The organism is Sphingomonas mangrovi, from assembly GCF_047975845.1.
Taxonomy (GTDB): domain Bacteria; phylum Pseudomonadota; class Alphaproteobacteria; order Sphingomonadales; family Sphingomonadaceae; genus Sphingomonas.
This window is the reverse complement of the sequence record NZ_JBIUCZ010000022.1, coordinates 1-54,330: the sequence shown is the minus strand read 5'-3', so window position 1 is coordinate 54,330 and position 54,330 is coordinate 1. Positions and strand designations below refer to the sequence as shown.

The window sequence follows — 54,330 nt, the reverse complement described above, 5'->3', positions numbered from 1 at the left end:
GCTGGAGATCGAGGCCAACAAGCTCGCGGAAAAGGCGGCGCAATATGCGGCGCAGACGGAGCGGCTGGAGCAGCGCGTGCGCGTGCTCGAACGCATCGTGACCGACCGCGGGCTCGATCTGTCCGACGAGATCGAGCGGCTGCGCGACCAGCCGCCGCTGAACTGAACCCCCGGGAGTAGCGTCATGACCGACCTCACCCTTCCCCTCGTCCTCGCCGCCGCCAGCCTCGGCGCGGTGGCGATGACCACCACCGCCGCCCTGGCCGGCTGGCGCGGCTGGCTGGCGTTCAAGCGTCAGGAGCTGTCGCAGGGCGATCGACCCGACGGCGCGGCGCTCGGCAATGCCGGCACCCGCATCGAGCTTGCCGACCTGCGCGAACGCATCCGCAAGCTCGAGGCGATCGCCGCCGGCGTCGACCTCTGACGGCGGAGGCACGGCGGCCTTTTGCCGGCCGCCGCCAGCTGCTACCGCGCGGGCCATGCAGTCCCTCGACGACCTCCTCGAAGAACATAGCTTCCTCGATCCCGACGACCGCTATCGCCTGCTGATCGAACTGGGGCGCGGGCTGGAGGCGATGCCCGACGCGCTCAAGACCGATGCGACGCTGGTGCGCGGCTGCTCAGCCTCGGTGTGGGTCTATCCCACCCGCCGCGACGACGGGACGCTCCACTTCCTCGCCGACAGCAACGCCGCGATCACCAAGGGGATCATCGCGCTGGTGCTGACGGCGGTGCAGGACCGGGCACCGGACGCGATCCTCGCGATCGACATCCCGGCCGCGCTGGCACCGTTCGACCTCACCAAGCAGCTGAGTTCGAACCGGACGCAGGGCATCCCCAACATGATCGCGCTGATCCGCCACGAAGCCGAACGCTACGCCGGCTGACGCGACCGGCGTTCTCGCGCGCGCCGGCCCTGGCAAAAGCCTTTCCCCGTCATTGCTGACGAAGGTCAGCATCCATACGCGCAACGCCCGTGGCTCCAGCGCTGCGGCCGGGAATCCTGACGTTCGCCAGGATGGCAATGGAGGCGGATGCGCTGCCCGGAGATCTCACAAAGGCGGCAGCCTAGGAGGCGAGGCGGATCGATGGCTGGTTTGCGGAACCATGGACTCCTGCCTGCGCAAGAGCACGGGGCGCCTCAGCGCGCGGCGGGCGCCGGCTTCTTGAGCGCAGACCAGGGGATCACCGACCAGTCGGGGTTGTCGCACACCCGCTGTACCCGCGCGAAGCTGGCGCCGAGCCACAGCCCGTCGCGGGTCAGTTGCCAGCTGGGAAACGACCACACCTCCGGATCCGAATAGTTGCAGTCCTCGCCCTCCGGATCGACCGGCTTCATCTCGGCGGCGTGCGTGCGCCGCAGCAGCGTCACGACGGCCGGTGCGAACACCTCGGAGCGATAGGCGTACCAGCCATCGCTGCTCTCGGCCGGAACAGGCTGCGTGCCCGCCGGCAGCACCTCGTCGAGGCGCAGTTCGCGCCCGCTGCGCGCGTCGAAGCTATATCCGGAGACGCCGAAGTCGGGATGCGCAGCCCCCGCGCAGTCCCAGGCGGCCTCCACGCGGTAACTGACGTACTCGGCTGTGAGCCAGGGCTTCCCCTCGACGTCTTGGATCACGCCGGCACCGCCGTCCGAACTGGTACAAGCAAGCGAGTGGCGGACGTCGCGCCACTGGTTGCGCGCGAGCGCGGCGTTCATCGCCGCCATCGGTTGCGCGGGATAGCCGCCTGCCAGCCGGAACAGCCGCACGCCGCTCTTCGCCTCGCTGAGCCAGCGGATCGGCTTGCCGTCGATCACCTCGGTCGCCCCCGGCTCGAAGCGCAGCCCGGCCAGCTGGAGCTTCTCGTGCAGCGACAGGTCGGTGGTCGCCTCGGCCGGCACCCCCGCGGCGGTCGTAACCCGCGTAAGTCGCACCGGCAGGCGCCGCTTCGCGCCGGTGGTGAGCGTGCCGACGAGGGTGTCCCCCTGTCGGCGCAGTTGCAGACGATCGCCGGTGAAGCGCGCGTCGAGGGTTAGCGAGTCTCCGCTTCGCGTCCCCTGGAGTGCGATGTCGCGGCGGGTGGAGCGATAGAAGTAGCGGCCCCAAGCCTCCTCGTCAGTGCCCTCGTCCTCCAGCGTCAGCACGATCTGCGTCGACCCCGCGCTCCCCTCGTAGCTCCGGGCGGTGCCGGACTGGGCGTCGGCGGGCGATGCCGCGAGGGCGATGGCAACCAAGGGAAGAGCGATGCGCAACGACAGCCTCCGCAAACAGGATGGGCGACGAGAATTTCCCGGCCGACGTGCAGCGTCAAGGTCCTGCACGCCCGGGTTTGCCTAGACCGGGGTCTGCCTAGAAGCGCGTGCCAGCGCCTTTGCCGCTCGTCCGACGGGCCTGGAGGGCGGACCAGGGCAGCACCGACCATTCGGGATTGTCGCAGAACCCCGCTGCCCGCGGAAAGCGCGCGCCGAGCCACAGGCCTTCGCGCGTCAGCTGCCAGGCCGGCATCGCCCAGACTTCCGGATCATCGTAGGGACAGGCGTCGTCTTCGGGAGCGACCGGTTTCATCTCGGCGGCGTGGGTGCGCCGCAGGAGGGCCGTGACGGCAGGCGCGAAGACGTCGCGGCGATATGGGTACCATCGCTCGCTGCCCTCGGGCGGGACCGGACCGCCGCCGACCGGCAGCACCTGATCCAGCGTCAATTCGCGCCCGGTACGCGCGTCGAAGCTGTGTCCGTCGACTGTCACCTCGTGCTGGCTGGCGTGTCCGCAATCCCAGCCGGCCCGCCAGCGATAGCTCACATACTCGTCGCTCAGCCACGGGTTGCCGGCAACGGCGCCGTCCATGCCGGGGCCACCGTCGACGCGGGTGCATCCGAAGGACGCGCTGACGTCGCGCCATTGGTTCTGCGCCAGCGCGGCGTTGATCGCGACCGTCGGTTCGGACCCATAGCCGGTCTCCAGCCGGAACAGGCGGACGCCGCTTTGCGCCTCGCGAAACCAGCGCACGCGCCTGCCGGCGATCGTTTCGACAGCGCCCGCTTCGAGGCGCAAGCCCGCCAGTTGCAGCTTCTCGTGCAGTGACAAGTCGGCCGGTGCCTCGGCGGGCACCTCCTTCGCCACGGTGACACGCGTCAGCCGCACCGGCAGCCGCTTGCCGGCGGTGGTGAGGGTACCGACCAGTGCATCGTCGTGGACTCGGAGGTCGAGCCGGTCGCCCTCGGTTCCGGCATCAAACGACAGAGCATCGCCTCGACGCTCGCCCTCCAGCTCGATGTCGCGGCGGTCGGATCGGCGGAAGTACCGGCCCGAGACATGGTTTCCGGAGTCCGGCGCTGCCAGGGAAAGCACGATCGGAGCAGGTCCGGCGGTGCCCTCGTAGCTCCGCTCGCCATCCGCTTGCGCGGCAACGGGGGATGCAGCCGCGGTCAGTGCGACGAGGGACAGAACGACGCGCAAGGGCAGCCTCCGCAAACAGGGTCGCGACGAGCATTTCCCCGCACACGCCGAGCGTCAAGGCAAAGCAGTGCAAGAACTGCGGTTGGACGTCAGACGCTCCGGTCTGCGGCGAGCCCCAGCGTCTCCGCCAGAGCATCGAGGTCAGCGCCGGGCGGCACGACCAGCCATTCCTCGGGTCGCGCGGCATCGACCACCGCCACCGCCCGCTTGGGGCACAGCCCCAGGCAGCGCGTCTCGACCAGCCCGGCGGCAGCCTTGGGTCCCTTCTTGAGCCCGAGCCGCTTGCGCAGCGCCTTGGCGAGCGGCCGGTCGCCGTCGGGGCCGAAGCCGCCGTCGAGCTTCTTCGAACATTTGCCGCATACCAGCACCGCCCGCGACCAGCGCGCGCGGGCCCGCTTCATGCGGGCTTCCACTGCCGCCGTTCCTCGGCTGTGCGCAGCACTTCGTACGCGGCCTGGATCGCCTGGAAGCGGGTCGCGGCGTCCTTGTCGCCGGGCCGCACGTCCGGATGGTTTGCCTTGGCGAGCCGGCGCCAGGCGGCGCGCACCGCCTCGAACTCCGCGTCGACCTCCAGCTCGAGCACTTCGAGCGCGCGCATCTCGTCGCGCGAGCGGCTGCCGTCGCCGGAGCCGCCCCAGGCATAGTGCGAGGCGTTGGCATAGCCGCTGGCGGTGCGCTGCTCGCTCGCCTCGCGCCGCTTGGCCTCTTCCTCGTCGAGCCCCTCGAAGTAGTTCCAGTTGCGGTTGTATTCGGCGGCGTGCGTTTCGCAGAAGTACCAGCGGTCCGGATTGTTGGGCGACTTGGGCGCGGGCCGGTCGCCGGGCGCTTCGCAGCCGTGGCGGTCGCACAGCCGGACGCGCGTCGCCTGGCGCTCGGCTTCGTAGCCGCGCCAGCGCGGAAATCCCCAATCGTTGGATCGACTTGAACGGACCATCGCTTTCCAGATAGCCCCCCTGCCGCCACGCACAACCCGGGGGTTCAGGAAACAAAACGTAATTATTTACCGCTGCCCTCCGCCCGGGCAGGTGTTTTATATGCTGCGCCGCACGCGTCCCCGGACGCGACCTGACCAGGAAAAAGGGAACGCGGTGTCCTTGGCTTCGAAATTCACGAGCAGCTGGCGGCAGGACGTGCCCGCCTCGATCGTGGTGGCGCTCGTCGCGCTGCCGCTGTGCCTCGGCGTCGCGCTCGCCTCGGGCGCGCCGCTGTTCTCCGGCCTGATCTCCGGGATCGTCGGCGGCATCGTCGTCGGCATGCTCAGCAAGTCGCCGCTGTCGGTGAGCGGCCCCGCCGCCGGCCTGACGGTGATCGTGCTCGACGCGATCCAGCGCATGCCGAGCTACGAAGCGTTCCTGCTTGCGGTGGTGCTGGCGGGCGTGATCCAGCTCGCCTTCTCCTTCTCGCGCGGCGGCATCCTCAGCGAATTCGTGCCGTCGTCGGTCATCACCGGCATGCTGGCCGCGATCGGCCTGATCCTGATCCTCAAGCAGCTGCCGCACGCGATCGGCTATGACGGCGACCCGGAAGGGAGCTTCACCTTCCTCCAGGTCGACGGCCAGAACACGCTTACCGCGCTCGGCGGCGTGCTGCGCGAACAGATCGTGTGGGGCGCCGCGATCATCGCCGCGGTCTCGCTCGCCTTCCTGTTCTGGTGGGACCATGCCAAGCCGAAGGAAGGCCCGCTGCGCTTCGTCCCCGGCCCGCTGGTGGTCGTGGTCGGCGCGGTGGCGATCAACGCGCTGTTCGGCGTGGTCGCCCCCAATCTCCAGGTCCAGCAGTCGCACCTCGTCAGCGTGCCGATCGCCGCCGGACTCGGCGAGTTCGTCGGGCTGTTCACCACCCCCGACTTCGGCCAGATCGGCAACGGCGCGGTGTGGACCACCGCGATCACCCTCGCGATCGTCGCCAGCCTCGAATCGCTGCTGTCGGTCAAGGCGGTCGACGAGATCGACCCGAAGCGCCGCACCACCGACAAGAACCGCGAGCTGTTCGCCCAAGGCGGCGGCAACATCGTCGCCGGCCTGATCGGCGGCCTGCCCGTCACCTCGGTGATCGTCCGCAGCTCCGCCAACGTCGACGCGAACGCCAACAGCCAGCTGTCCACGATCCTGCACGGCTGCTGGCTGCTGCTGAGCGTGCTGCTGATCCCGGCGATCCTCAACCTGATCCCGCTGTCGGCGCTCGCCGCGGTGCTGATCGCGACCGGCTACAAGCTCACCAAGCCGTCGCTGTTCACCAAGCGCTTCAAGCAAGGCTGGACGCAGTTCGTGCCGTTCGTGGTCACGGTGCTCGCGATCCTGTTTACCGATCTCCTCCAGGGCATCGTCATCGGCCTGGTCGTCGGCTTCGTCTTCGTGATCGGCCGCAATTTCCGCCCGGCGATCATCTTCGTCCAAGACGGCGACAGCTGCATGATCCGCGCCCGCCGCAACCTCTACTTCATGCACAAGTACGAGCTGCAGAAGGAGCTGGCGAAGGTTCCGGACGATTGCCACGTGCTGATCGACCTTTCGGCGACCAGCTACGTCGACATCGACAACATCGACATCATCAACGCCTTCGCCAAGAACGCGCAGTTCCGCAACATCGGGGTGATCGTGCGCGGCGACGTCGGCGAGAAGACGGTGTCCAAGATCCAGGCGCCACGCAAGGAGGTCGTCTTCGCATGAGAGAGTACAAGCACCTGCTGCTCGCCAACAAGGCGTGGGCGGCGGAGCGGCTGGAAGAGCGCTCCGACTATTTCGAGCGCCAGATCGCCGGCCAGCAGCCCGAGTTCCTGTGGATCGGCTGTTCCGACAGCCGCGTCGCCGCCGGACAGCTGACCAACACCCCGCCGGGCGGCATGTTCATCCACCGCAACGTCGCCAATCTGGTGAACGAGGACGACCTCAACCTGATGTCGGTGCTCGAATATGCGGTCACCGTGCTCAAGGTCCGGCACATCATCATCTGCGGCCATCACGGCTGCGGCGGGATCAACGCGGCGCTGGCGGGCGGCACCACCGGCTATGTCGGCAAGTGGCTGCAGACCGCCGAGCAGGTCTATCGCGACCACGCCGACGAGATCGACGCGCTGCCCGAGGACCAGCGCGCCAATCGCCTCGTCGAGCTCAACGTCCGCGACCAGCTCGTCCGGCTGGCGCAGACCTCGGTGGTACAGAACGCCTTCGCCGACGGGCAGACGCTGTACCTGCACGGCTGGGTCTACGACCTGCGCGACGGGCTCATCAAGCCGCTGATGGAGATCGATTCGACCACCGCGCTGACCGAGGTGCCCAAGCCGGAGCCGGTGCTGGTCTGAGCGATCCACGAGCTACCGGATGCGAACCCCTCCTGCATCCGGCGCGCCGGTCCGTCCTGCCCCGTCGTCCCTGGGGCGCCGCGGCGGGCCGGTGCAACTTTTTTGAGGATAGACACATCTCCTATGAGTGCTCCCGCGCATGCGGGAGCCCAGGGTTCCAAGCACCCACGATTCTGGGTTTGCGTGACCCTGGGTCCCCGCCTGCGCGGGGACACGGAGTGACCGAGAGGATCCTCTCTACTTCCGAGCAAAAGGCGAAAAGCGTCAGAGGGTCTGTAAGCCGGGTTCTGTCCACCCGCGCGAGGCGGGATAGGCGACCATTCCTCTAGGACGACGCTCGCGCGCCGCCTCCAGCAACCAACCCGGACGACGGGCCGGAACGAGGCCCATCTGCCGTCCCTATTCGGTCTTGCTCCCGGTGGGGTTTGCCATGCCGTTCCTGTTACCAGGCCCGCGGTGCGCTCTTGCCGCACCCTTTCACCGTGACGTGGCCGAAGCCGTCGCCGTTTGCTCTCTGTGGCACTTTCCCTGGGGTCGCCCCCGCCGGGCGTTACCCGGCACCGTCGTTTCCGTGGAGCCCGGACTTTCCTCGCCCCCGTTCTCGCGAACGGGGCCGCGGCCGCCCGACCCTCTGACGCGCATGCGCCTAGCGCAGCTTGGTCGCCTGGGGAACCCGCTCAATCGCCTCCCTGCGGCTTGGGCAGCAACAGCGCCAGCAGCAGGCAGCGGCATTCGGCGTCGATCTCTCCGTCGACCATCTCGGGTCGGAAGCGCCGCTGGAAGGCGGTGACCGCCGCAGCCGGATCGGCCACGTCATAGCCGAACCGCTCCAGCGCCAGCAGAAAGCCGCCGTCGGTCCAGTGCGGGTCCATCAGGTTCTTGGTGGGGCGCGGCAGCGCCAGCCGCAGCCGCGCGAGCTGCCCCCAGGGGAACAGCTCGCCCGGGTCCTGCTTGCGCGCCGGCGCGATGTCCGAATGGCCGACGACGTTGCCGCGGGTGATCGCGTGGCGCTGCTTGATGTCGGCGACCAGCCGGATGACGGAATCGATCTGCTCGTCGGGAAACGGGACATAGCCCCATTCGTGACCGGGATTGACGATCTCGATCCCGACGGAGGCCGAGTTGACGTCGGTGACGCCGCGCCAGTGCGAGCGGCCGGCGTGCCAGGCGCGCTTCGCCTCGTCGACCATGCGCACCACGGTGCCGTCCTCGGCGACCAGATAGTGGCACGAGACCTTCGCTTCCGGATCGGCGAGCCGCGCGATCGCGGAGGCCGCGTCCTGCATGCCCGTATAGTGGAGCACCAGCATCGTCACCGGCAGCGAACGATCGTCGAAGTTCGGCGAGGGCCGTTCGATAAACTCCATGCACTGCGTCCCCAAGCTATGGCGCAGCGATGCGGCGACGCGGCGGCAAAGGCAAGCTGCGGACGGTGTAGAGGGCGGCGGGACCGGTGGATCGTTGCGGCGCGACGCTCAGGCGACGCCGACGATCTGGAGCTTGCTCTCCAGCGTCTCGCGATCGAACGGCTTCATCACATATTCGTCGGCGCCCGCCTCGATCGCCGCGCGGATGTAGGGCATGCCGCCCTCGGTGGTACAGAACACCACCTTGGGACGCCGCGGCAGATCGGCGTCGTGCATCGCGCGCAGGAAATCCATGCCGCTCATCACCGGCATGTTCCAGTCGAGCAGGATCACGTCGGGCGGCGTCGCCAGGCAACTGGCGAGCGCCTCGCGCCCGTCGCCGGCCTCGCGCACCTCGAACCGCAGCGCCTCCAGGATGTGGCGCGCGACCTTGCGGATCACCTTCGAATCGTCGACGACCAAACAGCTTTTCATCGAGCCCCCCTGCCCGGCCAACCTCGCACAGCCGGGTTAATCAATCGAGACGCTTCCTTGCGGCGCCACGAGCAGCGCAAGGATGGCGGCCGGATCCACCACCGGGATCGGGGTGCCGCCGCGCTCGACGCTGCCGCGCGCGACCCGCATCCAGGCAGCTTCGATCGCATCGCCGGGCGCGCAGCGCTCCAGGCCGACCACGTCCTCCACCCGGTCGACCAGCAGCGCGTAGCTGTGCCCCTCGCCGTCGACGACCACGGCGCGCGGGTTGCCCGCGCAGCTGTGCGCCAGCCCGAGCAGCACCGGCGTATCGATCACCGTCACGACGCGGCTGCGCAGCGCCGCCAGCCCCAGGAGGTGCCGCGGCATCCGCGGCACCGGCGTGATCTCCGCCACGTCGACCACGCTGCCGACATGGTCGGACGGAATCGCTAGGGCCTGGCCGGCGATCCGCGCGACGAGATAGAGCTCGCTCACTGTGACGCTCCCACGGCATCGGCGACGGCGGCGAGCAGCGCGCCGGTGTCGTGACGATAGACGCTGGCGTCGTCGGGGCCGGCGGGCTCCGGCCCGCTGCGCAACCGCACGACCGGCGCCGGCCCGTCGGCACAGCGGCACGCCGCGGTGTCGGTCATCAGCACCACCGCCGGCGTTTCCGGCGCGGCACGCCCCGCCACCACGCGATAGCCCTGCGCCTCCAGCACCGGCCGTACCAGCCGCGCGAGCGGGCCATCGGCCGGCGCCGCCACGAGGCATACCGGCCCGGACGTACGGTCCGCCGGCGAATGCGGACGATCGCGGGCAAGCAGCCACTCGACGTCGATCAACTCGACCGCGGCGCGATCGAGCAGCACCGTCCCAGCGATGCGGCCGGTGCGGCACGCCGGCTCGATCGCGTCGGGCAGGTGCACCACCTCGCCGGCGTCGCGGGCGGCATAGGCGAGTTGGTCGCGCCCGTCGGTGAGGCGAAGCATCGCCAGTTCCGTGAGGCCGTCAATCGGCGCGACCGCTTCCGCCGGCACCCACCCGCCGTCGAGCGCCAGCCGCAGCCGACCGTCGCGCAGTTCGATTGCGTCGACCGGACGGCGTTCGACGCGATCGACCGAAGCGAGCGGCACCACTCGCCGCACCCCATCCAGGTCGACGAACACCAGCGCGGGGGCGCCCTCCTCCGCGGCAATCGCCACCGGATCGCGAGGAAGTTCGGTTTCCGCCCGCTCGAAAGCGATTCCGGCGACGGCGGCGATCCCCGCGCAGTCGAGCAGCAGCATGGGCCGGCCGCTGTCGGGCAGCGTCTTGCCGGCATAGATGCCCGCCGCCATGATCGGCGGCGACGCGGGCTTCACCACCAGCTCCTGATGGTCGACCACCGCGTCGACGGCCAGCGCATAGCTGCCCTGCGGCAACTCGATCACGATCAACATCGACGCGACCGGACCGTCCGGATCGACGTCCAGCAGCGTCGCCAAATCGATCGACGGCATCTCCCGGCCGCGCACCCGCGCGGAGCCGACGCCTTCGGCCATGTGCACCTCGGCGCGCGCGCCGGCGACGATCTCCTCGACGATCTGACGCGGGACCGCGAACTGCTGGGCGCCGACCCGCACGACGATCGCCGGGACGATCGACAGGGTCAGCGGCGCGCGGATCTCGATGTGCAGTCCCTGGCCGGGCCGATTGTCGAGCAGCACCCGGCCACCGATCTGCTCGACGGCGGCGCGGACCACGTCCATGCCGACGCCGCGCCCGGAAATGACGGTCGCCGCGTCGCGTACCGACAGTCCGGGCTCGAAGATCAGCTCGGCGCGGCGGCGGGCGTCGAGCGCCGCGAGCTGCGCCGCGCTGCGCGAGCCCCCCGCGACCAGCTTCGCGACGAGCCGCTCGACGTCGATGCCGCGCCCGTCGTCGGAGATCTCCAGCACGACCTGGTTGCCCGCCTGACACGCGGCGACGGTAAGCCGCCCCGCCAGCGGCTTGCCCGCCGCACGGCGCTCTTCGGCGCTCTCGATACCGTGATCGATGGCGTTGCGGACCATGTGGACGAGCGGGTCGCGCATCGCATCGACCATCTCGCGGTCGACCTCGACGTCGCTGCCCTCCAGCGTCAGCGTCACCGACTTGCCCAGTGCCGCCGCGGTGTCGCGCACCATCCGGGGAAGCGCGGCGAACAGCGTCTCGATCCGCTGCATGCGGGTGCGCGTCACCGTGTCGCGCAGGTCGGCGACCGACACCGACAGTCGCGCCAGCGCCGCCTCGATCACCGGATCGACCGTTCCCTCGCGCAGCACCCGCGCGAGTTCGTTGCGGGCGAGCACCATGTCGGACATGCCGCTCATCATCCGATCGAGCAGATCGACGCCCAGCCGGACGCTGCGCGCCTGCCCGCGCGGCTTGGCGGGCGCCGGCGCCACCGGCAGCGTCCCGCCCAAAGCGAGCGCGGCGATCAGCGCGTCTTCGCCCGCATCGGGCAGTGCCACGCCGGCGTCGATCGCGTCGACCAGCGCCCCGATGCGGTCGACCACCGCGAGGACCGCGTCGACCAACGCGCGATCGGGCGTGCGCGTGCCGGCGCGGACCTCTGCCAGCACATCCTCGGCAGCATGGCTCAGCCGTTCGAGCCGCGGCAGGTCGAGGAAGCCGCAGCTTCCCTTCACGGTGTGGACGAAGCGAAAAATGGCATCGAGCCGCGCGCGATCGTGCGGCGCCGCTTCCCACGCCACGATTTCGCCGGACAAGGTCTCCAGCGTCTCGCGTGTCTCTGCGATGAACTCCTGGAGAAGATCGTCCATGCCGCCCCTATTTTCCCGCGCGGGTCATGGCGGGCAGCGGTTAAGAGAGGGTTAGCCCCACGGGAAGGATGCCCCGAACAGCAGCACTCCCGCGTCGGGCGGCGACACCTGGAGCGTCCCGCCGCTCTGCTCCACCAGCGCATGCGCCAGGAACGCCGCCGCCGATCGCGGCGCCAGCCCGGCGTCGCCCTCGCCCGACAGCGCGTTGCGCAGCTCGGGATCGAGCACGATGCGCGGTCCCTCGGCGCGCACCACGATCTCGATGCCGCGGCCGCTCGCCTCCGCGCCGATGTCGAGCTGACCGCCGCGAACCAGCGCGTCGCCGCCGATCAACGCCAGGTTGAGTAACGCCTTGATCGCCGGCTTGGGAAGCGTCGGCTCCGACACCATCCAGCCCAGCTTGACGCGGTGGTTCTCGGAGAACAGCCCTTCGATCGCCGCCCGCGCCTCACGCGTGTCGACCACGTCTCCGAACCCGCCTGCCGCGCCGAATGCGAGGCGGAAGAACTTGAGCTTGTTGGCCGAGGCGCGTGCGCTCTCCGCCAGCAGTTCCAGGCAGCGCGCGCGCATCGCCGGGTCCTGCTCGTCGGCGAGCAGTTCGAGGCCGTTGTTGAGCGCGCCGACCGGACTGAGCAGATCGTGGCACAGCCGGGAGCACAACAGGCTCGCAAAGTCGGTGGCGCTGATCTGCATCGAGGAAATCCGATCGGAAATGGGCGTTTCGCGCACCTTTTACGCTGCGGGCGCGTCTCCGCAACCTCAGCCGACGAAGCGCAGCGCCACCGCGACGAACCGTCCCGCCACCGGTCCCTCGGCCACCGCCCGCCAGCAGCCGAGCGTCTCGGCATTGGCGATGATCCACAGCGTGCCGTCGGCATGGGACGACTCCGCATCGGTACGCGACGGCAGCACCGGCCCGCGCGGATGCGAATGGTAATGGCCCAGCACCGCCGGCCCGCCCGCCCGCGCGGCACGGTGCGCGGCGAGCAGCGCACGCGGGTCGATCTCGAACGTGGCGGCAGGATCGGCGGCGACGTTGTCGGCCGGCAGCAGCCCGGTCACGCGGCCGCCTGCGCCCAGCAGCAGCCCGCAGACCTCGCGGTCGGGCGAGGCCGCCGCCGCAGCGCGGATCGCCTGCGCGAGACCCGTTGCAATCTCCAGCGTCATTCCCATCTACGATACAGAATGGACCGGGGGGATTCCATCATTGCGGCGCATGTCGCCGATGCAGCCGATGGCTGGCGTCTCGACCGCGCGCTCGCGCACGCGGTGCCGACGCTGTCGCGCGAGCGGCTGAAGGCGCTGATCTCCTCGGGCAAGGTGCTGAGCGAAGACGGCAGCGCGATGCGCGATCCGTCGCGCAAGGCGCGCGCCGGCGACCGGTTCGACGTCCACGTTCCCGCACCTGAACCCGCGCACAACGAGGCGCAGGCGATCGCGCTGACCGTGGTGTTCGAGGACGAGCATCTGATCGTGGTCGACAAGCCCGCGGGTCTCGTCGTCCATCCCGCCGCCGGCAACCCCGACGGCACGCTGGTCAACGCGCTGCTCCACCATTGCGCGGGGCAGCTGTCCGGGATCGGCGGGGTCGCGCGGCCGGGCATCGTCCACCGCATCGACAAGGATACCTCCGGGTTGCTGGTCGCCGCCAAGCACGATCAGGCGCACGAGGGACTGGCGCGCCAGTTCAAGGCGCACTCGATCGACCGCCGCTACAGCGCGATCGTCTCGGGTCGGCCCACGACCGGCGGCGGCACGGTGGACGCGCCGCTGGCGCGCTCGTCGACCAATCGCAAGAAGATCGCGATCGTCCAGGGCGGCAAGCGTGCGGTGACCCACTGGTCGCTGGTGCGACCGTTGCGCGAGGCGGCACTGGTCGAATGCCGGCTGGAGACCGGACGCACCCATCAGGTGCGCGTCCACATGGCGTCGATCGGCCATCCGCTGGTCGGCGATCCGGTCTACGGCCGGGCGCGGCCGCAGCACCGCCAGGTGCTGGAAACGCTGGGTTTCCGTCGCCAGGCGCTGCACGCGGCACATCTTGGGTTCATCCATCCCGTGCTAAGGCACGCTTTAGCGTTCGAAAGCGAAGTTCCGGCAGACATGCAGGAACTGTTGAACCATCTTCACGTATAGGCTTGGCGCACGCGCTTCGAGCAAGGCGTGCGTCCATCAAGGGAGAAGCGATCATGGCTAGCGGCAGCAACGTCCCCGCGACGATTCCCGCACTGGGCGGCGAAGCGAGCCTCAACCGCTACCTGTCTGAAATCCGCAAGTTTCCCATCCTGGCGCCCGAGCAGGAATATATGCTCGCCAAGCGCTTCCAGGAGCATGGCGACACCGAGGCGGCGGCACAGCTGGTGACCAGCCACCTGCGCCTCGTGGCCAAGATCGCGATGGGCTATCGCGGCTACGGCCTGCCCGTGTCCGAGCTGATCTCCGAAGGCAACATCGGCCTTATGCAGGGCGTCAAGAAGTTCGAGCCCGACCGGGGCTTCCGCCTCGCCACCTATGCGATGTGGTGGATTCGCGCCTCGATCCAGGAGTTCATCCTGCGCAGCTGGTCGCTCGTGAAGATGGGCACCACGGCCGCGCAGAAGAAGCTGTTCTTCAACCTGCGCCGGATGAAGTCCAAGCTCGACGCGTTCGAGGACGGCGATCTCAGCCCTGAGCACCTCACCAAGATTGCGACCGACCTGGGCGTGACCGAGGACGAGGTCACCTCCATGAACCGCCGCATGGCGATGGGCGGTGACACGTCGCTCAACGTGCCGATGCGCGAGGATGGCGAGAGCCAGTGGCAGGATTGGCTGGCGGACGAGGGCCCGTTGCAGGATTCGGTCGTGGCCGAGGCGCAGGAGGCCGACGTCCGTCACGGCATGCTCGTCGAGGCGATGGACGACCTGAACGACCGCGAGAAGCACATCCTGACCGAGCGCCGCCTGACCGACGATCCCAAGACGCTGGAGGAACTGAGCCAGGTCTACGGCGTCAGCCGCGAGCGCGTCCGCCAGATCGAGGTGCGTGCGTTCGAGAAGCTGCAAAAGGCGATGATGCGCATCGCCGGCGACAAGCGCCTGCTCGCGACCGCATAAGCGGCGCGGGCGGCGCGGGCGGCGCGGGCGGCGCGGCGCCCATCCTTGCCGGGTCCGCCTTCACATCCCTCCCCGTCATGCTGACGAAAGTCAGCATCCATTGCCGCACCGCTTGAGATTCCAAGCGAAGCGCGAATGGATCCTGACTTCCGTCAGGATGACGAAGAAGGAAGAGCGGGTGACCGCACCCGCCTGCACCCCGCACCTGCGACGCCTCGGCCGGGTTTTCGACAACACAACGGTTCAAGCCGGCCGCAAACTGCTCTAGCTGTCCGGCATGGTTGCCGCAGCCCGACCCCGTTCCTTTCCCCGCCGCCTGATCGGCTGGCTCTTCAAGCTGGCCCTCGGCTTCGTCGCGCTGTCGGTCGCGATGACCGTGATCTACCGCTTCGTGCCGGTCCCGATCACCTGGACGATGCTGGGCGACGTGTTCACCGGCCATGGCGTCACCAAGTCGTGGCGGTCGCTGTCGCGCATCGATCCCGACATGGCACGCGCCGCCATCGCCGGGGAGGATTCGGAATTCTGCAGCCATAGCGGTTTCGATCTGGACGCGATCGCCGACGCCGCCCGCCGCAACGCACAGGGCGGGCGCATCCGCGGCGGCTCGACCATCAGCCAGCAGACCGCCAAGAACGTCTTCCTGTGGCAAGGCGGCGGCTATGCCCGCAAGGCGCTGGAGGCGTGGTTCACGCTGCTGATCGAGAATATCTGGGGCAAGCGGCGGATCATGGAGGTCTACCTCAACGTCGCCGAGACGGGGATCGGCACCTACGGCGTCGAGGCCGGCGCGCGCCGCTACTTCAAGCACGGCGCCGACACGCTGTCGCCTTCGGAAGCCGCGCGGATCGCCGCGGTACTGCCGCTGCCCAAGAAGCGCGCGGCGGTGGCGCCGCACGGCTTCACCCGCCGCCACGGCAACACCATCGCTACCCGCATCGGCGTCGTCCGCCGCCAGGGACTGGATGCCTGCCTGCGATAACCAGCCTGCGGCAGAACGCGTACCCCGGCGCAGGCCGGGGTCCAGTTGGAAAGGCTTCCGAGATGTGCGCACTCAACCTTGGCGCACCGCAACTGGCCCCCGGCCTGCGCCGGGGCACCATCATGCTATATCCCTGACTCTGCGAGGCATTTCGGCGTCTTAATTCGTTTCGCCGTCCGCAGCGCCTTCGATCGCGCTCCCGGCCTTATCGGCGGCGTCGCCGACGCTCTTGGCGGCGCCTGCGACCGCTTCGGTCTGGATCGTGTCGTTGTTGCTGGCGCGCAGCAGGAAATAGCCGCCGATGAGCACCGCGATCAGCAGTACCACCGCGATCAGCACGGTGCCGCCGCCGCCGCTGCGCCGCTCGATCACGGTCGTGTGGGGGGTGGCGGCGCCGGTCGTGGTGGTGGTGGTCTCAACGCGTTCGTCGGACATGGCGGGAACTCCCTTGATCGTTTCTGATGCGGATCAACTCCGCCTCCGAAACGAAAGTTCCCGCCGACCTTGCGGCGAGCCGCCCGATCAGAACGGCAGCTTGAAGCCCGGCGGCAGCGGCATGCCGCTGGTGAGCTTGCTCATCTCGCCTTGGCTGGCGGTGTCCGCCTTCGCGCGTGCGTCGTTCAGCGCGGCGGCGATCAGGTCTTCCAGCATCTGCTTCTCGCTCGGCTGAAGCAGCGAATCGTCGATGGCGACACCGATGATTCGGCCCTTCGCCGAAGCCTTGATCTTCACCAGCCCGCCGCCGGACTGCCCCTCGACCTCGATCGTGTCGAGATTGGCCTGCGCCTTTTCGAGTTCGGCCTGCACATTCTGCGCCATGGCCATGATATCGTTGAGATCCTTCATCGAGCGATGCTCCCGTCCTTGCGTTTCCAGTGATCGAGTTCGGCGCCCGGGAAGGCCGCCATCGCCGCCGCAACCAGCGGCGACGCGAGGATTTCCGAACGCTCCGCCTCGGCCTTAGCTGCCAGCGTCTCGCGGAGCGTCGGGTTCCCTGCCCCCTCGCCGATCAGGATGCTCCACGTGTGGCCGGTGATCTCGCGCAGCGCGAGACCCAGGTCGCGGGTGAAGTCCGTCGGCATCGGCCGCGCGCCGGACAGTTCCAGCTCGGGTGGCGCCAGCCGGATCGGGCGGAGGTGGTTGCGTACCTGCACCTGCAACGTGTGGCGGCCGTGCTTTTCCAGCAGCTCGGCGATCGCTTCGACGGTGTCGGGCAGCGCCGGCGGTTCCGGCTCGGCGACCGCGGCAGGCGCCGATGCCGCGGAAGGCGGCGATGCCGGGGCCGCGGCCGGCGTACCAACCTGCGGTGCGCGGCCCTCCGCCAGCGCCCGCGCCAGTTCGCCCGGATCGGGCAGCGTCGCGGCATGGATCACGCGCAGCAGCGCCATCTCGCACGCCTCGATCGGCAGCGCCGCGCGTGCAACCTCGTCATGACCCTTGAGCAGCAACTGCCACAGTCGGTGCAGCATCGGGAAGGACAGCGACTCGGCCCAATGGCCCAGCGCATCGCGCTCCTCGGACGACTGGCCGGCGGCCGGCGTCGCCCCCACCTTGGCGAGCGTCACGCCGTGCACCGTCTCCAGCAGCGTGCGCAGCACCGCCTGCGGATCGACGCCCAGGTCGTACTGACCGCGCAGCGCGGCCAGCGCCGGCGCTGCCTCGCCCGCCAGCAGCAGCCGGAACAGTTCCCGGATCGCGCCGCGGTCCGACAGGCCCAGCATCGCGCGCACCGCATCGGCGCGCACGCCCTCGCCCTCCATGCCGGCATGGGCGATCGCCTGGTCGAGGATCGACAGCCCGTCGCGCGCCGATCCTTCCGCCGCACGCGCGATCAGCGCCAGCGCCTCGGGCTCCGCCTCGAAACCCTCGGCCGCCACCACCTTTGCGAAATGCTCGGCGAGCAGCTCGGCCGGGATGCGGCGCAGGTCGAATCGCTGGCAGCGCGACAGCACCGTCACCGGCACCTTGTTCACCTCCGTCGTGGCGAACAGGAACTTCACATGGCCCGGCGGTTCCTCGAGCGTCTTGAGCAGCCCGTTGAAGGCCGCTTTCGACAGCATGTGGACTTCGTCGATGATGTAGATCTTGTAGCGCGCCGAGACTGCCGCATAGCGCGACGCCTCGATGATCTCGCGGATGTCGTCGATGCCGGTGTGGCTGGCGGCGTCCATCTCGATCACGTCGATGTGGCGCCCCTCGGCGATCGCGCGGCACGGCTCGCACACGCCGCACGGATCGATCGTCGGCCCGCCTTGCCCGTCCGGCCCGACGCAGTTGAGCGCCTTGGCGATCAGCCGCGCGGTGGAGGTCTTGCCGACGCCGCGCACCCCGGTGAGCAGGAAGGCGTGGGCCAGCCGGTCGCGCTTGATCGCGTTGCCCAGTGTCGTGACCATCGCATCCTGGCCGATCAGCTGGGAAAAGGTCTGCGGCCGGTATTTGCGCGCCAGCACGCGATAGGCGTCCGCCTTGGCGGCCGGCTGCGGGGTCTCCCCCAGGTCTAGGAAGGAATCGGACATGTCGGCCGATCCTTAGCGGCTCGCGCAGCGGCTGTCGAAGCGACACAGCCAGGAAGGTGCGCGGCGAGGGTGCTGTGGCGATGGGGTGAGGTGGGAGCCGGAACGACCCGGTACGGAATCGTTGCGGCTGCTTCCTTCCGGACCTGACCGGGTTGGCGACGGCACCGTCCGCCCGACTCCCGCGCGCCATATGGCGAAGCGGCGTCCCCCTGGCAAGGGGTGGCTGCGCTAGGGCGCCGCGGGGCCCGGCGTGTCGGGGCTGCTCCGGTCGCTCGCCGGCGACATGGCGCGCGCGATGCTCGCCACGTCGGCGATGTGGCGCCGCATCTGCGCCATCATCTCCAGTGCGACCGCGCGATATTCCTCCCAGTGGTCCGACACGTCCTGGCCCATCCACTTGCGTTGGATGCGGCGGAACCCCTCGGTCATGTCGATGCACTCGATCTTCATCGCCCGCGCGAGCGCAGCATCGGCAGCCGAACCGCCTGCGATCAGCGGATCGAAGAACTCCTGGTGCACAAAGCGCTGGTAGGCGGACAGGGTTCGCCCCATCGCCTCCCGACGAACGCTGAGATAGCGCGCCGAGGGGCGCTCGACGCCGTCGCGCAGCAGCGGCTCGACCTCGTCGAGGATCGCGAGCATCCACGCGTGATAGTCCTGCAGGCGCTGGAACAACCACCCTCTCCCTGGCGTCGGGCCGCATCCGGCGACACCGCCGATCCTCGCCCGTCCTCCCACAACGCACAACCGCCCGAAGGCGCCACATCGGACCGGCCGGTTTCGTCGAGGCGGCGCAGCGCAAGGATGGATCGACGCGGGGGCTTGTCCGCAACGGCAAAGCCCGCGAAGGCTGCCGCGCCGAACCAAGGGGGACATGATGGCGATTCTATCCGACCGCTGGATCCGCGAGCAGGCGCTCGAACACCGCATGATCGAGCCGTTCGTCGAAGCGCAGCGGCGCGAGGGGTGCATCAGCTACGGCCTGTCCTCCTACGGCTATGACGCGCGCGTGGCGGACGAGTTCAAGATCTTCACCAACGTCGATTCGGCGACGGTCGACCCCAAGGACTTCGCCTCGAACAGCTTCGTCGATCGCCAGACCGACGTCTGCATCATTCCGCCCAACAGCTTCGCGCTCGCGCGGACGGTCGAGTATTTTCGCGTGCCGCGCGACGTGCTGGTCATCTGCCTGGGCAAGTCGACCTATGCGCGCTGCGGGATCATCGTCAACGTGACGCCGCTCGAGCCCGAGTGGGAGGGGCATGTGACGCTGGAGTTCTCCAACACCACGCCGCTCCCCGCCAAGATCTACGCCAACGAAGGCGCGTGCCAATTCTTGTTCCTGAAGGGCGACCAGCCCTGCGAGACGAGCTACGCCGACCGCGCGGGCAAATACATGGGCCAACGCGGGGTCACGCTGCCGCGGCTGTAGCATCGGGAGGGTCGGCAGACCTCCTTCGGCCTAGAGCCACGCGGGTAATCGGGTGCGGCCCTGGGCCCCTGCCTTTGCAGGGGCACGGCACGCCCTGAAGCGAGGTCCGTGCGACCCGAGAAGCCTGCAACTTCCCACCTCCGATGAGGTAGGCGCACCGCGCGCACCGCCGGGGCAGGCCGTAACGCCGGTCGATCACCCCTTCCGCTTCTCGTTCCTCCCGTGCTCCTGCGAAGGCAGGAGCCCAGAGTTGCGAGGGGACGCTTTCATGGCTCCGCGCCCTTATATTTGGAGCGACACGTCCCGTGCCGGTGTCTCGGCAGAAGCACGCGACCCTGCCGCAAAGCCAACCGACCAAGCTCCTCAAACGCAAAAACGCCCGTGCGGTGGTCCGCACGGGCGCCTTTTGCTTGCTGGTCCGAAGGGATCAGAAGTCGTTGCGATACTGCTCGTTGCCGACGAAGCCGAGCTTGGTCACGTTGGACCGCTTGATGATCGCAAGCACGCCGTCCACCACCTCGTAGCGGGCGGCGGCGTCGGGCTGGAAGTGCAGTTCCGGCTCCGGCACGATCGCCGCGCTCTGGTCGAGATACTGACGCAGCGTCACTTCGTCGACCGTCGCACCGTTCCAGGTCACGACGCCGTCGGCGGTGATCGCCACCTTGTTCTTTTCCGGATCCACCACGTTCTGGTTGTTCGGATCCGGCTGGGGCAGATCCACCTTCACCGCATGCGTCTGGATCGGGATGGTGATGATGAACATGATGAGGAGAACGAGCAGGACGTCGATCAACGGCGTCGTGTTCATTTCCATCATCGGCTCGCCGTCGTCGCGGCCGCCACTCATTGCCATGTGAGACTACTCCTCGAATACGCCGGCGTCAGAGACGGGGGCTGCCGCCCGGCTCCGGTTCCGAGATGAAGCCGACCTTGGCGAAGCCTGCCGACTGCATCGTGTAGATGGTGCCGCCGATGCAGCGGTACGGCGTGTTCACGTCGCCGCGGATATGAACCTCGGGAAGCTCGATGCCCGGGGCGTTCGGCCCACCCTGACGGGCGACCTCGTCCTCGAGCTTCTTGACCGCCCGCTCGCGCAGCTCGCCGCTGCTGACCGGGGTGAGATTCCAATAGACCTGACAGTCGCTGCCGGTGCCGCGGATCGAGAGCGACACGTTCTCCGGCTTGGTCGTCGTCGGCTCGAACTCCACCTTCGGAAGCTGCAGTTCCACCGACTGGACCACCACCGGGACCGCGATAAGGAAGATGATCAGAAGCACCAGCATCACGTCCACGAGCGGCGTGGTATTGATGTCCGAAAGCGGCTTTTCGTCGGAGCCGTCGCCGCCAACACTCATCGCCATAAGGCTATCCTATTCTCGTTTTCGTCACGTCGTCCGCCGGGCCGCACGGGCCCGGCGGGTAGCGTCGTCTTACGAACGCGGCGGCACGCCACCGGTCTGGCCGGCGGTCGTGGAACCTGCAACCGGCTTCGGAGCAACGGCCGGCTTGGCGGCAACGGTCGACTTCGACGCGAGCGCCGGACGGACCGCACCGTTCGAGGCGAGGTAGCCGAGCACGTCGTTCGAGAAGGCCGACAGGTCCTCCGCGATCGCCTTGTTGCGGCGCTGCAGCCAGTTGTAGGCGAGCACGGCCGGAACCGCGACGACCAGACCGATGGCGGTCATGATCAGCGCCTCACCGACCGGACCGGCGACGTCGCCGATCGCAGCCTGACCGGCCGCACCGATCTTCACCAGCGCGCGGTAGATGCCGACCACGGTACCGAACAGACCGACGAACGGCGAGGTCGCGCCGACGGTCGCGAGGAACGCCAGGCCGCCGGCGAGCTTGGAGTTGATCGCGGCTTCCGAGCGGGCGAGCGAACCGTGCAGCCAGTCGTGGGCCTCGACCGGATCGGTCAGGCGGCTGTGCTGCTCCTGCGCGGCGAGACCGTCGTCGACGATCTGGCGATAGGCCGAGTTCTTGTCGAGCTTGGCAGCGCCCTCGCGCAGCGAGTTGGACGTCCAGAAGTTCTGACGGACGCGCTTCGCCTGGTTCATGATCTTCTGCTGTTCGAACAGCTTGGTGAACAGGATGTAGAACGAGCCGACCGACATGATGACGAGGATGCCGAGCACCGACCATGCGATGGCGCCGCCCTGCTCCAGAGCTTCCCAGAAGCCGAAATTCGGGGCGCCGGCAGGAGCCCCGGCAGCGAAGATGTTGGTGAGCATTGTGAGATGTATCCCTTACAGAAGCATGCGCAAATGGTTCTAAGGGGCCCGGCGCCGCGGCGCCGGGCCGAAATAGCCGTTATTGGTCTTCGAGCTGCCAGGTGACGCTCAGCGGGTAGGTCGAGACGACCGGATTGCCCGCCGCGTCCTGTGCCGGAGTGAACCGCACGCGGCTCTTCGAGATGCGGCAGGTCGTCTGATCCAGTGCGGAGTTTCCGCTGGAGGACGTGACGACGCAGTCGCTCACGCGGCCATCGGTGCCCACGGTCAGTCGGGCGCTCACGCGACCTTCGGCGCCTTCGCGCACCGCCGACGGCGGATACGCATCGCGACCGAAGAACTGACCCGGATTGCCGCGCAGACCCGCCTTTTTGCTGACGGCCGGGGGAGCCGGCGGCGCAGGCGGTGCCGGCGGCGCGGGCGGCGCTGCGATCGGAACCGGATTGTAGGTCGGCGGCGGAGTCGTCACCGACTGGATCACCACCGGCGGCGGCGTCTGCACGCGCACGATCGGCGGCGGGGTCACCACCGGCGGCGGCGACTGCGGCGGCGCTTCCGGCGGCGGCGGCGGCGGCGGCGGAACCTCTTCAGGCGGGGGCGGCGGCTCGACGATGTCGAACGTGTCCAGATCCTCGACCTGCTTCTTCACGTACTTGTACGCGAGACCAGAGATAAATGCGTACCCGATGAGCACGTGCAGCAACGCCACGACGGCGATTGCGACGATGCGCCCAGGACCCGCTTTTTGATCAGCATAGGCCATTCAGCAACAAAACTCCTTTAGCCTCTCAACGAGTGGTACGGCGCGCGGTCTCAGCCGCACCCTTGCATCCGCAACCCTCGCCGTAGCGCTGCTGGGAACACCGCCGATTCTCTATCGTGGCACTTTCCGCGAGGCAAACGCTTTGTCGGACGCAACAAAAGTGCAATGAAATCGGTATCGACGCCCGCATCTTGAATCGCCCTAGGTCGATGCTGCAAGATCGCGTAGGGACTGGCAACCATGTTTCGACTTTTCCATGCATCCGCAGCGGCGGCATTGGCCCTTTCCGCCCCCGCTTCCCTGCCCGCGCTGGCACAGCAGCCGGCGTCTGTGGCGCAGCCGGGCGCAAGCTATGCGGAGCTCGCCGATCTGGTGCTGGCCGCGCCGCTGGTGATCGACGTGACGATCCGTAGCGCTACGCGGATCAAGGGCCAGGAAGCAGCCGGCGTCGCCGCCAACGCTGCCCGATTCTATGTCGAAGCCGATGTCGGCGCGCTGATCCGCGGATCGGGCGCGATGCCGGCGCGACTCGGCTATCTCGTTGACGTTCCGCTCGATTTTCGAGGGCGCCCGCCGCGGCTGGCGAAGATGCGAGTGCTGATCTTCGCGCGCGGCGTTGCCGGTCGGCCGGGTCAGGTCCAGCTGGTCACGCTCGACGCCCAGCGCGAATGGACGCCCGCGCTCGACGCACGGGTGCGCGAGGTGGTCCGCGAGATCCTCGACCCCGCCGCACCGCCGTCGATCGTGGGAATCGGCAACGCGTTCCACGTCGCCGGTACGCTGCCGGGCGAGGGCGAGACGCAGATCTTCCTCAAGACCGATAGCGGGGCACCGGTGTCGCTGCTGGTGCTGCGCCGTCCGAACCAGCCGCCGCGCTGGGCCGTCTCGTTCGGGGACATCGTCGACGAGAACGCCGCCGCGCCGCAGCCGGACACGCTCGGCTGGTACCGTCTCGCCTGCGGCCTGCCGCGCGCGCTGCCGACGACGTCCCTCGACACGCAGGACGAAGAGAGCGCGCGACTCGCCCGCGAGGACTATCAGTTCGTGCTGCGGTCGCTCGGCCCCTGCCGCGCCTCGCCCGCCGGGGTCTGAGCCGCCAGGCGCTCAGGCGTCGCCATGGCCGAGATGGACGAAGTCGCGCTCGAACCGGACCAGATTCGCGCCGCCGTCGACGAACACCAGCTGGCCGGTGGTGGCCCGGGCGCCGGCCAGGAACAGGACGGCATCGGCGATGTCGTTGGGCTCGGGCAGTCGGCCGAGCGGCATCATCTCCGCGAGTCGCGCCACCTGGTCGGGCGCATAGTCGGCGGTCGGCAGCGTCAGCCCGGGGGCGACGCCGTTGACGCGGACGGCGGGCGCCAGCGCATGAGCGAGCGTGCGGGTGATCTCCGCCAGCGCCTGCTTCGACACCGCATAGGCGAGCTGGTCGGCAGGCGGCTGGACGATACGCTGGTCGAGGATGTTGACCACGCACGCACCCTCCGGCCCGGCTTGGGCCGCGACCGCTGCGGCGAGCGCGAAGGGCGCTGCGGCATTCACCGCAAAGTGCCGCACCAGCGCGCCCGTACCGGGCATCGCCGCATCGTCGGCGCGGAAGCACGAGGCGTTGTTGACCAACAGGTCGATCGGCCGGCCGAAGTGCGCCGCGACCGCGGGCACCAGCCCGTCGACTGCGGCGGAATCCGACAGCTCGGCGGCGAACCAATGGTACGGCGCCCCGGCCGCCTCCAGCCGTGCGAGCAGCGCCGCATCCGGAGTCGCCTCGCCGCTCGAATGCAGCGCGAGCGCATAGCCCGCCTCCCCCAGCCGCGCGGCGAGATGCGCCCCCAGCCGGCGGCAGCTGCCGGTGACCAGCGCCAGCGGGCGGGCCGGTGCCGTCACGGGCGGTGGCGCACCAGCCGGATGCCGATCGACTCGCCCGCCTCGGCGATGGCGAGCTTGACGATCACCACCTCGACCCGCTGGATTCGCGCGTCCGACACGAACAGCGTGCGGGCGATATGATCGGCCACCCCCTCGATCAGCGTGAAATGCACGCCCTGCGGCAGCGCCGCGCTTGCGGCATGCTTGAGGTCGAGATAGCTCTTGGAGGCGGACAGCGGCGTGTCGGGCTCGAAATGCTCAGGGCAGTCCAGGTCGACGGTCATCGAGATGCGCAGCGGCTGCGGCAGGTGCGTCTCCTCGGAATAGACGCCGGTCAGCACCTGCACTTCGAGGTCGTGTACCTGCAGTTGGAGAAGATCGCGCACCGGTTCGTGTCCTGCTTGTGGTTCGGCCATCGTCCCTAGCAGATGGCGCCGCGTTCGGAAGCCGGCGCGCGGCGCCGCGAATCCGCTTTGCGGGCGCGGGCGCTGGGGCTAAAGGCGCCCGCCGCCGGCGCCCCGCCGGACAAGGAGACGCCCAACGCCGTGACCAGCATCGTGCCGCTCGCCCAGATTGCCCCCGAGCGCATCGAGGCGCTGCTCGATCGCGCGTTCGGGCCCGATCGGCACGGACGCACCGCCTATCGCGTGCGAAGCGGGACGCTTGCGCTGCCCGAGCTCAGCTTCGCGGCGATCGAGGTAGGCGGCGGGCTGCTCGGCAGTATCCAGTGCTGGCCGGTGGCGCTCGCCTGCGACGGCGGCACGGCCGTGCCGATGGTAATGGTCGGCCCGGTCGCGGTCGAGCCGGCGGCGCAGCAGGCGGGAATCGGCCGGATGCTGATGCGCCACATGCTCGACACCGCCGACGCGGCGTCCGAGCCGCTGCCGCAGATGCTGATCGGCGATCCGGAATATTACGGACGCTTCTTCGGCTTCGACGCGGCGCGCACCGGCGCTTGGCGGCTGCCCGGCCCGTTCGAACCGCGCCGGCTGCTCGCCCGCGGCCGCGTTCCGGCCTGCGCCGGAGAGGTCCGGCCGCGGCTTGGCGTCGCGCCGTCGCTCGTCGCACCGTGACCTTCGCCGGGGTTGCGCGCGGGCGCGAGGATCGCCATCGACGATAGGACCATGCCCATGCGTCCGCTTCCCGATCTCGCCGCCCTCTCGCTCGCCGAGATCGCCCAGCTGATGGAGGAGAACCGGCTTCCCCCCGTGGAACGCTGGAATCCCGAGCATTGCGGCGACAGCGGCATGACCATCACTCGCGACGGCCGCTGGCTGCACGAGGGGACGCCGATCGGCCGCGAATCGATGGTGCGGCTGTTCTCGACCATCCTGCGCCGTGAGCCGGACGGCAGCTATGTGCTGGTGACGCCGGTCGAAAAGCTGTCGATCGCGGTGGAGGACGTGCCTTTCGTCGCCAGCGAGGTGCGCGTGGAGGGCGAGGGCCCCGATAGCCGGCTGATCTTCCGCCTCAACACCGGCGATCTGGTGCCGGCGGACGCGGCGCACCCGCTGCGCTTTGCCAACGGCCCCGACGGCCCACTCCCCTATCTGCTGGTACGCGGCGACATGGAGGCGCGCATCGCGCGGCCGGTCTATTACGAACTGGTCGAGCGTGCGCTCGCGCGCGACGGGCAGGATCCCACCCCCGGCGTGTGGAGCGCGGGCAGTTTCTTCCCGCTCGACCCGGCATGACGCTCGCCGAGCGGTTGCGCGGGGCGCTCGCGGAGCCGGCCGCGACGCCGTTGCTGACCCACGACCTGGAGGAAGCGGATCTCGCCGCGGTCCAGTGGCGCGAAGCCGCGGTGCTGGTGCCGGTGACCGATCGTCCCGAGCCGGGGGTGTTGCTCACCCAGCGGACCGCGACCCTGCGCAACCACGCCGGCCAGATCGCCTTCCCTGGCGGGCGGATCGATCCGGGCGATCCCGATCCCGTCGCCGCGGCGCTGCGCGAGGCAGAGGAAGAAGTGGCGCTGCCGCCCGCAGCGGTGGAGGTGGTCGCGAGTCTCGACCGCTACCACACCGCCACCGGCTTCGCGGTGACACCGGTACTGGGGGTGGTCGCGCCCGACCTGCCGCTCGTCCCCAACCCGCAGGAGGTGGCGGCGGTGTTCGAAGTGCCGCTCGCCTTCCTGCTCGATGCCGCCAACCACGCGGTGGCGCACGCCAGCTTTCGCGGGCGCGAGCGGCGCTACTACGAGATCCTGTTTGAAGGCTGGAGAATATGGGGCGCGACGGCGGCGATGCTGGTGAATCTCTCGCGGAGGCTGGCGTGGCCCTGACCCTGCCGACCGCCGACTGGCAGGCGCGCGGCGGGCTCACCGAACTCGCCGAGGCGCTGGGTGGCGATGCGGGCGACGCGCGCTTCGTGGGCGGTGCCGTGCGCGACACGCTGCTGGGGATGCCGGTCGCCGACCTGGACGTCGCCACGCGCCACGCCCCGCAGGACGTGCTCGCGCGCCTGAAGGTCGCCGGAATCCGCGCGGTGCCGACAGGCCTTCAGCACGGCACGATCACCGCGGTGCTCGAAAGCGGGCCGGTCGAGGTAACGACGCTGCGCCGCGACGTCGCCACCGACGGCCGCCACGCCACCGTCGCCTTCACCGACGACTGGCGCGAGGATGCCGCACGGCGCGACTTCACGATGAACGCGCTCTACGCCGACATGACCGGCGGCGGAATCACCGACTATTTCGACGGGATCGCCGATCTGCGCGCCGGCCGCGTGCGCTTTATCGGCGACCCGCTGCGGCGCATCGCCGAGGACCATCTGCGCATCCTGCGCTTTTTTCGCTTCCTCGCCCGCTTCGGCGACGTGCCCGATCCCGAGGGGCTCGCCGCCTGCGTCGCGCGCGCCAACGACCTGATGGCGCTGTCGCGCGAGCGCGTCGCCGACGAACTGCTCAAGCTGCTGGTCGCACGCTCGGCGGTCGAGACGGTCCGGCTGATGCAGACACAGGGCATCTTCGTGCCCGTGCTTCCGGAGATCGATGCCGCGCAGGTCGACCGGTTCGAGCGGCTGGCGGCGCGCGAGGCGGCGTCCGGCGTCGCCCCCGACGCGATCCGCCGGCTGGTGGCGCTGGTGCCCGGTGACGCGCTCGACTCGATCGGCGCACGGCTCAAGCTCTCCAATGCGCAGCGCAAGCGACTCGCGCTCGCTGCCGACACCGACGGCACCGGCTCGCCGCGGGCACTCGCCTATCGCATCGGCCAGGAAGGCGCGATCGACCGGCTGCTGCTGTCCGACGACGGCGAAGCGGCGGCGGCGATCGCCGACCTGTCCGACTGGGTACGACCGCAGTTCCCGCTCACTGGCGGCGCGCTGGTCGCGCGCGGAATCGGCAAGGGACCCGACGTCGCGCGCACGCTGCGCCACATCGAGGACCAGTGGATCGCCGAGGGCTTCCCCGATGCCGAGCGAGTCGCGGCGCTCACCGACGCCGCGCTGGCTCAGCGATTGCGTTCGAGCAGCAGCCGATAGGCCTGGTCGGCGTCGACCGGGCGCGAATAGAGATAGCCCTGGCCGTAGCTGCATCCCAGCGCGGTCAGCGTCTGCTCGAGCGCTGGCGTCTCGATCCCTTCCGCGGTGGTCCGCATCCCCAGCGTCTGCGCGAGGCTGAGCACCGCGCGGACGATCGCCACCTTGTCGCGGCTGGCGAGCATCCCCGACACGAAGCTGCGGTCGATCTTGAGCAGGTCGATCGGCAGGCTCTGGAGATAGCCCAGGTTCGAATAGCCGGTGCCGAAGTCGTCCATCGCCAGAGTCGTGCCCAGCGCCTTGAGCGCGCGCATCGTGTCGGCGGTCGGATCGCGATCGCTGACGATCGCGCTTTCGGTGAGTTCGATGGTGAGGCGACGCGCGGCCACGCCGTGGTTGGCGAGCGCCTGCTCGACCACCGAGACGACATGGTCGCGCCGCAGCTGCACCGCCGAGAGGTTGACCGCCATCGTGACGCCGCACTCGATGCCGCGGGTGCGGTCCCAGCGCGCCAGCGTCCGCATCGCCTCGTCGAGCGCCCAGCGGCCGAGCGGCACGATCAGTCCCGATTCCTCAGCGACCGGGATGAAGTCTCCGGGCGGGACATCGATCCCCGCCTCGGTCCGCCAGCGCGCCAGCGCCTCGAACGACACGATCCGGCCGCTGGCGAGGTCGCAGATCGGCTGGAAATGGAGGTGCAGCGCACCCGCCTCGATCGCGCGGCGCAGATCGGTCTCGATCGCGAATTCGACGCGCATCACGTCGAGCGTCTCCGCGCGATACACCTCGGTCATGCCGGTGCGCTTGGCGCGCTTGAGCGCGAACTGGGCGTGGCGGATCAGGTCCTCGGGAGCGCCCACCAACTCCGCCCCGAGAGCAACGCCGAGCGAGCAGCCGATGCGGACGTCGAAGTCGGAGAGGCTGAAGGGGCTCGCCAGCGCCCCGCGGATGCGGTCGGCCACTTCGATTGCGCCGGCAGTTCCGCCGATGTCGGGCAGCAGGATCGCGAATTCGTCGCCACCGGTGCGGGCGAGCACGTCGGGCCCGCGCAACGCGCCCTTGAGCCGCCGCGCGACCGAAATCAGCAGCTCGTCGCCGACGATGCCGCCCATGCACGCGTTGATCCGGCTGAAGCGGTCGAGGTTGAGCGCCAGCACCGCGTGGCACTCGCGCCGTCCTTCGGCGAGCAGTTCCTCCAGCCGATCCTCGAACCCGGCACGGTTAGGAAGCCCGGTGAGCGCGTCGATCGTCATCTCGCGCCGCAGGCTGTGCTCGGTGCGCGCCTCGGGCGTGCGGTCGATGAGCGAGACCAGGCAGCGGCCGAGCGCCCGCGCGACGGCGCGGCGCGAGAGCACGACACGGAAGTAGCGCGCGTCGACCGCCTGTCCCAGCGTCCATTCGAAGGTTTCGCGGAGCGCGTCGCTTGCCAGGAAGCGTGCGATGCGCTGGCGCATGTCGCTGCAGTCGAGCGCCCCCTTCGGCCCCGCCTCGGCATCGATCTGGCGGAAGCCGGCGTTGACTCGCGACAGCACCACCCGCCCGTCGCGCAGCAGGGCCATCGCCGCGGGCATCGGCAGTACGTCGAGCAGCTGTCCGCTCACCCCCGCCTCACCCCCGCCCCCATCCTCGAAACGCCGCTCGTCGGCATCGTCGAGGAAGGCGTGGATACGGGCGAACGAAACCATGACAGCCTATCCTAACCTGGATCGGTTAAGACGAGGTTTCGCCGCCCGGCTCATATGAAGCGCCGGCTCATGCGAACCGGTTGTCCCGCGGAAAGCCGTTGGGCGGCATCCGGCCGGCGGCGCCGCGTGCCGCGCGCCACGGGCTGAGGTCCGCCTCCACCCGCGTCCGCCCCGATTCGCCGCCCATCGTCCAGCTGAGCCCGTCGGCGAAGCGCAGCGTGCGGACATCGGACAGGCCGCCGTCGCGGAAGCGCTGGAGTTGCACCCCCTGCCCGCGCGCGAGCTCTGCGACCTCGGCCAGCGGGAACACCACCAGCTTGCGGTTGTCGCCGATCGCCGCGACGTAATCGTCCTCCGCGGTGATCGGCCGCGCGACGCGCAGCCGTGCGCCGGGCCGCGGCGTCATCACCTGCTTGCCCTTGCGGGTCTCGGCGATCACGTCGGCGACGCGCACGACGAAGCCCCGCCCGTCGCTCGCCGCCAGCAGCAGCCGGTCCGACTGTGCCGCGCGCAGCAACGCCACGATCTCGGCGTCGCCCTCCAGGTCGACCATCGCGCGCACCGGCTCGCCGAAGCCGCGTCCGCCCGGCAGCTTGTCGGCACCCAGCGTGTAGAAGCGCCCGGCGTCGGTGGTCAGCAGCAGCTTGTCGGTGGTGTGCGCGTGGAAGGCGAACAGCGGGCCGTCGCCTTCCTTGAACTTGAGCGTCTCGGCCGCGGCCAGTTCGCTGTGCCCCTTGAGCGCGCGGATCCAGCCGCGGCGCGACAGCACCACGGTGATCGGCTCGCGCTCGATCATCGCCTCCAGCGGGATCTCGCGCGCCGGCGCCGCTTCCTCGATGCTGGTGCGGCGCTTGCCGAGCGCGGTCTCCGGGCCGTAGCGATCGCGCAGCTTCGCCATGTCGCGCTTGAGTCGGGTGCGCTGGCGCGCCTCGGAGCCGAGCAGCTGCGTAAGCTCGGCCTGTTCCTTTTCGAGGTCGCCGCGCTCGCGCCGCAGCTCCATCTCCTCCAGCCGGCGCAGCGAGCGCAGCCGCATGTTGAGGATCGCCTCGGCCTGGCGGTCGGTAAGCTGGAACTCCGCCATCATCACCGCCTTGGGCTCGTCCTCGGTGCGGATGATCTCGATCACCCGGTCGAGGTTGAGGAAGGCGATGATATAGCCGTCGAGCAGCTCGAGCCGGTCGGCGATCTTCGCCAGGCGATGCTCCGAACGCCGGCGCAGCACCACGAACTGGTGGTCGACCCACGCCTTGAGCACCTCGCGCAGGCTCATCACCCGCGGCGTGCGCGTCGCGTCGAGTACGTTGAGGTTGAGCGGCACGCGCGTTTCCAGGTCGGTCAGCCGAAACAGCCCGTCCATCAGCGTCGCGGCATCGACCGTGCGGCTGCGCGGCTCCAGCACGATGCGCACTTTCGCATCCGATTCGTCGCGGATGTCGCTGAGAATCGGCAGTTTCTTGTCATTGATGAGCGTCGCGACCTGCTCGATCAGCTTGCCCTTGGCAACGCCGTAGGGAATTTCGGTGACAACGATGCGGAAGCCGCCGCCCTTCTCGCGCTCCAGCTCCCAGCGCGCGCGCACGCGGAAGCCGCCGCGGCCCGTGGCATAGGCCTCGGCGATGGCGGCGGGCGGATCGACGACGATGCCGCCGGTGGGGAAGTCCGGACCCTTCACATGGCCCAGCACCGCGGCGTCGTCCGCCTCCGGCCGGTCGATCAGCATGGTGGCGGCGTCGAACAACTCGGCGGCGTTGTGCGGGGGAATGGCGGTGGCCATGCCGACCGCGATGCCGGCCGCGCCGTTGGCGAGCAGGTTCGGGAACAGGCCCGGGAACAGCTCGGGCTCCTGCTCCTCGCCGTTGTAGGTCGGGCGGAAGTCGACCGCGTCCTCGTCGAGCCCCGCCATCAGGTCGATCGCGACCTGGGTCAGCCGCGCCTCGGTATAGCGGTAGGCCGCGGCGTTATCGCCGTCGATGTTGCCGAAGTTGCCCTGCCCGTCGACCAGCGGATAGCGCAGGGCGAAATCCTGCGCGAGGCGCACCATCGCGTCGTAGACCGACTGGTCGCCGTGCGGATGGTATTTGCCGATGACGTCGCCGACGACGCGGGCACACTTCTTGTACCCCGCCGCCGGATCGAGCCGCAGCAGCCGCATCGCCCACAACAGCCGCCGGTGCACCGGCTTCAGCCCGTCGCGCAGATCCGGCAGCGAGCGCGCGGTGATCGTGGAAAGCGCATAGACGAGGTAGCGCTCGGATAAGGCGCAGTCGAAGGGGGCATCGACGATCGCGTCGAACGGATCCTGGAAGTCGGTCGCCATCGCCTCCGCGGATAGCAGGCGCGCCCCTTGTTCCACAACCGTTCCGTGTCACGCACCGCCGAACGGCGCCGAGACCGCTTTGCAACCCGCAAAACCACGCTAGCATCCGGCGCGACGCAGCGGGGGGAATGTGGATGCGCAGAGCAATCGGGATGGCGGCGGCCCTCGTGCTGGCCGGGTGCGGACAGGCGCCGGACGGGGGCAGCCAGATGGCGGACACGGCCGTGGACGGCGCCGCCGCACCGCAGCCGGCGAACGGCGGCAAGCCTGCGGCGATCCCGGTCAGCCTCCCGCAGATGGCCTACACCTATGGCTACCGATTCCGCGTGCCCGCCGACCGCATCGCCCGCGCGCAGCAGGCGCATCTGGCGCTGTGCGATTCGATGGGGCCGGCCCGCTGCCAAGTGCTCGCGCTGTCGAGCGACGGCGACGACAGCGAGGGCAGCAGCGCCGGGAGCACGCTGGAGCTGCGCGTCGCAGCGGGCGAGGCGCGCGCATTCGGCGGGCGGCTCGCGGCCTCGGTCGCGCAAGCCGGCGGGCGCGGCGACGGCAGCACGATCGAGGCGGAGGACGTCTCCAAGAAGATCGTCGATACCGAGGCGCGGCTGCGCCAGCGCGAACTGCTCGCCCAGCGGCTGACCGAGGTGCTGCGCACCCGCAACGGCACGGTCAAGGATCTCGTCGAGGCCGAGCGCAGCGTCGCCGCGGCGCAGGAGGAGATCGACCAGGCGCGCGGCTGGCTCACGGAACTACGCGGCCGCGTCGCGATGGCCGAGGTCGGCATCGTCTACGATCCCCTCTACACCGCGGCGGGCGGCAGCGGCTCCGGGCTGGGCGAGGCGGTGCGCGATTCCTGGACCAATTTCTCCGTGGGGATGGTCGAGCTGGTGCGGCTGGCGATCTACCTGCTGCCGTGGCTGGTGGCGCTCGGGCTGGTCGCGCTCGCGGTGCGTGCCGGACGCCGCCGGCTGCGCACCGCCGCGACGACGCGTGATTGCGACGCGGGGCCCCGTCCGCTATAGGCGCCGCCATCCCGCCCCGGCAGCACGCTCGCATGGCCGTGCCAGCCGGGGCCGATCGTTTTGGAAGGGTTCCGCACATGGCTCGCCGCCGCCAGATCTACGAGGGCAAGGCCAAGATCCTGTACGAGGGCCCCGAGCCCGGGACGCTGATCCAGTATTTCAAGGACGACGCGACCGCGTTCAACGCCCAGAAGAAGGGCACGATCAACGGCAAGGGCGTGCTCAACAACCGCATCTCCGAGCACGTCTTCACGCTGCTCGGCCAGATCGGCGTGCCGACCCACTTCATCCGCCGCCTCAACATGCGCGAGCAGCTGATCCGCCAGGTCGAGATCGTGCCGATCGAGGTCGTGGTGCGCAACGTCGTCGCCGGATCGCTGTCGAAGCGGCTGGGGATCGAGGAGGGACAGCAACTCCCCCGCACGATCGTCGAATATTACTACAAGGACGATGCCCTGGGTGACCCGATGGTCACCGACGAGCATATCCTGGCGTTCGGCTGGGCGGCGCAGGACGAACTGCACGACATGGCCGACATGGCGATCCGCGTGAACGACTTCCTCGCCGGCCTGTTCGCGGGCATCGGCATCCGCCTGGTCGACTTCAAGCTCGAGTTCGGCCGGATCTGGGAAAACGACTTCAGCCGGATCATCTTGGCCGACGAGATCAGCCCCGACGGCTGCCGCCTGTGGGACATGGCCACGAACGAGAAGCTCGACAAGGATCGCTTCCGCCGCGACCTAGGCGGCGAGGTGGAGGCCTATCAGGAGGTCGCCCGACGGCTGGGCCTGCTGCCCGAGGGCGGCGACACCGCCGTGCTCGACATGGAAACCCATCGCAAGAAGCGCGGCCGCTGACCGCAGGCTGCGGCCACCGGCGGCGCTTGCCTGACGGGCGCGCCGGGGCCATAGCCGCCCGCATCCCGTGCCCCGCACCCATCCAATTGCCCGAGGTCTCATGAAACTCCGCATCGTCGTGACGCTGAAGAACGGGGTGCTCGACCCGCAGGGCAAGGCGATCCAGCACGCGCTGGGTTCGCTGGGCTTCGACGGGGTCGCCGACGCCCGCGTCGGCAAGCTGATCGAGCTTGAGGTCGCCGATGGCACCAGCGACGAGGCCATCGACCAGATGTGCCGCAAGCTGCTCGCCAACACGGTGATCGAGAACTACCGCGTCGAGCGGCAGGACGCCGCGGCGTGAAGACCGCGGTCGTCGTCTTCCCCGGCTCGAACTGCGATCGCGACATCGCGGTCGCGCTGCGCGAGGTCACCGGCCAGGCACCGGCGATGGTGTGGCACGGCGAGAGCGACCTGCCCGACGGCATCGGCCTCGTCGCGGTCCCCGGCGGCTTCTCCTACGGCGACTATCTGCGCTCGGGCGCGATCGCGGCGCGCTCGCCGGTGATGCGCGCCGTCGTCGAGGCGGCAGGCCGCGGCCTGCCCGTGCTGGGCGTGTGCAACGGCTTCCAGGTGCTGACCGAAGCGGGGCTGCTGCCGGGCGCGCTGATGCGCAACGCCGGGCTCAACTTCGTGTGCCGCGACGCACCGCTGACCGTCGTCAACGCCGGATCGCGCTTCACCCGCGGCTATGCCGAGGGCGAGACGGTGTCGTTCCCGGTCGCGCACCACGACGGCAATTACTTCGCCGATGCCGAAACGCTCGACCGCGTCGAGGGCGAGGGCCAGGTCGCGTTCCGCTATGCCGAGGACATCAACGGCTCCGCACGCGGGATCGCCGGACTGCTCAACGCGCAGGGCAACGTACTCGGCATGATGCCCCACCCCGAACGCCGCATCGAGACCGCGCACGGCGGCAGCGACGGCCGCCGCCTGTTCGAAGGACTGGTCGAAGCAATCGCCTGAACGGTTAGGAACCTCAACTCCCGTCATCCTGACGGAAGTCAGGATCCATTGCCGCTACCGCAGGAAGCGCGAGCGCAGCGCGAATGGATGCTGACCTCCGTCAGCATGACGAGGGTATCAGGGAGGGTGCTACCCTGCCCCACTCGCGGCAAACGCGAAGACGGTTCCGTCGCGGCGCGATGCGCGCTAATCGGCGATCGGTGCGCGCCCGTAGCTCAGTTGGATAGAGCACGAGCCTTCTAAGCTTGGGGCCGCTGGTTCGAATCCAGCCGGGCGCGCCACCATCACCTTCAGCCTAGCGCCACCGGCTGGCCGGCGAAGTCCTCCGCCACCACCTGCTCGATCGGTCGGGCGATGCCGCGGGTGAGCGCGGCGGGCACGGTGACGTGGAAGCCGCGCGCGACCAGCCCGTCGATCGCCCAGCGCACGCAATAGTCCGCCGCGACGCCGATCACGACCGCTTCCTCGACGCCGGCGGCGCGCAGTTCGGCGAAGAAGGCGTCGCGGTCGACCGAGTCGCCGCCGGCGATCGGCTCGGCGCGCAGGTCGGGCTCCTCCCACATCGCGAACACGCCTTTCTCCAGCCGGTAGCTCGGGATCGCCGGGTCGACGCGCGCCGGGTCGAGCAGGTTGCGCCAGCCGGGCGTGTCGCGGACGCAGTGGATCGGGAACTGCTCCGCCTCCGCCGATCCGGGATAGGTATCGACATCATGGGTGTCGAAGGTGAACAGCACCGCTGCCGTATCCGCCGGCGCAAGCGCCTTCAGCCACGCGGCCATCGGCGCTGCGAGCGCGTCGGCGCCGGCGACCGCGAGTGCGCCGTCCGGGTTCATGAAATCCGCCTGGGTATCGACCACCACCACGACCTTCTTCACCGCCATCTCCTCTGCCGCGCGAACACGCTGCTGCCGTAGCGGATCAGGAGCGGCACCGCATCTTCGGCGAGTGGGGCGGGTGTGGGCGGTGGGGGCGAGCGGCAAAGTGCGGGTGGTCGACGCGGCGACGCGCTGGGCCAAAGGCGGGACGATGTGGCTGCCACCGCCACGCGACCTCCCTCTTCTGCTTATAGTGCGTCACCCCAGCGCAGGCTGGGGTCTCCTGCGGCTCCTGTCTCGACATCCAACCACGAGATGCCAGCCTTCGCTGGCATGACGTTTGTGGCGGGGCCTGCCCTTCCGCGGCCCCCACTCTCCGCAGGCAAGTCAATGCGGCGACGAGACACTCGTCGAGCCATTGACAACCTCCTTCTTCCATGTTCGTATTTCGTATACGTTATTAGTTCACTGCTCTGGGGGTGGGGTTGATGGCCGGTTCGTTGCACAAGCATGCACTTTGGAAAACGATCCTGCTGGCAGGCTGCATAGCAGCGCCGTTGACGGCGACCGCGCAGACCTATGCGCCGGTAGCCGATCCGGCCGAGACCACCGCCGACGAACCGGCTGCCGCACCCACCGACCCGGCCGAGGATATCGTCGTCACCGGCTCGCGCATCCGGCGTTCGTCGGCGGACAGCCCAGCGCCGCTCACCGTGCTCGACTCGGGCCAGATCCGCGCCGCGGGTACTCAGCAGATCGCCGACGTGGTCAACCAGCTGCCGAGCCTCGCGGTGACCCAGACCAACCAGACGAGCAACCTGGCCGGCAATGCCGGCATCAACGCGCTCGACCTGCGCGGCATGGGAACCCAGCGCACGCTGGTGCTGGTCGACGGCCGGCGTCAGGTACCGGCGATCCCGGGCACCTCGGCGGTCGATGTGAGCAACATTCCGTCGAGCCTGGTCGAGCGGGTGGAGATCATCACCGGCGGCGCCTCGGCGCTCTACGGCGCCGACGCGGTGGCGGGGGTCGCCAACTTCATCCTCAAGAAGGATTTTCAGGGGGTCGAGGCCAACGCGCGCTACAGCGCCTCGACGCGCGGCGACCTCGACACCTACAGCTACGACCTGCTGGCAGGCACGAACTTCGACGAAGGCCGCGGCAACGTCAGCGTCTACGCCTTTTACGAGAACCAGCCGGGGCTGGTGAGCGGGAGCGACCGGCCATGGACCGCCGACGGCTATCCCCTCTACGCGCGCGCCAGCTCCAGCGAGCTTTACGGGATCCTCGATCACAACCGGAACATCAACACCGCCGATGCCGCACAGGTGATCCTCGGCGGCAGGCTCTATGCGGTGAACGCCAACGGCACGCTGCGCGACCCGATCCTCGGCCCGGGCGGGTTCGTCAACGCTACGCCCGTCGATCTCGCCGGCAATGCCGATGCGCTCGGTACGCTGCTGACCGACGGCGGCGAATACAACGGCCGCTACGACGGCTGGCTGCTGAGCGTGCCGTCCGAGCGCATCTCCACCCGCGCGAGCGCCGCCTACGAGATCAGCGACGCGCTCAAGCTGTTCGCGGTCGGCAATTTCGCGCGCAACCGCGCGACCTCGGCGTCGCTGCAGATGACGTCGTTCGGGTCGGATGCGGTTCCGGCGGACAGCCCGTTCATCACCCAGGCGATGATCGATGCCGCAGGCGGTGCGATCCCGGAAGGCGGCCTGCGCTTCGCGCGACGGTTCATGGAGTTGCCGCAGCCGCGCACCGAATACGACCGCAGGCTGTTCCAGGGCGCAGTGGGTGCCGAGGGCGACTTCACCCTCTTCGCGCACCCGTGGAACTACTCCGCCTATTATTCTTACGGGCGTACCGAGCAGCGGATCCGCGACGTCAACGCCACCGCCTACGACCGCTGGTACCTCGGCCTGGATTCGACGCGCGGGCCGGACGGCAGCGCGATCTGCCGCAGTACGCTCGACGACCCCGACAACGGCTGCGTCGCGCAGAATCCGCTGGTGCCGCTGACCCAGCAGATGATCGACTATATCACCTACACCTCGCACTGGTCGAAATCGACGCTGACCCAACAGGTCGCCTCGGCCTATGTCTCGGGTGGGTTGTTCGACCTGCCGGGCGGTGCGGTGCAGATGGTGCTGGGCGCCGAGTACCGCCACGAGAAGAACGACATCGGCACCATCCCGGAATACGACCCGACGAGCCCGCTCTACGATCCGACCATCGGCAACAGCGCGACGCCGCTGGTCGGCACCTACGACGTCAAGGAAGTGTTCGGCGAGCTGCACGTCCCGCTGCTCAAGGATCGGCCGTTCTTCGACCTCCTGTCGGCCGATGCCGCGGTGCGGCTGTCCGACTACAGCACCGCCGGCAGCACCACGACGTACAAGTTCGGCGGCGAATGGGCGCCGATCCCCGATGTCCGCTTCCGCGCGACCTACGGCCAGGCGGTCCGCGCGCCCAACATCGGCGAGCTCTACACCGCCAGCAGCATCTCGGGGCTATGGATCACCGACCCGTGCAACGCGTATAATCTGGCGAACCGCACCGGCCGGACGCAATATACCGAGGCGAATTGCGCGGCGATCGGCTCTGCCGGCACCAGCACCTACTGGGTCTATCGCGACATCATCGCGCAGGGGAACCTAGACCTCAAGCCCGAGACCGCGAAGACGCTGACGCTGGGCGTGGTGCTCAAGCCGCGGTTCGTACCGCGGCTGTCGATCGCGGTCGACTATTACAACATCGACCTGCGCAACGCGATCGACGCGTTCGGGGCGCAGACGCTGATCGACAAGTGCGTCGACCAGTCTTCGCTCGACAATCTCTTCTGTGCACAGGTTCGGCGAGACGCCGACGGCAACCTCGATTCCGTCATCACCCAGAAGCTCAATCTGGCCAAATATCTCACGCGCGGCATCGACATCACCGCCGCCTACAGCCTTCCGCTCGAGAATTTGGGTTTGGGTGCGGGCGCCGGCACGCTGTCGATCGATGCCAACTATTCGCGGCTGCTCAAGCGCGAGTACACGCTCGATCCCGACGATCCGACCACCATCACCGAATATGCCGGCGTGTTCGGCACGCCCAAATGGAAGGGCGTCGTGCGTACCACCTACGCCAACGAAGGCTATGGGCTGACCTGGACGCTGCGCCACTATTCGCCGATGCGGGCGGCCACCACCATCACCGCCGACCGCTACGAGAAGGTGTGGACGCCGGACGTCTTCTACAACGACATCTCCGGCTTCGTCGCGCTGACGCCGCAGATCGAGCTGTCGGGGGGACTCAACAACGCATTCGACCGCAAGCCGCCACGCATTCCGGGCGCCGAGGCGGGCGGCGCCAACTTCGAGCTCGGCTATTCGGCGGGCGTCTACGACGTAATCGGGCGAACCTTCTTCGTGGGCCTGCGCTTCCACCGCTAGGAGTCGCTCCGCTCCGCCTCACGATCGAGCAGCGCGCGCTTGCGGGCGATGCCCCAGCGGTATCCCGAGAGCGCGCCGTCGCTGCGCAGCACGCGGTGGCACGGGATCGCCACGGCATGCGCGTTGGCGGCACAGGCGCCGGCCACCGCGCGCACCGCTTCGGGCGCGCCGATGCGGCGGGCGATCTCGGCATAGCTCGCGGTGGCGCCGGGCGGGATCGCCCGCAGCGCCTCCCAGACGCGGCGGCGGAAGGCGGTGCCGCGGATGTCGAGCGGCAGGTCGACGGCAGTAGCCGGCGCCTCGACCAGCGCGACCGCCTGCGCGACCTGCCCGGACAGATCGTCGCCGGCGGGTTCGAGCTGCGCCTGCGGGAAGCGGCCGCGCAGTTCCTCGACCAGATCCGCATCGTCGTCGCCGAGGAGCAGCGCAGCGATGCCGGCCGCGCTGGCGGCGACGAGCAGCCGGCCGAGGCTGGTACCGGCGACCGCGAACCGCAGCGTCTCCGCCGCACCACCGCGGCGGTAGCGGCTCGGCGTCATGCCGAGCACCGCCTCGGCCTCGGCATAGAAGCGGCCGCTCGAGCCATAGCCGGCCCCATGGATCGCCTCGGTCACGCTCGTGCCCTCCGCCAGCGCGGCGCGCACCCGTGCGGCGCGATGTTCGGCAGCATAGGCGCGCGGGCTGACGCCGGTCGCGGCCTTGAACACCCGCTGGAAATGCGCGGGGCTCATCCCGGCGTCGGCCGCGAGGCGGGCGAGCGTCGGCGGGGTCTCGGCCGCCTCGATGGTGCGGCAGGCGGCGGCGACCAGCGACGCGCGGGCCACACCCGGCTGCGCGGCGTCGGGATCGCAGCGCCGGCACGCTCGTGCCCCGGTCCGGCGGGCATCGGCGAGGCTGTCGTGGATGGTGACGTTGCCGGGATTGGCGGTGCGCGACGGACACGATGGGCGGCAATAGACGCCGGTCGTCGCCACCGAATACCAGAAGCGGCCGTCGCCGCCGCGATCGCGCGCGACGATCGCCGTCCAGCGCGGATCCTCTGCGGTGTTCTGCCCTGCCATGCTCGTCTCCTCCACCGCCCTTCCCTGCTCCGCGCAACGGCCGCGCGCACTCCGTTCCTTGCGCTCCAATCGAAGATAATGGCACCCCGCGCGAGCGCCACAACGAGGAGACGCACCATGCATCATGTTGGACTGATCGGCTTCGGCCTCGCCGGTCGCGCCTTTCATGCGCCGCTGCTCGCCGCCGTGCCGGCGCTGCGACTGGCGGCGGTGGTCACCTCCCGCGCGCAGGAAGTCGCCGAACAGCATCCCGAGGCGCGCGTGCTCGCGACGCCCGAGCAGTTGTTTGCCGACCCGGCCATCGACCTGGTGGTGATCGCCACCCCCAACGACAGCCATGCCCCGCTTGCGCGCGCGGCGCTGGAGGCGGGCAAGCACGTCGTCGTCGACAAGCCGTTCGCGTTGACCGCGGACGACGCACGCGCCGTGGCGGCACTTGCCGAGGCACGCGGCCGCCTGTGCACCGTGTTCCACAACCGCCGCTGGGACGCCGATTTCCTGACCATCAGAAGCCTGCTGCGCGACGGCACGCTCGGCGAGATCGCGCTGGCCGAGCTGCGCTGGGACCGTTTCCGCCCGGCGATCAAGCAGGGCTGGCGCGAGACGCCGCAGCCAGGCGCCGGATTGCTCGCGGACCTGGGGCCGCATCTGATCGACCAGGCGCTGTGCCTGTTCGGGCGGCCGGACGCGGTCTCCGCCGACATCGCGAGCCAGCGCGTCGCGGCGAGCGTCGACGATTATTTCGAGGTGACGCTGCACTACGGCACCCGCCGGGTGATCGTCGCCGCTGCCTCCCTGGTCGCGGCGCCGCGCCCGCGCTTCGCGCTGCACGGAACGCGCGGCAGCTTCGTGAAATACGGCATCGATCCGCAGGAGGCGGTGCTGCGCGCGGGCGGCAGCCCCGCCGCCGCCGGATATGGCGAGGAAGACCAAGGCGCTTGGGGCCTGCTGAGCGACCCCGACGGAGCAACCACACCGGTGCCGAGTGCACGCGGCGACTGGCGCCAGTTCTACGAACAAGTTGCAATAGCAATGGATGGTGGCGCGGCGCCGGTCGATTGCGGGGACGCGATCACCGGCCTGGCGCTGATCGAACACGCGCGTCGATCGGCGGCCGAGGGTTGACGCATTGCATTTGCGGGATAGACAAGGCCCCTGTCTTCGACGCGCGCAGGGATCCTGCACAAGGCTTGATCTTAGCCCACCACAATTTGATCCATTTTAATTCATAATGGCGTGCATCGGCGTAGTATCGGCGGCGCGGCAGCATTTGCCGGCAATTGACAGCGACCGAACGCATCGACCATAAAAGGCTTCGATCCCGTGCTCGATCCCGATCGACCTGGATTGCTCATCGAACCGAAGGCCGACTGCTGCTGTTCGCGCGAAGGCGGCGCCACGCCGGTCGTCGGGCGTGCATCCGCAAAAACTGTTTGCCCGACCCCTACAAAGTTTGACGAAGCGCATATAAGACCCTCAGTGTGCTTCCCTGATCAGGAGATTTCCCCATGGCCGAAGACGTTTCCGAACTGAACGCGGTGGAGCTTGCCACCGAACTCACCATCGCCTGGCTCAACAATGCCAACAACCGCGTTGCTGCCGAGGACGTGCCGACGTTCCTGCAGACGATGCACTCGACCGTGCTGGGCCTGAGCAACGCGGCACCTTCGGAGCAGGCCGAAACCGCTTCGAACGAAGAACATACCCCGGCCGTCTCCGTCCGGAAGTCGCTGGCGTCGAAGGATCACATCCTGTCGATGATCGACGGGAAGCCGTACAAGACGCTGCGCCGCCATCTTGCCGGCCACGGCCTGACGCCCGAACAGTATCGCGAGCGCTACAACCTGAAGGCCGACTATCCGATGGTCGCCGAAACCTATTCGCAGAGCCGTCGCGACATGGCGAAGCGCATCGGCCTCGGCCGCAAGCCGCGCAGCAGCGAGGCGGAGAACGGCACCAACGGCGCAGCCAAGCCGCGCGGCCGCAAGCCCAAGGACGCGACCGCGGAGTGAACCGTCAGCCCTGGGCTCGCGCCGCCGCGCGCCGGCCCAGGGTGGACAGGCTGCGGAAGGTGACCGACCAGCGGGTCCGGTCCATCGCCGCGATGCCATGTTCCCAATCGTGCCGCGCCTCGCCCGACAGATGGTAGATTGAGCGCGGCGCGAGCGGCAGGCTCCGCCGGTCGAAGCCGCCCGCGGTGCGCCGCCGCAGCCGCAGCACCGCCGGCACGCCGAGCGACACCCCGACGACATGGTCGAACATCGGCCGGTCGCGATGCCAGCCGATCCCCGCGCCCGGATCGTAGCGGATCAGCAGCACCTGCTCGAGCAGTTCGACGGGCAGGCCGGCGAAGGCCGCGGCGCGATCGCGTAGCGGACGCAGGAACTCCGGAATCGGCGCGTCGGCCGCAATTCCGCCGCGCTCGAAATCATAGCTCCAGCCGAACGACGTGGTGAGCCGCTTGCCGGTCCAGCCCTGGAATCGGAACGGGGTGAGGTCGCACGCGTCGATCGCCGCGATCAACGCGGCTTCCTCCGCCGCGTCCACCACCGCCTCGCGATAGGCCAGCCCCGGCAGCAGCGGGGTTCCGAACAAGTCCAGCTGATCTGCCATCGCGGTCTGAGATAGGAAGTCCGTGCCGGCGCCGAAAGACGCCGGCGACGGGGCAGACGGACCGTATCGACCGCGTTATAGCAGCGCGCGATGCCCCACCGTGCCTCCGATCCGCTGCTGCTGTTCCGCGCCGGCGACCACCGGCTCGCCTTGCCGGCGCGCGAGGTGCGCGAGGTGCTGCCGCTGCTGCCGATCGCGCGCCCGCCGACGCTGCCGCGCCCGCTCGCCGGGTTCGTCGACGTGCGCGGGGAGACGCTGCCCGTGCTGGCCCCGGCGCTGCTGTTCGACACGGGCGCGACGCTCGGCACGCTCGACCTGTTCGCCCATCTGATCCGCCCGCGCGGCGATGCGGCGGTCACCCCTTGCCTGCTGGTCGACCGCGTCGAGGACATGGTCGCGCCCGAGCCCGAGGCGATCCGGCCGGTCGATCCGGAGGCGAGCCACAACGGCGCGATCCTGGCCGAGCTCACGCTGGACGACGGCCCCGCGCACCTGCTGTCGCTTGCGCGGCTGCTGAGCGAGGCGGAACGCGACCGGCTGGCGGCGCTCGCCACCCATGCCGACGCGCGCGCCGCCGAATGGGCCGACGGGTGAGCCCGAAGACCCGCCGCGCGCTGCCGGCAGCGCCGCTCGACGACCCCAGCTTCGCGCAGATCAAGGCGCGGATCGTCGAGCGCACCGGCCACCATTATTACGTCGACAAGGACGACCAGCTGTTCGAGCACGTCGCGCGCCGCATGGCGGCGAACGATTGCGACAGCCTGGCCGATTATGCCGGCCGGCTCGCCGACCCCGGCGCCGGACCTGACGAATGGCGCGCGCTGGAAAGCGCGATCACGATCAACGAGACCTTCTTCTTCCGTTTCGCCGAACAGTTCGACGTGCTGCGCCGGTGCGTGCTCCCGAAACTGATCGCCGACCGGCGGACGAAGCGCCAGTTGCGGATGTGGAGCGTCGGCTGCTCGACGGGCGCCGAGGCGCACTCGGTCGCCATCCTGGTGCGCGACCTGCTGGGCGACGCGGTCGCCGAATGGAAGATCGGCATCACCGGCACCGACATCGACGAGGCCGCGATCGCCGCGGCGCGGGAAGCGCGCTACACCGCCTGGGCGCTGCGCACGCTCGGCGAGCAGGAACGCGCGCGGCTGTTCGATCGCGAGGGCGAGCGCTGGCGTCTCAAGGCCCGCTACCGCGGGCTCGCCCGGTTCGAACATGCCAACATGATGGCGTTGCTGGACGACGACGCCCCGCTGCAGTTCAGCGAGTTCGACCTCATCCTGTGCCGCAACGTGCTGATCTATTTCCGCAGCGACGTCGCCAAGCAGCTCGTCGGAGCGCTGGTGCGGCGCCTCGCGCCCGACGGACTGCTGTTCATCGGCCATGCCGAACCCAATCCCGACTTCGCCGAGGTCGCCCGCCCGGTCCAGATCGACGGGGTGCTCGCCTATGCGCGGCTCGATGCGCCGCAGCAGCCGGCAGCCGTGCCGGCATCGCCGCTGCCGCCTGCGCCCCCGCCCGCCCCGACGCCCGCACCGCGTCCGCGCACGCCCATCCCGCCGCCCCCCGCGCCCTCGCCGTCCCCGGCCGCACGCGAGGACGGCAGCGGCGACGTCCGCTCGGCGCTGTCGCGCGGAGACGCCGGGGAAGCGCTGCGGCTGGCCGAGCAGGAGGCGATCGCCACGCCGCGCGATCCGGTCGCGCACTATCTCGCCGCACTGGGTGCCTTGGCGCTCGGCGACGGCGCGCGTGCAGAGCGGGGATTTCGCAGCGCGCTATATCTCGATAACGGGTTCGCTATGGCGCATTATCTTCTCGGCCGGCACCTGCTCGCCCACGGACGCGACGCGGAGGGCATGCGCGCGCTGCGCAACGCCGCGCGCGCCGCGACGGGCCTGGCGCCCGACGCCGAGCTGCGCGAGGGCGACGGCATGACCGCCGGCGGGATGGTCGCCGCGGTGCGCGCGACCGCGGGCGTTCCGGCATGAGCATGCCGGGCGACGTGCGCGTCGCAGCCCCCTTCCTCGATGCGGAAGCGGTCGCCGCGATCCTCGCGGAGCGCCAGCGTGCGCTCGCCCCGCTCGAAGCGGCCGACCGCCGCGCGCGGACGCCGGTGCTCAGCTGGACGCTGGGCGACGAGTTGTATGCCACGCCGCTCACCGACCTGGCCGAGGTCGCCACCATCCCGCGGGTGACGGCGGTTCCCGGCGCGCCGGCGGCGCTGCTCGGGCTGATCGCCTGGCGCGGCGCGGTGCTCAACCTGTTCGATCCGGCGCGTGCGCTGCGGATCGCCAGCCCCGCCGAGGCGGGCCGCGTGATGCTGGTGCTGCGCCACCCGGCACCGCGCGTCGCGCTTCAGGTCTCCGCCGTCACCGGCGCCGCCACCATCGTCGACTCCGGTACTGCCGGCGGCGACGCTACCACCCGTTTCGTCGAAGCGGACGACGGCCAGCGACTGGCCGTCGTCGACACCGCGCTGCTGATCCAGCGGCTGCTCGCCCGCACTGTGCAGGAAGGATAACGCCTTGTCGGTTTCCACTCGGATCGTCGCCGGGTTCGGCATCATCACGGTCATTCTGATCGCGCTGGGGCTCTATGCGCTGCAGCAGGTCGGCGTGGTCCGTTCCAACGTCGACCGCATCGTCCAGCGCGACTATGCGACGATCCTCCAGGTCGACACGATCGCCCGTACCGAGGCGCGGATGCGCGAGGCGCGGCTGCTCGCGGTGATGCACGGCATGCGTGCCGGCCGCGGCATCCACGAGGACACCGCCGAATGGCAGGCGCGCGCCAACGAGACCGCGGAAGCGCTGACGAAGCTCACGACCACCGCGGCCGAATATCGCGACACCGCCACCAACCAGGGCCGGATCGAGCAATGGCGCGAGCTGTTCGACGGCGCGGCCTCGGTACAGTCTATCTACGACCGGCTGCGGCCGGCGAGCGCCCGCCAGCTCGAACTGCTCGAAGCCGGCGACGTCGCCGGTGCGATGGACGCCGGCCAGGCGATCGACCGCCAGCATCTGGCGCTGTCGCAGGCGCTGGCGCAGGTCCGCGGCACCGTCGGCGATACGATCGAGGCAGGGCGTCAGGCGACGCAGGACGTGTACGACCGCACCCGCGCCTCGATCCTGATCGGGCTGCTGCTCGCGAGCATCGTCAGCATCGTCGTCGCCTACACCATCCGCCGCTCCGTCAGCGGACCGCTCACCGAGTTCATGGGCTTCGCCGGCCGGATCGGCGAAGGCGACCTGTCGGGCGAGACGCGCATCACCGGCGTCGACGAACTCGGCCAGATGGGAGCCACGCTCAACAGCATGGTGGTCGGCCTGCGCGACATGGCTCGCCAGAGCCGCGCCGCGACCGAGGATCTGAACGCCGCCGCGACCGAAATCCGTGCCTCCACCCAGGAGCAGGCCGCGTCGGTCGAGGAACAGCTCGCCGCGGTGCAGGAAACCGCCGCCACGGTCGACGAGATCACCCATTCGGGCGCGCAGATCACGCTGCGCGCGCAGGAAGTGATCGCCGCCGCGCAGGCGACCGCGCAGACCAGCGACACCGGCCGCACCGCCGTCCACGACACGGCCCGCGCGATGGACGCGATCCGCGAACAGGCCGAGGCGGTGGCGAGCAACATCGTCGCGCTGTCGGAAAAGACCCAGACGATCGGCGACATCATCGCGACCGTGAACGACGTCTCCGAACGCTCGCACCTGCTGGCGCTCAACGCCTCGATCGAGGCGGCGGCGGCGGGCGAGCAGGGCCGCAGCTTCGCGATCGTCGCGGCGGAGATGAAGACGCTCGCCGACCAGGCGAAGTCGGCGACGCGCAACGTCCGCTCGATCCTGGGCGATATCCAGCGCGGCATCAACGCGTCGGTGATGCTCACCGAGGAGGCGGTGAAGCGCGTCGCGTCGGGCAAGGAACGCACCGACGCCAGCCAGTCGGCGATCAACGAGCTGGCGACGCGGGTGCAGGAGAACGTCCACACCTTCCAGCAGATCGTCGCCTCCACCAACCAGCAGCAGATCGGCATCGAGCAGGTGACGATCGCGCTGCAGAACATCCGTCAGGCGAGCCAGCAGACCGCCGCGAGCACCCGCCAGCTCGACCAGGCGGCCGGCGACCTCGCGCAGCTGTCGCGCACGCTGGTGGGGCTGACCGAGCGCTATCGCGTCTGAGGCGGGGCCGATGGACGCGCTTCGCGCAGAACTGCTCGCGGCCTTTGCCGCGGAACTCGCCGAGCACATGGCCGGCATCCGCGAGGCGCTGGCGGATGCCGCCGCCGGGCGGCAGGTCGACCTGCGCGAGTTCAGCCGCCGCACCCACAGCCTGAAGGGCGCGGCGCGTGCGGTCGACCTGCCGCAGACCGAGGCGGCGGCGCACGAGGCCGAGACGATCCTGCTCGCGGTCGAACGCGGCGAGCGGACGCTGGACGGCACCACCCTCGCGGCGCTGCGCAGCCTGGCCGATGCGATCGAGGACGGCGCCCGCGCCGGCGACGGCACCGGCGACACCGCTCCCGACGCTGCCGTCCCCTCCGCAACGCCGCTGCCGGGCGCAGCGAACGCGCCGAGCGACCGCGTCCATGTCGCCGGGCGGCACGTCGAGCGGCTCGCGCGCTCGGTCCACGACCTGTCCAACCAGGTCGCCGGCCAGGACCAGCTCACCGAGATGGTGGACGCGCTCGCCGCCGAGCTGGCCGACATGCCCGCCACTCTCGACGGCGAAGTCGCGCGCCGCATCGCGCGGCTGGTCGGCGCCACCGAGCGGCTGCGGCGCGAACTGGGCCGCCAGCGCTGGTCGCTGGAGCGCGCGGCGTCCGAGATCGAGCGCGATGCCGAACGCATCCTGCTCCTGCCGGTCGCGACGCTGTTCGAGGGGCACGAGCGGATGGTCCGCGAACTCGCCGCCAGCCAGGGCAAGTTCGCGGAACTGACGATGGAGCCGATCGAGGCGGAAGCGGATCGCCGCGTCCTCCAGGCATTGCGCGAGCCGCTGCTCCACCTGCTGCGCAACGCGATCAGCCACGGCATCGAGACGCCGGCCGCACGCACCCGCGCCGGCAAGCCCGAGGGCGGCTCGATCCGCGTCACCCCCACCACCGATCGCGGCCGGCTCAACATCGTCATCCGGGACGACGGTGCCGGTCTCGACCCCAAGGCGATCGAGGCGCGCGCCCGCGAGGCCGGGCTGATCGCGCCGGGTGCCCCCACCCCCTCGCGCCGCGCGCTCTATTCACTGCTGTTCGAGCAGGGCTTTTCGACCAGCCGGACCGTCGACGAGGTGTCGGGGCGCGGGATCGGCCTGTCGGTGGTGGCCGAGACGGTGCGGCGGCTGCACGGTCGCGTCCGCATCCTGCCCGGCCGTCCCACCGGCACCGAGATCCGGCTGTCGCTCCCGCTCGCGCTCGCCCGTCAGGCGCTGCTGCTGGTCGAGGCGGGCGGCACCCGCCACGCGCTGCCCGCCGCCAACGTCGACCGCGTGCTGCGGCTGACGCCGGATGCCTTCGACCGCACCGAGGGCGGCGCGGTGCTGATGCTCGACGGCGAACCGCTGCCCGTCGTCGAACTCGCCGATCTGCTCGGGCTGCCCGCCGGCGAGCCGGGCGACGGCGCCCGCCCGGCGCTGATCGTCGAGGGCGCCGACCAGCGCCGGGTGCTGCTGGTCGACGCGCTCGACGACGTCCGCTCGCTGGTGGTGGGCGATCCCACTGCCGTCGCCGCCGACGTGCCGATGGTGTGGGGCACGGTGCTGCTGGAAGACGGCGTCGCGCTGGTGCTCGAGCCCGAAGCGCTGCTCGCCGCCGACGCGGCCGGGCCGCGCCGCCAGCCGCGGGTCGCACCGGCTGCGCGGCCGGTGCAGCGCACCGTGCTGGTGGTGGACGATTCGATCACCACGCGCACGCTCGAGAAGAGCATCCTGGAGGCGCAGGGCTATCGCGTGCTGATCGCGGTCGACGGCCTCGCCGGGCTCGAGCGGTTGCGATCCGGAATGGACGCGATCGACCTGGTCGTCGCCGATGTCGAGATGCCGCGGATGGACGGCTTCGGTTTGCTGACCGCGATACGGAACGATCCTGCGTTGCAAACGCTTCCGGTCGTTATGATGACATCGCGCAACAGCCCCGACGATATCGAACGTGGCCTGTCGCTGGGTGCGAACGCCTATGTGACCAAGCAGGAATTCGACCAGGGAACTCTGATCTCGGTCGTCCAGCAGCTGGTCTAGCCGATGGAACCGCGTCCGATCCGCGTGATGATCGTCGAGGATTCGCTCGTCGTCCGCACCCTGCTCAGTCACATCGTCGCGGGCGACCCGCGGCTTGAGGTCGCTGCCGCCGTGGCGAGTGCCGAAGAGGCGCTCGCGCAGCTGGCGGCGATCCGCCCCGACGTGATCTCGATGGACATCCGCCTGCCCGGCATGGACGGGCTGGAGGCCACCCGCCAGATCATGGCGGAGCAGCCGACCCCGATCGTCGTGATCTCGGCGAGCTTCGACCGTACCCAGCTCAACCCGACGATGGACGCGCTGCGCGCCGGCGCGCTCGCTGCGGTGGAGAAGCCGGTCGGCGTCGCCGATCCCGAATATCGCAGCATCGCCCAGGAAATCCGCACCCAGCTGACGATCATGAGCCAGGTGGCGGTGGTGCGCCGACGGATGCGCGGCACCCCGACGAGCAGCCCCACCGTCGGGCGCCCGCGGGTGCAGCCGCGCGTACTGCTGTGCGCCGCCTCGACCGGCGGGCCGCAGGCGCTCGCCCGCCTGTTCGCCGGCCTGCCCGCCGAGCTGCCGTTGCCGGTGCTGCTGGTCCAGCACATGGGCGGCGCCTTCATGGAAGGCTTTGCCCAGTGGCTCGACAGCGTCGTGCCGCAGCAGGTCGAGCTCGCGCGCATCGGCGTGATGCCGCAGCCCGGCACCATCTACGTCGCCCCCGGCGACCGCCATCTGACGATGATGCCGTCGGGGAAGATCGCGCTGTCCGATGCCGCGCCCATCGGCGGCCAGCGACCGGCGGCGACCGTGCTGTTCGGCAGCGCCGCCGCTGCGCTCGACGGTGCCGCACTCGCAGTGGTGCTGACCGGTATGGGCGACGATGGCGCGGCGGGCGTGCGCCAGCTGGTCGAGGCGGGCGGAGCCGCGATCGCCGAGCATGAGAGCAGCGCGGTGGTCAACGGCATGCCCGCCGCCGCGGTGCGCCAGGGAGCGCTGGCGCTGCCGCTCGACCTCATCGCGCCGCACCTGCGCCGGCTGATGGCGCGAGAGCGCGTGCAATGAGCGACGAAGCCGCGCCCCACCTGCTGCTGGTCGAGGATTCGGACACCCAGGCGCTGGTGTTCCGCCGCACGCTGGAGGGGTTCGGCTTCACCGTCGATCGCACCCGCACCGCCGAGGATGCGCTGGTGAGCCTCAACGAGGCGCTGCCCGACCTGCTGGTCGTCGACTATCGCCTGCCCGGCATGAACGGCGACGAGCTGGTGCGCATCCTGCGCCAGACCGGCCACACCCGCACGCTGCCGATCATCATGCTCACCAGCGATTCGGCGAGCGAGGTGGAGCGGCAGGGGCTCGACAGCGGCGCCAACGCCTATGTACCCAAGGCGAGCGGGCCACAGCTGCTGGTGTCGCGGATGCGCTCGCTGCTGCGCCAGCGGCGCGCGGTGCCGGGTGCCGGCGCCAGCACCACCGGCGGCTTCCGCCAGGCGCGGCTGCTGGTGGCGGTCGCCGACCCGATCTATCGCGAGTTCCTGCGCGGGCTGCTCACCGGCGACGGTCACACCGTCAGCGTCGCCGAGAGCGAGGCGGCGATGCTGGCGCAGGTCGCGGGCCATGCGTTCGACGGCGTGCTCGTCGGCACCGTCGTCGACGCGGAGGAGGACCCGTTCGCCTGGGTCCGCGCGCTCGACGGCTATCGCCAGGCGCACGCCGCCGACTTCGAGATCGCCGCGCTCGCCGAGCTGTCCGATGCCTCGACCACGCTCGCCGGCCTCGCGGTCGGCGCGGACGACGTGCTGCCCAGCGGCGAGGACCGCGACATGCTGCTGGTCCGCATCCGCGCGATCCTGCGGCGCAAGCTCGCCCGCGACGACGAGGCCGCCGGCGCCGCGCGCGAGCGCGAGCGCGAGCTGGCGCTCGCGCATGCCCGTGCCGAAGCGCAGGCGAGCGAGGCGCTCGCCGCCGCCAACCGCGATCTGGAAGCCGCGAACGCCCAGCTGCGCGCGACCCAGGCGCAGCTGGTGCAGTCCGCCAAGATGGCGTCGCTGGGCGAACTGGTCGCGGGCATCGCGCACGAGATCAACAACCCCCTCGCCTTCATCCTCGCGCATCAGTCGACCGTGGAGCGCGCCGTGCGCGAGGCGATGACCGCCGAGGGCACCGCGCGCGACAAGCCGCTCGCCAAGGCGGCCAACCGGCTCGAATCGATCCGTACCGGACTGGTGCGGATCCAGGATCTGGTGGTGAAGCTCCGCCGCTTCTCGCGGCTCGACGACGGCGAATGGTCGCTCGTCGACATCCCCGAGGCGATCGATGCGGTGCTGACGCTGCTCAAGCCCAAGACCCCGGCGGCCGTCCGCATCGAGCGCCGCTACGGCCCGGTCCGCACGCTCGAAAGCTCGCCCGCGCTCGTCAACCAGGTGGTGATGAACATCATCTCCAACGCGGTCGACGCGATCGATCCCGACCGCGGCCGGATCGTGATCGAGACCACGACCGAGGACGAGCATTTCGTCATCACCATCACCGACAACGGCCCCGGCATTCCGCCGGAGGTACGGGAGCGGGTGTTCGAACCCTTCTTCACCACCAAGGACGTCGGCTCGGGCACCGGGCTCGGCCTCGCGATCGCCTATGGCGTCGTGCGGTCGCACGGTGGCGCAATCACGATCGAATCGGGTGAAGAAGGTGGCGCGCGCTTCCGGTTAGCGGTACCGATGCAACGCCAATGACCGACGCCCCTCACTCCGAACTGCCCAAGATCCTGATCGTCGACGACGAGCAGGAAATTCTCGTCGCGCTGGAGGACTTGCTGGAGGAGCGCTACGAGCTGCTGTCCAGCACCTCGCCGGTGGACGCGCTCGACTTGATCCGCGCGAACCCGGACGTGGCGGTGATCATCTCCGACCAGCGCATGCCGGAGATGCCGGGCAACGTGTTCCTGTCCCGCGCGCGCCCGTTCAGCGACGCCGACGCGATCCTGCTGACCGGCTACGCCGATCTGTCCGCGGTGATCTCGGCCGTCAACGAGGGCGCGATCAGCGGCTATGCCGCCAAGCCGTGGGAGCCCGAGGCGCTGCTGGCGATGGTTGCCGCCGCCGCCGAGCGCCAGCGGCTGCGCGCGGCGCTGCGCTTCGAACAGTCCGCCTTCGCCGGGCTGATGGACGCGTCGAGCGATCGCATCTCGGTGCTCGACCGCCGCCATCGGGTGATTCGCGGCAACCACGATGCGGATGCGGCACCGGGCGGCGCGCGCGACAAGGACGAACAGGCGCTCGCCAGCGGCAGCTATTCCGAGGAGGACCTGCAGAGCGGCGGCGCGGAGCAGGAGGAACGCTGGACGCGGGTCCGCCGCATTCCGTTCGGCGACAGCGGCAGCGAGCGTCACCTGCTCAAGATCGAGTCCGACGAGACCGAGCGCCGCAACGCGGCACGCCGGCTGCACCAGGCCGAGAAGCTCCAGGCGCTGGGCACGCTCGCCGGCGGCATCGCGCATGATTTCAACAACCTGCTCGCCGCAATCCTCGGCAATCTGGAGCTTGCCGAACGCTCGCTCGACAAGCCCGATCGGCTCGCGCGCTTCCTCGCCAACGCGCGGTCGGCGGCGGGACGCGGATCGGCGATCACCCGCCGGCTGCTGAGCTTCAGCCGGCAGCGCGACCTGGCGGCCGAGACCTTCGAGCCGGACGTGGCGATCCGCGAGCTGGAGGAGCTGATCGCGCGGACGATGGCCGGGCGCGTGTCGCTCGCGCTCGATCTCGCCGCCGACGGCGCGATCCATGCCGATCCGGGGCAGTTCGAGCTCGCGGTCGTCAACCTGTGCATCAACGCGCGCGACGCGATGGCGAACGGCGGCGAGATCGTCGTCTCCACCGCCCGCGTCCCCGCCCCGCCCGAGCTGCCGGACGCGGGCGAGTGCATCCGCATCGCCGTGCGCGACCAGGGCGCGGGCATCGCCGAGCATTTGCGCGATCGCGTCTTCGAACCGTTTTTCACCACCAAGCCCCACGGCGAAGGCACCGGCCTGGGCCTGCCGATGGTGCGCGCGATGGCCGAGGCGTCGGGCGGCACCGTCACCATCGACAGCCGCGTCGGCGAAGGCACCACCGTCGCGCTGTGGTTCCCGCGGCTCGATCCGGTCGACCTGCCGGATTGCATGGCAGCCCCCGGCACGGAGACGCCATGCCTGCGCGTGCTCGCGGTGGAGGACGATGCCGAAGTGCGCGCGGTGCTGGTGGCGCACCTCACCGCCGCGGGGCACCAGGTGGTCGAGGCGGACGGTGCCGAGGCGGCGCTGCACGCGCTCGACAGCGATGCGGAGGTCGACCTGATGGTCACCGACTATGCGATGCCGGAGATTTCCGGGCTCGACCTGTTCCGGCTGGCGAGCGAACGCCGCCCCGGCCTCCCCGCGATTCTCGTCACCGGCTTCGCCGATGTCGAGGACGGCACCGTGCCACTCCCCGTCCTGACCAAGCCATTCACGGGCGACCAGCTGAAGGGCGCGATCACGCGGGCGATGGCCCCGATGGCCTGACCCGAACCCGGGCTGCGGCGGGCCGGGCACCGGACCCGTTCGGTTGAAATTGCAAAAAAGTTCCCCAAATTAGATACTTGTGGACGAAAGCAGGCCTTTGGCCGCCGTCCGAAGCAATCGATTTGGAGGCTGGATGCAATTCGACGACACCGTTCGCTCGCGCCGTGCGATCCTGGGCTCGGCCGCTGCGCTTGCCGCGTTCGCGGTGACGCGCAGCACCGTCGGCTCCGCGGACCGCGTGGCGCCCAAGCCCGTTCCGACGCCGGTGCGCCGGCGGATCTTCGCCGAACCCAAGGCAGCGAGCGTGCGCGCGCCGCGCGGCGTGCAGCCGGAGCTGTTCGACCGCGCGATCGCAGCGCTTGACACGCATGGCGACCGCGTCCGCCGTCGCGACCGCATCGCCATCGCCGACTTCGACGCGCCGTCGAGCGAACACCGGTTCCAGTTCATCGACCTGGAGCAGGGCGAAGTCACGGCGATGCTCGTCGCGCACGGCAGCGGATCGGACCCGTCGCACTCGGGCATGCTGCAGCGCTTCTCGAACGAGCCGAACTCGAACGCGACCTGCCAGGGCGCGTTCGTGACTGCCGATTATTACGTCGGCAAGCACGGTCGTTCGCAGCGCATCGTCGGGCTCGATTCGACCAACGACAACGCGCGCTCGCGGGCGATCGTGATCCACGGCGCCTGGTATGCCAATCCGGACATGATCCAGAGCCACGGCATGCTCGGCCGCAGCCAGGGCTGCTTCGCTGTCGGCGAGCAGGACCTGCCGCAGGTGTTCGCGATGCTGGGCGAAGGCCGGATGATCTACGCCGGCAAGGCGTGATTGGGAGGCGGGCCGGCTCTCGACGACCGTCCGCGCTTTACCGGTCATCCTGACGGAAGTCAGGATCCATTGCCGCTTCGCCAGATGCAGACGCGGAGCGCGAATGGATGCCCCGAGTTCACAAACGAAGTGCAACACCAGGTTGAGGTGTTGCGATGGGAACCAGGTACCGACAGCTCTCGTATGCGGAACGGTGTGCG

55 protein-coding genes, 1 tRNA gene and 2 other RNA genes (1 of these 58 only partly in view) are annotated in these 54,330 nt (G+C 69.8%); 31 read left to right on the top strand and 27 right to left on the bottom strand.

Annotated features, from left to right (window positions below; all coding sequences use genetic code 11):
• The 3 genes in view from ACBY01_RS11605 to ACBY01_RS11595 are tightly spaced (at most 55 nt apart) and all read left to right on the top strand, a layout consistent with a single transcriptional unit that may run on beyond the window.
• Positions 1-166, top strand: partial view of a phage holin family protein gene (locus ACBY01_RS11605; protein ID WP_416461014.1) — the 3' portion only. The gene continues 101 nt to the left of window position 1, outside the view; 166 of the gene's 267 nt are visible here — the last part of the coding sequence; its start codon lies beyond the left edge, outside the window; the stop codon is at positions 164-166.
• Positions 167-184: 18 nt separating this feature from the next.
• Positions 185-424 (top strand): hypothetical protein, encoded by a 240-nt coding sequence (locus ACBY01_RS11600; RefSeq protein WP_416461013.1) that lies wholly within the window; start codon positions 185-187, stop codon positions 422-424.
• A 55-nt stretch (positions 425-479) separates the two neighbouring features.
• Positions 480-887, top strand: a complete 408-nt coding sequence (locus ACBY01_RS11595; RefSeq protein ID WP_416461012.1) for a SufE family protein — start codon at positions 480-482, stop codon at positions 885-887.
• Between the two features lie 254 nt (positions 888-1,141).
• Here the strand turns inward: ACBY01_RS11595 and ACBY01_RS11590 are convergent, their stop codons facing one another.
• The 4 genes from ACBY01_RS11590 to ACBY01_RS11575 form a co-directional block, all read right to left on the bottom strand.
• Positions 1,142-2,215 (bottom strand): hypothetical protein, encoded by a 1,074-nt coding sequence (locus ACBY01_RS11590; RefSeq protein ID WP_416461011.1) that lies wholly within the window; start codon positions 2,213-2,215, stop codon positions 1,142-1,144.
• A 115-nt stretch (positions 2,216-2,330) separates the two neighbouring features.
• Entirely contained in the window at positions 2,331-3,437 is a 1,107-nt protein-coding gene (locus ACBY01_RS11585) for a hypothetical protein (RefSeq protein WP_416461010.1), read from the bottom strand.
• An 89-nt stretch (positions 3,438-3,526) separates the two neighbouring features.
• The gene (locus ACBY01_RS11580; protein WP_416461009.1) at positions 3,527-3,838 is read right to left on the bottom strand and encodes a (2Fe-2S) ferredoxin domain-containing protein; all 312 of its coding nucleotides are present in this window, start codon (positions 3,836-3,838) and stop codon (positions 3,527-3,529) included.
• A complete protein-coding gene (locus ACBY01_RS11575) occupies positions 3,835-4,371 on the bottom strand; it encodes a J domain-containing protein (protein WP_416461008.1) in 537 nt (178 codons plus the stop codon). Before ACBY01_RS11575 ends, ACBY01_RS11580 begins: the two co-directional genes overlap by 4 nt.
• A 154-nt stretch (positions 4,372-4,525) precedes the next feature.
• Here ACBY01_RS11575 and ACBY01_RS11570 point away from each other — a divergent pair, with 154 nt between their 5' ends.
• Together ACBY01_RS11570 and ACBY01_RS11565 are read left to right on the top strand one after the other, a co-directional pair.
• A complete protein-coding gene (locus tag ACBY01_RS11570; RefSeq protein WP_416461007.1) occupies positions 4,526-6,106 on the top strand; it encodes a SulP family inorganic anion transporter in 1,581 nt (526 codons plus the stop codon).
• Complete coding sequence (locus ACBY01_RS11565; RefSeq protein WP_416461006.1) at positions 6,103-6,738, top strand: carbonic anhydrase; 636 nt, start codon at positions 6,103-6,105, stop codon at positions 6,736-6,738. The genes ACBY01_RS11570 and ACBY01_RS11565 overlap by 4 nt, the downstream gene beginning before the upstream one ends.
• Before the next feature lie 260 nt (positions 6,739-6,998).
• Here ACBY01_RS11565 and rnpB read toward each other — a convergent pair.
• From rnpB to ACBY01_RS11530, 7 genes are all read right to left on the bottom strand, one after another.
• Positions 6,999-7,373: RNase P RNA component class A (gene rnpB, locus ACBY01_RS11560), an RNA gene on the bottom strand.
• Between the two features lie 42 nt (positions 7,374-7,415).
• Positions 7,416-8,105, bottom strand: coding sequence for an N-acetylmuramoyl-L-alanine amidase (locus ACBY01_RS11555; protein ID WP_416461005.1), 690 nt, complete (start codon positions 8,103-8,105; stop codon positions 7,416-7,418).
• A 108-nt stretch (positions 8,106-8,213) separates the two neighbouring features.
• Entirely contained in the window at positions 8,214-8,579 is a 366-nt protein-coding gene (locus ACBY01_RS11550) for a response regulator (protein WP_416461004.1), read from the bottom strand.
• A gap of 36 nt (positions 8,580-8,615) precedes the next feature.
• Complete coding sequence (locus ACBY01_RS11545) at positions 8,616-9,056, bottom strand: chemotaxis protein CheW (RefSeq protein ID WP_416461003.1); 441 nt, start codon at positions 9,054-9,056, stop codon at positions 8,616-8,618.
• A complete protein-coding gene (locus ACBY01_RS11540; RefSeq protein ID WP_416461002.1) occupies positions 9,053-11,368 on the bottom strand; it encodes a chemotaxis protein CheA in 2,316 nt (771 codons plus the stop codon). Before ACBY01_RS11540 ends, ACBY01_RS11545 begins: the two co-directional genes overlap by 4 nt.
• A gap of 51 nt (positions 11,369-11,419) precedes the next feature.
• Positions 11,420-12,061, bottom strand: coding sequence for a histidine phosphotransferase family protein (locus ACBY01_RS11535; RefSeq protein ID WP_416461000.1), 642 nt, complete (start codon positions 12,059-12,061; stop codon positions 11,420-11,422).
• 66 nt (positions 12,062-12,127) lie between these two features.
• Positions 12,128-12,535, bottom strand: a complete 408-nt coding sequence (locus ACBY01_RS11530) for a M67 family metallopeptidase (protein ID WP_416460999.1) — start codon at positions 12,533-12,535, stop codon at positions 12,128-12,130.
• Between the two features lie 18 nt (positions 12,536-12,553).
• Here ACBY01_RS11530 and ACBY01_RS11525 point away from each other — a divergent pair, with 18 nt between their 5' ends.
• The 3 genes from ACBY01_RS11525 to mtgA all read left to right on the top strand — a co-directional run bounded on the left by ACBY01_RS11525 (position 12,554) and on the right by mtgA (position 15,445).
• Positions 12,554-13,504, top strand: a complete 951-nt coding sequence (locus ACBY01_RS11525; RefSeq protein ID WP_416460998.1) for an RluA family pseudouridine synthase — start codon at positions 12,554-12,556, stop codon at positions 13,502-13,504.
• Between the two features lie 53 nt (positions 13,505-13,557).
• A complete protein-coding gene (gene rpoH / locus ACBY01_RS11520) occupies positions 13,558-14,463 on the top strand; it encodes an RNA polymerase sigma factor RpoH (RefSeq protein WP_416460997.1) in 906 nt (301 codons plus the stop codon).
• Positions 14,464-14,740: 277 nt separating this feature from the next.
• Positions 14,741-15,445, top strand: coding sequence for a monofunctional biosynthetic peptidoglycan transglycosylase (gene mtgA, locus ACBY01_RS11515; RefSeq protein ID WP_416460996.1), 705 nt, complete (start codon positions 14,741-14,743; stop codon positions 15,443-15,445).
• A gap of 159 nt (positions 15,446-15,604) precedes the next feature.
• Here mtgA and ACBY01_RS11510 read toward each other — a convergent pair whose 3' ends face one another.
• From ACBY01_RS11510 to ACBY01_RS11490, 5 genes are all read right to left on the bottom strand, one after another.
• Positions 15,605-15,880 (bottom strand): hypothetical protein, encoded by a 276-nt coding sequence (locus ACBY01_RS11510; RefSeq protein WP_416460995.1) that lies wholly within the window; start codon positions 15,878-15,880, stop codon positions 15,605-15,607.
• A gap of 87 nt (positions 15,881-15,967) precedes the next feature.
• Entirely contained in the window at positions 15,968-16,291 is a 324-nt protein-coding gene (locus tag ACBY01_RS11505) for a YbaB/EbfC family nucleoid-associated protein (RefSeq protein WP_416460994.1), read from the bottom strand.
• Positions 16,288-17,961 carry a DNA polymerase III subunit gamma/tau gene (locus ACBY01_RS11500; protein WP_416460993.1) on the bottom strand — a complete coding sequence of 558 codons (1,674 nt, stop codon included), beginning with the start codon at positions 17,959-17,961 and terminating at the stop codon, positions 16,288-16,290. The genes ACBY01_RS11505 and ACBY01_RS11500 overlap by 4 nt, the downstream gene beginning before the upstream one ends.
• A gap of 86 nt (positions 17,962-18,047) precedes the next feature.
• Positions 18,048-18,145, bottom strand: an RNA gene (gene ffs, locus ACBY01_RS11495) — signal recognition particle sRNA small type.
• A 44-nt stretch (positions 18,146-18,189) separates the two neighbouring features.
• Entirely contained in the window at positions 18,190-18,636 is a 447-nt protein-coding gene (locus ACBY01_RS11490) for a hypothetical protein (protein WP_416460992.1), read from the bottom strand.
• A 202-nt stretch (positions 18,637-18,838) separates the two neighbouring features.
• On the opposite strand from ACBY01_RS11490, the gene dcd reads away from it, so the two are divergent.
• A complete protein-coding gene (gene dcd / locus ACBY01_RS11485; RefSeq protein WP_416461029.1) occupies positions 18,839-19,393 on the top strand; it encodes a dCTP deaminase in 555 nt (184 codons plus the stop codon).
• 427 nt (positions 19,394-19,820) lie between these two features.
• On the opposite strand, the gene ACBY01_RS11480 is transcribed toward dcd, so the two are convergent.
• The 4 genes from ACBY01_RS11480 to ACBY01_RS11465 form a co-directional block, all read right to left on the bottom strand.
• A complete protein-coding gene (locus tag ACBY01_RS11480; RefSeq protein ID WP_416460991.1) occupies positions 19,821-20,246 on the bottom strand; it encodes an ExbD/TolR family protein in 426 nt (141 codons plus the stop codon).
• 28 nt (positions 20,247-20,274) lie between these two features.
• Entirely contained in the window at positions 20,275-20,754 is a 480-nt protein-coding gene (locus tag ACBY01_RS11475) for an ExbD/TolR family protein (protein ID WP_416460990.1), read from the bottom strand.
• A gap of 69 nt (positions 20,755-20,823) precedes the next feature.
• Positions 20,824-21,627: a MotA/TolQ/ExbB proton channel family protein gene (locus ACBY01_RS11470; RefSeq protein ID WP_416460989.1), complete on the bottom strand. Its 804-nt coding sequence runs from the start codon at positions 21,625-21,627 to the stop codon at positions 20,824-20,826.
• Positions 21,628-21,706: 79 nt separating this feature from the next.
• Complete coding sequence (locus ACBY01_RS11465) at positions 21,707-22,390, bottom strand: energy transducer TonB (RefSeq protein WP_416460988.1); 684 nt, start codon at positions 22,388-22,390, stop codon at positions 21,707-21,709.
• Positions 22,391-22,630: 240 nt separating this feature from the next.
• On the opposite strand from ACBY01_RS11465, the gene ACBY01_RS11460 reads away from it, so the two are divergent.
• Complete coding sequence (locus tag ACBY01_RS11460; RefSeq protein ID WP_416460987.1) at positions 22,631-23,482, top strand: hypothetical protein; 852 nt, start codon at positions 22,631-22,633, stop codon at positions 23,480-23,482.
• Positions 23,483-23,494: 12 nt separating this feature from the next.
• Here ACBY01_RS11460 and ACBY01_RS11455 read toward each other — a convergent pair whose 3' ends face one another.
• Positions 23,495-24,271, bottom strand: coding sequence for an SDR family oxidoreductase (locus ACBY01_RS11455; protein WP_416460986.1), 777 nt, complete (start codon positions 24,269-24,271; stop codon positions 23,495-23,497).
• Complete coding sequence (locus ACBY01_RS11450) at positions 24,268-24,639, bottom strand: dihydroneopterin aldolase (RefSeq protein ID WP_416460985.1); 372 nt, start codon at positions 24,637-24,639, stop codon at positions 24,268-24,270. Before ACBY01_RS11450 ends, ACBY01_RS11455 begins: the two co-directional genes overlap by 4 nt.
• A 159-nt stretch (positions 24,640-24,798) precedes the next feature.
• On the opposite strand from ACBY01_RS11450, the gene ACBY01_RS11445 reads away from it, so the two are divergent.
• The 4 genes from ACBY01_RS11445 to ACBY01_RS11430 are packed head-to-tail and all read left to right on the top strand — an operon-like array spanning position 24,799 to position 27,733.
• Positions 24,799-25,326: a GNAT family N-acetyltransferase gene (locus tag ACBY01_RS11445; RefSeq protein WP_416461028.1), complete on the top strand. Its 528-nt coding sequence runs from the start codon at positions 24,799-24,801 to the stop codon at positions 25,324-25,326.
• A gap of 51 nt (positions 25,327-25,377) precedes the next feature.
• Entirely contained in the window at positions 25,378-25,947 is a 570-nt protein-coding gene (locus tag ACBY01_RS11440) for a DUF1285 domain-containing protein (protein WP_416460984.1), read from the top strand.
• Positions 25,944-26,534, top strand: coding sequence for a CoA pyrophosphatase (locus tag ACBY01_RS11435; RefSeq protein ID WP_416460983.1), 591 nt, complete (start codon positions 25,944-25,946; stop codon positions 26,532-26,534). Before ACBY01_RS11440 ends, ACBY01_RS11435 begins: the two co-directional genes overlap by 4 nt.
• The gene (locus tag ACBY01_RS11430; protein WP_416460981.1) at positions 26,525-27,733 is read left to right on the top strand and encodes a CCA tRNA nucleotidyltransferase; all 1,209 of its coding nucleotides are present in this window, start codon (positions 26,525-26,527) and stop codon (positions 27,731-27,733) included. Before ACBY01_RS11435 ends, ACBY01_RS11430 begins: the two co-directional genes overlap by 10 nt.
• On the opposite strand, the gene ACBY01_RS11425 is transcribed toward ACBY01_RS11430, so the two are convergent.
• Both ACBY01_RS11425 and parC read right to left on the bottom strand, forming a co-directional pair.
• Positions 27,703-29,415, bottom strand: a complete 1,713-nt coding sequence (locus ACBY01_RS11425; RefSeq protein WP_416460980.1) for a putative bifunctional diguanylate cyclase/phosphodiesterase — start codon at positions 29,413-29,415, stop codon at positions 27,703-27,705. The genes ACBY01_RS11430 and ACBY01_RS11425 overlap by 31 nt on opposite strands.
• A 67-nt stretch (positions 29,416-29,482) precedes the next feature.
• Complete coding sequence (gene parC / locus ACBY01_RS11420; protein WP_416460979.1) at positions 29,483-31,732, bottom strand: DNA topoisomerase IV subunit A; 2,250 nt, start codon at positions 31,730-31,732, stop codon at positions 29,483-29,485.
• 134 nt (positions 31,733-31,866) lie between these two features.
• On the opposite strand from parC, the gene ACBY01_RS11415 reads away from it, so the two are divergent.
• The 5 genes from ACBY01_RS11415 (at position 31,867) to ACBY01_RS11395 (ending at position 34,897) form a co-directional block, all read left to right on the top strand.
• Positions 31,867-32,754, top strand: a complete 888-nt coding sequence (locus tag ACBY01_RS11415; protein WP_416460978.1) for a DUF4349 domain-containing protein — start codon at positions 31,867-31,869, stop codon at positions 32,752-32,754.
• Positions 32,755-32,831: 77 nt separating this feature from the next.
• The gene (gene purC, locus ACBY01_RS11410) at positions 32,832-33,611 is read left to right on the top strand and encodes a phosphoribosylaminoimidazolesuccinocarboxamide synthase (RefSeq protein WP_129340315.1); all 780 of its coding nucleotides are present in this window, start codon (positions 32,832-32,834) and stop codon (positions 33,609-33,611) included.
• 100 nt (positions 33,612-33,711) lie between these two features.
• Complete coding sequence (gene purS / locus ACBY01_RS11405; RefSeq protein ID WP_416460977.1) at positions 33,712-33,954, top strand: phosphoribosylformylglycinamidine synthase subunit PurS; 243 nt, start codon at positions 33,712-33,714, stop codon at positions 33,952-33,954.
• Positions 33,951-34,616, top strand: a complete 666-nt coding sequence (gene purQ, locus ACBY01_RS11400; protein ID WP_416460976.1) for a phosphoribosylformylglycinamidine synthase subunit PurQ — start codon at positions 33,951-33,953, stop codon at positions 34,614-34,616. The genes purS and purQ overlap by 4 nt, the downstream gene beginning before the upstream one ends.
• Positions 34,617-34,820: 204 nt before the next feature.
• A tRNA-Arg gene (locus ACBY01_RS11395) sits at positions 34,821-34,897 on the top strand.
• Positions 34,898-34,906: 9 nt separating this feature from the next.
• Here ACBY01_RS11395 and ACBY01_RS11390 read toward each other — a convergent pair.
• Positions 34,907-35,491: a cysteine hydrolase family protein gene (locus ACBY01_RS11390; protein WP_416460974.1), complete on the bottom strand. Its 585-nt coding sequence runs from the start codon at positions 35,489-35,491 to the stop codon at positions 34,907-34,909.
• Positions 35,492-35,988: 497 nt separating this feature from the next.
• On the opposite strand from ACBY01_RS11390, the gene ACBY01_RS11385 reads away from it, so the two are divergent.
• On the top strand, positions 35,989-38,877 hold the full coding sequence (locus tag ACBY01_RS11385) for a TonB-dependent receptor domain-containing protein (protein WP_416460972.1): 2,889 nt from the start codon (positions 35,989-35,991) through the stop codon (positions 38,875-38,877).
• Here ACBY01_RS11385 and ada read toward each other — a convergent pair.
• A complete protein-coding gene (ada, locus tag ACBY01_RS11380) occupies positions 38,874-39,938 on the bottom strand; it encodes a bifunctional DNA-binding transcriptional regulator/O6-methylguanine-DNA methyltransferase Ada (protein ID WP_416460971.1) in 1,065 nt (354 codons plus the stop codon). The genes ACBY01_RS11385 and ada overlap by 4 nt on opposite strands.
• Positions 39,939-40,055: 117 nt before the next feature.
• On the opposite strand from ada, the gene ACBY01_RS11375 reads away from it, so the two are divergent.
• Together ACBY01_RS11375 and ACBY01_RS11370 are read left to right on the top strand one after the other, a co-directional pair.
• On the top strand, positions 40,056-41,063 hold the full coding sequence (locus ACBY01_RS11375; protein WP_416460970.1) for an oxidoreductase: 1,008 nt from the start codon (positions 40,056-40,058) through the stop codon (positions 41,061-41,063).
• A gap of 383 nt (positions 41,064-41,446) precedes the next feature.
• Complete coding sequence (locus ACBY01_RS11370; protein WP_416460969.1) at positions 41,447-41,950, top strand: Ros/MucR family transcriptional regulator; 504 nt, start codon at positions 41,447-41,449, stop codon at positions 41,948-41,950.
• A 4-nt stretch (positions 41,951-41,954) separates the two neighbouring features.
• Here ACBY01_RS11370 and ACBY01_RS11365 read toward each other — a convergent pair whose 3' ends face one another.
• Positions 41,955-42,551, bottom strand: coding sequence for an alpha-ketoglutarate-dependent dioxygenase AlkB (locus ACBY01_RS11365; protein WP_416460968.1), 597 nt, complete (start codon positions 42,549-42,551; stop codon positions 41,955-41,957).
• A 90-nt stretch (positions 42,552-42,641) separates the two neighbouring features.
• Between ACBY01_RS11365 and ACBY01_RS11360 the strand changes: the two genes are divergently transcribed.
• The 9 genes from ACBY01_RS11360 to ACBY01_RS11320 all read left to right on the top strand — a co-directional run bounded on the left by ACBY01_RS11360 (position 42,642) and on the right by ACBY01_RS11320 (position 54,130).
• Positions 42,642-43,145 carry a chemotaxis protein CheW gene (locus ACBY01_RS11360; RefSeq protein WP_416460967.1) on the top strand — a complete coding sequence of 168 codons (504 nt, stop codon included), beginning with the start codon at positions 42,642-42,644 and terminating at the stop codon, positions 43,143-43,145.
• On the top strand, positions 43,142-44,536 hold the full coding sequence (locus ACBY01_RS11355) for a CheR family methyltransferase (protein ID WP_416460966.1): 1,395 nt from the start codon (positions 43,142-43,144) through the stop codon (positions 44,534-44,536). The genes ACBY01_RS11360 and ACBY01_RS11355 overlap by 4 nt, the downstream gene beginning before the upstream one ends.
• Positions 44,533-45,069 (top strand): chemotaxis protein CheW, encoded by a 537-nt coding sequence (locus ACBY01_RS11350; protein WP_416460965.1) that lies wholly within the window; start codon positions 44,533-44,535, stop codon positions 45,067-45,069. The genes ACBY01_RS11355 and ACBY01_RS11350 overlap by 4 nt, the downstream gene beginning before the upstream one ends.
• A 4-nt stretch (positions 45,070-45,073) precedes the next feature.
• Complete coding sequence (locus tag ACBY01_RS11345; protein WP_416460964.1) at positions 45,074-46,729, top strand: methyl-accepting chemotaxis protein; 1,656 nt, start codon at positions 45,074-45,076, stop codon at positions 46,727-46,729.
• A 10-nt stretch (positions 46,730-46,739) separates the two neighbouring features.
• The gene (locus tag ACBY01_RS11340; RefSeq protein WP_416460963.1) at positions 46,740-48,779 is read left to right on the top strand and encodes a hybrid sensor histidine kinase/response regulator; all 2,040 of its coding nucleotides are present in this window, start codon (positions 46,740-46,742) and stop codon (positions 48,777-48,779) included.
• A gap of 3 nt (positions 48,780-48,782) precedes the next feature.
• Positions 48,783-49,826, top strand: a complete 1,044-nt coding sequence (locus ACBY01_RS11335) for a chemotaxis protein CheB (protein ID WP_416460961.1) — start codon at positions 48,783-48,785, stop codon at positions 49,824-49,826.
• On the top strand, positions 49,823-51,496 hold the full coding sequence (locus ACBY01_RS11330; protein WP_416460959.1) for an ATP-binding protein: 1,674 nt from the start codon (positions 49,823-49,825) through the stop codon (positions 51,494-51,496). The genes ACBY01_RS11335 and ACBY01_RS11330 overlap by 4 nt, the downstream gene beginning before the upstream one ends.
• On the top strand, positions 51,493-53,301 hold the full coding sequence (locus ACBY01_RS11325) for a response regulator (protein ID WP_416460958.1): 1,809 nt from the start codon (positions 51,493-51,495) through the stop codon (positions 53,299-53,301). The genes ACBY01_RS11330 and ACBY01_RS11325 overlap by 4 nt, the downstream gene beginning before the upstream one ends.
• Before the next feature lie 133 nt (positions 53,302-53,434).
• Positions 53,435-54,130: a murein L,D-transpeptidase catalytic domain family protein gene (locus ACBY01_RS11320; protein WP_416460957.1), complete on the top strand. Its 696-nt coding sequence runs from the start codon at positions 53,435-53,437 to the stop codon at positions 54,128-54,130.
• Positions 54,131-54,330 lie beyond the last annotated feature (200 nt).

Coding starts and splice junctions, on each gene's coding strand:
- ACBY01_RS11600 (WP_416461013.1), top strand. CDS start 185: ATGACCGACCTCACCCTTCCCCTCGTCCTCGCCGCCGCCAGCCTCGGC.
- ACBY01_RS11595 (WP_416461012.1), top strand. CDS start 480: ATGCAGTCCCTCGACGACCTCCTCGAAGAACATAGCTTCCTCGATCCC.
- ACBY01_RS11580 (WP_416461009.1), bottom strand. CDS start 3,838: ATGAAGCGGGCCCGCGCGCGCTGGTCGCGGGCGGTGCTGGTATGCGGC.
- ACBY01_RS11575 (WP_416461008.1), bottom strand. CDS start 4,371: ATGGTCCGTTCAAGTCGATCCAACGATTGGGGATTTCCGCGCTGGCGC.
- ACBY01_RS11565 (WP_416461006.1), top strand. CDS start 6,103: ATGAGAGAGTACAAGCACCTGCTGCTCGCCAACAAGGCGTGGGCGGCG.
- ACBY01_RS11555 (WP_416461005.1), bottom strand. CDS start 8,105: ATGGAGTTTATCGAACGGCCCTCGCCGAACTTCGACGATCGTTCGCTG.
- ACBY01_RS11550 (WP_416461004.1), bottom strand. CDS start 8,579: ATGAAAAGCTGTTTGGTCGTCGACGATTCGAAGGTGATCCGCAAGGTC.
- ACBY01_RS11540 (WP_416461002.1), bottom strand. CDS start 11,368: ATGGACGATCTTCTCCAGGAGTTCATCGCAGAGACACGCGAGACGCTG.
- ACBY01_RS11535 (WP_416461000.1), bottom strand. CDS start 12,061: ATGCAGATCAGCGCCACCGACTTTGCGAGCCTGTTGTGCTCCCGGCTG.
- ACBY01_RS11530 (WP_416460999.1), bottom strand. CDS start 12,535: ATGACGCTGGAGATTGCAACGGGTCTCGCGCAGGCGATCCGCGCTGCG.
- ACBY01_RS11525 (WP_416460998.1), top strand. CDS start 12,554: ATGGACCGGGGGGATTCCATCATTGCGGCGCATGTCGCCGATGCAGCC.
- rpoH (WP_416460997.1), top strand. CDS start 13,558: ATGGCTAGCGGCAGCAACGTCCCCGCGACGATTCCCGCACTGGGCGGC.
- mtgA (WP_416460996.1), top strand. CDS start 14,741: ATGGTTGCCGCAGCCCGACCCCGTTCCTTTCCCCGCCGCCTGATCGGC.
- ACBY01_RS11510 (WP_416460995.1), bottom strand. CDS start 15,880: ATGTCCGACGAACGCGTTGAGACCACCACCACCACGACCGGCGCCGCC.
- ACBY01_RS11505 (WP_416460994.1), bottom strand. CDS start 16,291: ATGAAGGATCTCAACGATATCATGGCCATGGCGCAGAATGTGCAGGCC.
- ACBY01_RS11500 (WP_416460993.1), bottom strand. CDS start 17,961: ATGTCCGATTCCTTCCTAGACCTGGGGGAGACCCCGCAGCCGGCCGCC.
- dcd (WP_416461029.1), top strand. CDS start 18,839: ATGGCGATTCTATCCGACCGCTGGATCCGCGAGCAGGCGCTCGAACAC.
- ACBY01_RS11480 (WP_416460991.1), bottom strand. CDS start 20,246: ATGGCAATGAGTGGCGGCCGCGACGACGGCGAGCCGATGATGGAAATG.
- ACBY01_RS11475 (WP_416460990.1), bottom strand. CDS start 20,754: ATGGCGATGAGTGTTGGCGGCGACGGCTCCGACGAAAAGCCGCTTTCG.
- ACBY01_RS11470 (WP_416460989.1), bottom strand. CDS start 21,627: ATGCTCACCAACATCTTCGCTGCCGGGGCTCCTGCCGGCGCCCCGAAT.
- ACBY01_RS11465 (WP_416460988.1), bottom strand. CDS start 22,390: ATGGCCTATGCTGATCAAAAAGCGGGTCCTGGGCGCATCGTCGCAATC.
- ACBY01_RS11460 (WP_416460987.1), top strand. CDS start 22,631: ATGTTTCGACTTTTCCATGCATCCGCAGCGGCGGCATTGGCCCTTTCC.
- ACBY01_RS11440 (WP_416460984.1), top strand. CDS start 25,378: ATGCCCATGCGTCCGCTTCCCGATCTCGCCGCCCTCTCGCTCGCCGAG.
- ACBY01_RS11435 (WP_416460983.1), top strand. CDS start 25,944: ATGACGCTCGCCGAGCGGTTGCGCGGGGCGCTCGCGGAGCCGGCCGCG.
- ACBY01_RS11425 (WP_416460980.1), bottom strand. CDS start 29,415: ATGGTTTCGTTCGCCCGTATCCACGCCTTCCTCGACGATGCCGACGAG.
- parC (WP_416460979.1), bottom strand. CDS start 31,732: ATGGCGACCGACTTCCAGGATCCGTTCGACGCGATCGTCGATGCCCCC.
- ACBY01_RS11415 (WP_416460978.1), top strand. CDS start 31,867: ATGCGCAGAGCAATCGGGATGGCGGCGGCCCTCGTGCTGGCCGGGTGC.
- purC (WP_129340315.1), top strand. CDS start 32,832: ATGGCTCGCCGCCGCCAGATCTACGAGGGCAAGGCCAAGATCCTGTAC.
- purS (WP_416460977.1), top strand. CDS start 33,712: ATGAAACTCCGCATCGTCGTGACGCTGAAGAACGGGGTGCTCGACCCG.
- ada (WP_416460971.1), bottom strand. CDS start 39,938: ATGGCAGGGCAGAACACCGCAGAGGATCCGCGCTGGACGGCGATCGTC.
- ACBY01_RS11375 (WP_416460970.1), top strand. CDS start 40,056: ATGCATCATGTTGGACTGATCGGCTTCGGCCTCGCCGGTCGCGCCTTT.
- ACBY01_RS11370 (WP_416460969.1), top strand. CDS start 41,447: ATGGCCGAAGACGTTTCCGAACTGAACGCGGTGGAGCTTGCCACCGAA.
- ACBY01_RS11365 (WP_416460968.1), bottom strand. CDS start 42,551: ATGGCAGATCAGCTGGACTTGTTCGGAACCCCGCTGCTGCCGGGGCTG.
- ACBY01_RS11360 (WP_416460967.1), top strand. CDS start 42,642: ATGCCCCACCGTGCCTCCGATCCGCTGCTGCTGTTCCGCGCCGGCGAC.
- ACBY01_RS11350 (WP_416460965.1), top strand. CDS start 44,533: ATGAGCATGCCGGGCGACGTGCGCGTCGCAGCCCCCTTCCTCGATGCG.
- ACBY01_RS11340 (WP_416460963.1), top strand. CDS start 46,740: ATGGACGCGCTTCGCGCAGAACTGCTCGCGGCCTTTGCCGCGGAACTC.
- ACBY01_RS11335 (WP_416460961.1), top strand. CDS start 48,783: ATGGAACCGCGTCCGATCCGCGTGATGATCGTCGAGGATTCGCTCGTC.
- ACBY01_RS11330 (WP_416460959.1), top strand. CDS start 49,823: ATGAGCGACGAAGCCGCGCCCCACCTGCTGCTGGTCGAGGATTCGGAC.
- ACBY01_RS11325 (WP_416460958.1), top strand. CDS start 51,493: ATGACCGACGCCCCTCACTCCGAACTGCCCAAGATCCTGATCGTCGAC.
- ACBY01_RS11320 (WP_416460957.1), top strand. CDS start 53,435: ATGCAATTCGACGACACCGTTCGCTCGCGCCGTGCGATCCTGGGCTCG.